Annotated in this window: 42 protein-coding genes and 1 tRNA gene; 25 read left to right on the forward strand and 18 right to left on the reverse strand. The window is 64.9% G+C overall.

Features of this window, described 5'->3' with window-relative positions; translation table 11 throughout:
- Positions 1-69: 69 nt before the first annotated feature.
- Complete coding sequence (locus Q2M23_RS37205; RefSeq protein ID WP_316398694.1) at positions 70-1,080, reverse strand: LacI family DNA-binding transcriptional regulator; 1,011 nt, start codon at positions 1,078-1,080, stop codon at positions 70-72.
- Between the two features lie 98 nt (positions 1,081-1,178).
- Between Q2M23_RS37205 and Q2M23_RS37210 the strand changes: the two genes are divergently transcribed.
- From Q2M23_RS37210 to Q2M23_RS37225, 4 genes are all read left to right on the forward strand, one after another.
- Positions 1,179-2,051: a phytanoyl-CoA dioxygenase family protein gene (locus Q2M23_RS37210; protein ID WP_316398695.1), complete on the forward strand. Its 873-nt coding sequence runs from the start codon at positions 1,179-1,181 to the stop codon at positions 2,049-2,051.
- A gap of 140 nt (positions 2,052-2,191) precedes the next feature.
- Positions 2,192-3,538, forward strand: a complete 1,347-nt coding sequence (locus Q2M23_RS37215; RefSeq protein ID WP_316398696.1) for an MFS transporter — start codon at positions 2,192-2,194, stop codon at positions 3,536-3,538.
- A 3-nt stretch (positions 3,539-3,541) separates the two neighbouring features.
- Positions 3,542-4,402, forward strand: a complete 861-nt coding sequence (locus tag Q2M23_RS37220) for a sugar phosphate isomerase/epimerase (protein WP_316398697.1) — start codon at positions 3,542-3,544, stop codon at positions 4,400-4,402.
- Positions 4,403-4,459: 57 nt separating this feature from the next.
- Positions 4,460-5,965: a hypothetical protein gene (locus Q2M23_RS37225; RefSeq protein ID WP_316398698.1), complete on the forward strand. Its 1,506-nt coding sequence runs from the start codon at positions 4,460-4,462 to the stop codon at positions 5,963-5,965.
- Positions 5,966-5,980: 15 nt separating this feature from the next.
- On the opposite strand, the gene Q2M23_RS37230 is transcribed toward Q2M23_RS37225, so the two are convergent.
- A complete protein-coding gene (locus Q2M23_RS37230) occupies positions 5,981-6,832 on the reverse strand; it encodes a division plane positioning ATPase MipZ (RefSeq protein WP_082653669.1) in 852 nt (283 codons plus the stop codon).
- A 175-nt stretch (positions 6,833-7,007) separates the two neighbouring features.
- Complete coding sequence (locus tag Q2M23_RS37235) at positions 7,008-7,796, reverse strand: crotonase/enoyl-CoA hydratase family protein (RefSeq protein ID WP_076824401.1); 789 nt, start codon at positions 7,794-7,796, stop codon at positions 7,008-7,010.
- A 104-nt stretch (positions 7,797-7,900) separates the two neighbouring features.
- On the opposite strand from Q2M23_RS37235, the gene Q2M23_RS37240 reads away from it, so the two are divergent.
- From Q2M23_RS37240 to Q2M23_RS37255, 4 genes are all read left to right on the forward strand, one after another.
- Positions 7,901-8,470 (forward strand): TetR/AcrR family transcriptional regulator, encoded by a 570-nt coding sequence (locus Q2M23_RS37240; RefSeq protein WP_316398699.1) that lies wholly within the window; start codon positions 7,901-7,903, stop codon positions 8,468-8,470.
- Between the two features lie 37 nt (positions 8,471-8,507).
- On the forward strand, positions 8,508-9,266 hold the full coding sequence (locus tag Q2M23_RS37245) for an SDR family NAD(P)-dependent oxidoreductase (protein ID WP_057015277.1): 759 nt from the start codon (positions 8,508-8,510) through the stop codon (positions 9,264-9,266).
- 109 nt (positions 9,267-9,375) lie between these two features.
- On the forward strand, positions 9,376-10,299 hold the full coding sequence (locus Q2M23_RS37250; protein ID WP_316398700.1) for a glutathione S-transferase family protein: 924 nt from the start codon (positions 9,376-9,378) through the stop codon (positions 10,297-10,299).
- Positions 10,300-10,510: 211 nt separating this feature from the next.
- On the forward strand, positions 10,511-11,545 hold the full coding sequence (locus tag Q2M23_RS37255) for an LLM class flavin-dependent oxidoreductase (RefSeq protein ID WP_229190598.1): 1,035 nt from the start codon (positions 10,511-10,513) through the stop codon (positions 11,543-11,545).
- 84 nt (positions 11,546-11,629) lie between these two features.
- On the opposite strand, the gene Q2M23_RS37260 is transcribed toward Q2M23_RS37255, so the two are convergent.
- The 3 genes from Q2M23_RS37260 to Q2M23_RS37270 form a co-directional block, all read right to left on the reverse strand.
- The gene (locus Q2M23_RS37260) at positions 11,630-13,201 is read right to left on the reverse strand and encodes a porin (RefSeq protein WP_057015232.1); all 1,572 of its coding nucleotides are present in this window, start codon (positions 13,199-13,201) and stop codon (positions 11,630-11,632) included.
- A 731-nt stretch (positions 13,202-13,932) separates the two neighbouring features.
- The gene (locus Q2M23_RS37265) at positions 13,933-17,037 is read right to left on the reverse strand and encodes a DEAD/DEAH box helicase (RefSeq protein ID WP_316398712.1); all 3,105 of its coding nucleotides are present in this window, start codon (positions 17,035-17,037) and stop codon (positions 13,933-13,935) included.
- A gap of 290 nt (positions 17,038-17,327) precedes the next feature.
- Positions 17,328-17,402 (reverse strand) — tRNA-Gln (locus Q2M23_RS37270).
- Positions 17,403-17,622: 220 nt separating this feature from the next.
- Between Q2M23_RS37270 and Q2M23_RS37275 the strand changes: the two genes are divergently transcribed.
- Entirely contained in the window at positions 17,623-19,401 is a 1,779-nt protein-coding gene (locus Q2M23_RS37275; RefSeq protein ID WP_316398701.1) for an acyl-CoA dehydrogenase, read from the forward strand.
- Positions 19,402-19,671: 270 nt separating this feature from the next.
- Here Q2M23_RS37275 and Q2M23_RS37280 read toward each other — a convergent pair whose 3' ends face one another.
- Positions 19,672-19,809 (reverse strand): hypothetical protein, encoded by a 138-nt coding sequence (locus tag Q2M23_RS37280; protein WP_316398702.1) that lies wholly within the window; start codon positions 19,807-19,809, stop codon positions 19,672-19,674.
- Positions 19,810-19,943: 134 nt separating this feature from the next.
- On the reverse strand, positions 19,944-20,249 hold the full coding sequence (gene rpsU / locus Q2M23_RS37285; RefSeq protein ID WP_076829105.1) for a 30S ribosomal protein S21: 306 nt from the start codon (positions 20,247-20,249) through the stop codon (positions 19,944-19,946).
- Between the two features lie 498 nt (positions 20,250-20,747).
- Here rpsU and Q2M23_RS37290 point away from each other — a divergent pair, with 498 nt between their 5' ends.
- A complete protein-coding gene (locus Q2M23_RS37290; protein WP_057015230.1) occupies positions 20,748-20,981 on the forward strand; it encodes a DUF6894 family protein in 234 nt (77 codons plus the stop codon).
- A gap of 22 nt (positions 20,982-21,003) precedes the next feature.
- Here the strand turns inward: Q2M23_RS37290 and Q2M23_RS37295 are convergent, their stop codons facing one another.
- Positions 21,004-21,246 carry a DUF6894 family protein gene (locus tag Q2M23_RS37295; protein WP_082653668.1) on the reverse strand — a complete coding sequence of 81 codons (243 nt, stop codon included), beginning with the start codon at positions 21,244-21,246 and terminating at the stop codon, positions 21,004-21,006.
- Positions 21,247-21,335: 89 nt separating this feature from the next.
- Here Q2M23_RS37295 and Q2M23_RS37300 point away from each other — a divergent pair, with 89 nt between their 5' ends.
- The gene (locus Q2M23_RS37300) at positions 21,336-21,578 is read left to right on the forward strand and encodes a hypothetical protein (protein ID WP_057015229.1); all 243 of its coding nucleotides are present in this window, start codon (positions 21,336-21,338) and stop codon (positions 21,576-21,578) included.
- A 110-nt stretch (positions 21,579-21,688) separates the two neighbouring features.
- On the opposite strand, the gene Q2M23_RS37305 is transcribed toward Q2M23_RS37300, so the two are convergent.
- From Q2M23_RS37305 to Q2M23_RS37315, 3 genes are all read right to left on the reverse strand, one after another.
- Complete coding sequence (locus Q2M23_RS37305; RefSeq protein WP_057015228.1) at positions 21,689-21,949, reverse strand: hypothetical protein; 261 nt, start codon at positions 21,947-21,949, stop codon at positions 21,689-21,691.
- A 104-nt stretch (positions 21,950-22,053) separates the two neighbouring features.
- Complete coding sequence (locus tag Q2M23_RS37310) at positions 22,054-22,263, reverse strand: cold-shock protein (RefSeq protein WP_028339489.1); 210 nt, start codon at positions 22,261-22,263, stop codon at positions 22,054-22,056.
- 291 nt (positions 22,264-22,554) lie between these two features.
- On the reverse strand, positions 22,555-23,547 hold the full coding sequence (locus tag Q2M23_RS37315) for a LysR family transcriptional regulator (RefSeq protein WP_057015227.1): 993 nt from the start codon (positions 23,545-23,547) through the stop codon (positions 22,555-22,557).
- A gap of 125 nt (positions 23,548-23,672) precedes the next feature.
- Between Q2M23_RS37315 and Q2M23_RS37320 the strand changes: the two genes are divergently transcribed.
- Positions 23,673-24,077, forward strand: coding sequence for a DUF1330 domain-containing protein (locus tag Q2M23_RS37320; RefSeq protein ID WP_316398703.1), 405 nt, complete (start codon positions 23,673-23,675; stop codon positions 24,075-24,077).
- Positions 24,078-24,121: 44 nt separating this feature from the next.
- Here Q2M23_RS37320 and Q2M23_RS37325 read toward each other — a convergent pair whose 3' ends face one another.
- Both Q2M23_RS37325 and Q2M23_RS37330 read right to left on the reverse strand, forming a co-directional pair.
- Positions 24,122-25,192, reverse strand: a complete 1,071-nt coding sequence (locus Q2M23_RS37325) for a lytic transglycosylase domain-containing protein (RefSeq protein ID WP_316398704.1) — start codon at positions 25,190-25,192, stop codon at positions 24,122-24,124.
- A gap of 75 nt (positions 25,193-25,267) precedes the next feature.
- Entirely contained in the window at positions 25,268-25,960 is a 693-nt protein-coding gene (locus Q2M23_RS37330; RefSeq protein ID WP_316398705.1) for a VOC family protein, read from the reverse strand.
- A gap of 136 nt (positions 25,961-26,096) precedes the next feature.
- On the opposite strand from Q2M23_RS37330, the gene Q2M23_RS37335 reads away from it, so the two are divergent.
- Positions 26,097-26,660: a DinB family protein gene (locus Q2M23_RS37335; protein ID WP_057015223.1), complete on the forward strand. Its 564-nt coding sequence runs from the start codon at positions 26,097-26,099 to the stop codon at positions 26,658-26,660.
- 103 nt (positions 26,661-26,763) lie between these two features.
- A complete protein-coding gene (locus Q2M23_RS37340) occupies positions 26,764-27,492 on the forward strand; it encodes an alpha/beta fold hydrolase (protein WP_028334486.1) in 729 nt (242 codons plus the stop codon).
- A gap of 88 nt (positions 27,493-27,580) precedes the next feature.
- Here the strand turns inward: Q2M23_RS37340 and paoC are convergent, their stop codons facing one another.
- The 3 genes from paoC to paoA are packed head-to-tail and all read right to left on the reverse strand — an operon-like array spanning position 27,581 to position 31,408.
- Complete coding sequence (gene paoC, locus Q2M23_RS37345) at positions 27,581-29,788, reverse strand: aldehyde oxidoreductase molybdenum-binding subunit PaoC (protein ID WP_316398706.1); 2,208 nt, start codon at positions 29,786-29,788, stop codon at positions 27,581-27,583.
- Positions 29,789-29,819: 31 nt separating this feature from the next.
- Entirely contained in the window at positions 29,820-30,770 is a 951-nt protein-coding gene (locus Q2M23_RS37350; RefSeq protein ID WP_316398707.1) for a xanthine dehydrogenase family protein subunit M, read from the reverse strand.
- Positions 30,767-31,408, reverse strand: coding sequence for an aldehyde dehydrogenase iron-sulfur subunit PaoA (paoA, locus tag Q2M23_RS37355; protein ID WP_316398708.1), 642 nt, complete (start codon positions 31,406-31,408; stop codon positions 30,767-30,769). Before paoA ends, Q2M23_RS37350 begins: the two co-directional genes overlap by 4 nt.
- 391 nt (positions 31,409-31,799) lie before the next feature.
- Here paoA and Q2M23_RS37360 point away from each other — a divergent pair, with 391 nt between their 5' ends.
- The 9 genes from Q2M23_RS37360 (at position 31,800) to Q2M23_RS37400 (ending at position 41,904) form a co-directional block, all read left to right on the forward strand.
- Entirely contained in the window at positions 31,800-32,561 is a 762-nt protein-coding gene (locus Q2M23_RS37360; RefSeq protein WP_050387826.1) for a crotonase/enoyl-CoA hydratase family protein, read from the forward strand.
- Positions 32,562-32,622: 61 nt separating this feature from the next.
- On the forward strand, positions 32,623-34,293 hold the full coding sequence (locus Q2M23_RS37365; protein WP_316398709.1) for a bifunctional metallophosphatase/5'-nucleotidase: 1,671 nt from the start codon (positions 32,623-32,625) through the stop codon (positions 34,291-34,293).
- Positions 34,294-34,581: 288 nt separating this feature from the next.
- Positions 34,582-35,508 carry a histone deacetylase family protein gene (locus Q2M23_RS37370; protein ID WP_057015218.1) on the forward strand — a complete coding sequence of 309 codons (927 nt, stop codon included), beginning with the start codon at positions 34,582-34,584 and terminating at the stop codon, positions 35,506-35,508.
- A 127-nt stretch (positions 35,509-35,635) separates the two neighbouring features.
- Positions 35,636-35,887, forward strand: coding sequence for an exodeoxyribonuclease VII small subunit (locus Q2M23_RS37375; protein WP_028334494.1), 252 nt, complete (start codon positions 35,636-35,638; stop codon positions 35,885-35,887).
- Positions 35,888-36,431: 544 nt separating this feature from the next.
- Complete coding sequence (gene dxs / locus Q2M23_RS37380) at positions 36,432-38,360, forward strand: 1-deoxy-D-xylulose-5-phosphate synthase (protein WP_050387827.1); 1,929 nt, start codon at positions 36,432-36,434, stop codon at positions 38,358-38,360.
- 100 nt (positions 38,361-38,460) lie between these two features.
- Positions 38,461-39,024, forward strand: a complete 564-nt coding sequence (locus Q2M23_RS37385) for a nucleoside 2-deoxyribosyltransferase (protein ID WP_057015217.1) — start codon at positions 38,461-38,463, stop codon at positions 39,022-39,024.
- Positions 39,021-39,782 carry a TlyA family RNA methyltransferase gene (locus Q2M23_RS37390; protein WP_253587659.1) on the forward strand — a complete coding sequence of 254 codons (762 nt, stop codon included), beginning with the start codon at positions 39,021-39,023 and terminating at the stop codon, positions 39,780-39,782. The genes Q2M23_RS37385 and Q2M23_RS37390 overlap by 4 nt, the downstream gene beginning before the upstream one ends.
- On the forward strand, positions 39,775-41,016 hold the full coding sequence (locus tag Q2M23_RS37395; protein WP_316398710.1) for a class I SAM-dependent RNA methyltransferase: 1,242 nt from the start codon (positions 39,775-39,777) through the stop codon (positions 41,014-41,016). Before Q2M23_RS37390 ends, Q2M23_RS37395 begins: the two co-directional genes overlap by 8 nt.
- Positions 41,017-41,070: 54 nt before the next feature.
- Positions 41,071-41,904, forward strand: coding sequence for a nucleotidyltransferase domain-containing protein (locus Q2M23_RS37400; protein ID WP_316398711.1), 834 nt, complete (start codon positions 41,071-41,073; stop codon positions 41,902-41,904).
- Between the two features lie 104 nt (positions 41,905-42,008).
- On the opposite strand, the gene Q2M23_RS37405 is transcribed toward Q2M23_RS37400, so the two are convergent.
- Positions 42,009-42,860: a DUF1194 domain-containing protein gene (locus Q2M23_RS37405; RefSeq protein WP_057015213.1), complete on the reverse strand. Its 852-nt coding sequence runs from the start codon at positions 42,858-42,860 to the stop codon at positions 42,009-42,011.
- A 233-nt stretch (positions 42,861-43,093) separates the two neighbouring features.
- Between Q2M23_RS37405 and clpS the strand changes: the two genes are divergently transcribed.
- Complete coding sequence (gene clpS / locus Q2M23_RS37410; protein ID WP_021076758.1) at positions 43,094-43,399, forward strand: ATP-dependent Clp protease adapter ClpS; 306 nt, start codon at positions 43,094-43,096, stop codon at positions 43,397-43,399.
- A 90-nt stretch (positions 43,400-43,489) separates the two neighbouring features.
- Entirely contained in the window at positions 43,490-44,254 is a 765-nt protein-coding gene (locus tag Q2M23_RS37415) for a hypothetical protein (RefSeq protein WP_233475576.1), read from the forward strand.
- Positions 44,255-44,327 lie beyond the last annotated feature (73 nt).

Below are 44,327 nucleotides of genomic sequence, written 5' to 3' on the forward strand. Positions count from 1 at the left end.
TGTGCTTTATGAATGCGAAGTTCGTGAAAGTGGCTGCCGCGAAATCGCACGAACTTCGCATTCAGCACACTAGCCGCTGTCGCGCAGCACCAGCTCGAAGCCGAGATCGACGCGGCGCTCGCCGCCGCGCTCCAGCGTCAGCGTCGCCGCGGTACGGCCGATCGCGTCGCCATGCACGCTGATCGTGCTCAGGGTCGGCGAGATCAGCTGGCCCATTTCGAGATCGCCAAGCCCGATCACGGCGACCGGCTGCGCCGATGCAGGCCCGTCGCGCAGCAGCCCGGCCTTGCGCAGCCCGGACATGAAGCCGATCGCATGCGCATCGTTGGCGGCGAACACCGCATCGACACCAGGCAGCCGTGCGTGCGCCGCCACGCTGCCGGAATCCTTGCGGTCCAGGATCAACCGGCGCGGCTCGGCAAGGCCGCCGGCCAGTGCCTCGTCCCTGAAGCCGAACCAGCGGCGCGTGCCGCGTGGATCGTCGCCGCCGATGAAGGCGAGCTGCTTGCGGCCCTGCGCGACCAGATGCTTCGCGACGGCGACACCAGCCTTGTAATTGTCGAAGCCCGCGACCGCGTCGATCGGGTTTGCCGGCAGATCCCAGGTCTCGACGATCGGGATGCGCGCATTGCGCAGCAGGCGGCTGCCCTCCTCGGTCGCCGGCGAGCCGACCATGATGATCGCCTCGGGCCGCCGCGACAGCAGCGCCGCCAGCATGCGGTCCTCGCGCTCCGCGTCATAGCGCGACTGCGCCAGGATCACGGAGAAGCCGAGCGGCTCGAGCTTGTCGGACAGGCCCTGCACCGTGTCGGCGAAGATCGAGTTGGCGATGGTCGGCACCAGCACGCCGACCGAATTGGTCCGTGCGCTCGCCAGCGCGCCCGCCACCAGGTTCGGGATATAGCCGAGGTCGCGCATCGCCCGCTCGACCCGCGCCCGGGTCTCCGGCGCGACCAGGTCGGGCATCCGCACCACCCGGCTCACCGTGATCGAGGAAACGCCGGCGCGCTTGGCCACCTCTGAAAGGGTGGGCGCGGCACCGGCCGGGCCGGTCCCGGGGGCGGTCAGTTCGGAGCTCATGGGCCGGAGCCTGCACGATTCCGGGTTGCCAAGCCATGATGTTAGCGCTAGCATCACCTAATGTTAGCGCTAACATGGAACAGAAAGGGAGAAGCGGCATGATTTCGGACGAACAGGCCCAAGCTTACAAGCGCGACGGGGTGATCGTGGTCCCCGAGGTGCTCAACCAGGAAACCCTGGCGAAGGTGCGCACGGTACTCGCGGAGCTCGTGGCCGGCGCCGCCAGCGTGAGCGAGCACACCGACGTCTACGACCTCGAGCCGGGCCATTCGCCTGACAATCCGCGCGTCCGCCGCATCAAGGCGCCGCACAAGGTGCACCCGATCTTCGACGAGATCGTGCGCAGCCCCGCCGTGATCTCGATCCTCACCAAGCTGATCGGCCCCGGCCTTCGCCTGCACGGCTCCAAGCTCAACATGAAGTCGGCGCAATACGGCTCGCCGGTTGAGTGGCATCAGGACTGGGCATTCTATCCGCACACCAATGACGACATCCTCGCGATCGGCGTGCTGCTCGACGATTGCGATATCGAGAACGGTCCGATGCTGGTGACGCCGAGGTCGCACACCGGCGCCACGATGTGGGATCATCACGGCGAGGACGGCCACTTCGCAGGCCTGATCGATCCCGACCAGATTCAGGACGACATCAAGCGCGCGGTACCCTGCATGGGCAAGGCCGGCAGCATGTCGTTCCATCACGTGCGCGCGCTGCACGGCTCGGCGACCAACACATCGAACCGGCCGCGCAACCTGCTGCTCTATGAAGTGGCCGCCAGCGACGCCTGGCCGCTGATGGGCGTGAAGGACTTCGACGAGTTCAACAGCCGCTTGCTGGCTGGTCCGCCGGTGGTCGCACCGCGGCTCACCGATGTGCCGGTGCGGATGCCACTGCCGCCGGCGAAACGGCAGGGATCGATCTACGAGACACAGTCGGCGTCGAAGAAATCCTACTTCACGCGCGCCGCTTGAGACCTGAGACAATGCCCGCGGCCAGGCCGCGGGCATTGTTGCTTTCACGAGCACGATCCCCCGCGACAACGCAGCACGCGTTTGCGCGGAGATCGTGCCCGATCAAGACGACCATAAAAACAGACATAACGGGGAAACGAATGACCGAGATGGCAAGAGATGGCGCTCGCACATCGCGCCTGCGTGTGATCCTGGCCGCAAGCATCGGCTCCGCGCTCGAATGGTACGACTTCTTCCTCTACGGCACCGCCGCCGCGCTGGTGTTCGGCGAATTGTTCTTTCCGAAGAGCGATCCGGTGGTCGGCACGCTGTTGTCGTTCCTGACCTTCGGCGTCGGCTTCGTGGTGCGGCCGTTCGGCGGCCTTTTGTTCGGCATCCTCGGCGATCGCTATGGCCGCAAGCCGGTGCTGGTCTCCACGCTCCTGATGATCGGCATCGGCACCACCGCGATCGGCTTCCTGCCGACTTATGGGCAGATCGGGATCTGGGCGCCGATCCTCCTGGTCGCGATGCGCGTCATCCAGGGCCTTGGCGCCGGCGCCGAATATGGCGGCGCGGTGATCTATCTGGTCGAGAACGCACCGTCGAAGCATCGCGGCTTCTGGGGCGGCTTCGCGCCGCTCGGCGTCTCCGTCGGCAACCTGCTTGCGGCCGGCGCCTTCGCGCTGGTGACCATGCTGCCGCGCGAGGATTTGATGAGCTGGGGCTGGCGCCTGCCCTTCCTGGCGAGCTTCCTCCTGATCGTGGTCGGCATCTTCGTCCGCATGCGCATCACCGAGACGCCGGTCTACACCGAGGCGGTGGTCGCGCGCGGCAAGGTCGAGAGCAATCCGGCGATGGAAGCGTTGCGCCGACACCCGCGCAACTTCTTCGTCGTGCTCGGCGCCCGCATGGCCGAGAACGGGCTCGGCTATTTCTTCCCGGTGTTTGGGCTGAGCTACGTGATCACCACGCTCGGCGTGCCGAAAGCCGAGGCGCTCAGCGCGCTGATGCTGGCATTCACGGTCGAACTGTTTGCGATCCTCGGCTTCGCGGCATTGTCGGACCGGATCGGACGGCGGCCGGTCTACATGTTCGGCGCGCTGGCCGGCGTGGCGCTCGCCTTCCCGTTCTTCTGGATGGTCGGCACCAAGGAGTGGATCATGATCGCGCTGGCCTTCATCCTGGCGCGCGCCGTGGTGACGGCGGCGATGTTCGGGCCGCAGGCGGCGTATTTCGCCGAGCTGTTCCCGCCGCAACGCCGCTTCGCGGGCTTTGCCTTCGCCCGCGAGCTCGGCTCGCTGCTGTCGGGTGGTCCGGCGCCGTTCGTCGCCACCGCACTGGTGGCGGCCTATGGCACCTGGTGGCCGGTCGCCTGCTACGCGATGTTCCTGTCCGCCTGCACCGTCGTTGCGATCTGGATCGGGCCCGAGACCTACCAGGAGAACATCGCCGCCGACGAAGGCGAACAGGCCGAGCTTCCCGCGGCGATCCCGGCGCGGGCCTGATCGGTGGCGCAGCAACTGCGCGTCCTGCAGTCGCTCTGGGCGATGGAGCGACGGCTGGCCGATGAGGGCGAATGGCCGCTGCAAACCCAGCTCGCGATGATCCGCGATGCCGGGTTTGACGGCGCCGGCGTGCGCTTCATCGATCCTGTCTTTGCGCGCGAGGCGACGAGCTTCCTTCGCGCGCATGGCATGATCTGGCAGGCGCAATGCTACCCGAAGAGCGTCGGCGACCTGAAACCGGTGCTCGAGCTGGTCGCCCGGCTCGGCGCCGATCACGTCAATCTGCAGCCGGACGTTCGGCCGCGCCGGCTCGCGGATTGCATTCCGCTGCTCGAAGGCTGGCGGTGGCTTGCTGCCGAGGCCGGCATCGCCGTGCATGTCGAGACCCATCGCGACCGCATGACGACCGACCTGTTCTTCATGCTCGACCTGCTCGACTGCTTTCCCGATCTGCGGCTCACCGCCGATCTCTCGCATTATCTGGTCGGCCGCGAATTCGCCTGGCCGGTCGATGACGTCAACCACGCGATGATCCATCGCATCCTCGACAATGCCTGGGGCATCCACGGCCGCATCGCGAGCCGCGAGCAGGTGCAGATCTCGCTCGGCTTTCCGCAACACCAGGGCTGGGTGTCGCTGTTCATGGGCTGGTGGGACTACGGTATCCGCTCCTGGCGCAAGCGCGCCGGTCCCGACGCGACCCTGACCTTCCTGTGCGAGCTCGGTCCCCCGCCCTATGCCATCACCGGGCCCGACGGCAGGGAACTGTCCGACCGCTGGCAGGATGCGCTGGTCATGAAGGACATGATCCGCGCGCTGTGGGATCGTATCGCGAACGAGCCGCAAGGCGCGCTCCCGCATTGATTCAAGCAAGCCACGGCGGCATCCTGAACGCCACAATCCGGAACGCCGCGAGGACTTGTGCGCGACCGCTGGGCTTATCCGCTTCGATGCCTCGCCGCCGTCTCGGCCATGGCAGCCTTCGCGCATACGAAAGCGGCCGCGGCAGAGCTCGCCCTGAATGTCGCGACCCTGCCGCGCGTCGCGACCATCGACCCGCGTTTTCAGTCCTACAACATCGAGATGGTCGAGGTGACCGGCGGACGGTTCTGGAAGCCCTATGCAACCGCCGCCACGCGTCGGCGTGCAGAGACGGAGCGGTTCGCAGCTCGCACTCCGATCGACCTGCACGGTGGCAGGCTTCGCAAGCTCGCGGCAGCCCTCTCACCCGTCTATCTGCGCGTCAGCGGCACCTGGGCCAACAGCACGTTCTTTGCGGATTCCGAGACGCCACCGGCTGCACCGCCGGCCGGCTTCAACGGCGTGCTGACGCGACGGCAGTGGCGGGACGTGATCGAGTTCTCGCGTGCCGTCGACGCTCCGATCGTCACGTCCTTTGCGATCAGCGCGGGCGCGCGTGACGCCGAGGGGCAATGGAGCCCCGGGCAGGCCCGGCAACTTCTCGCTTTCACGCGATCGGCCGGCGGGCGTATCGCCGCAGCCGAGTTCATGAATGAGCCCGATCTGCCGACCATCGGCAGCGCCCCTAACCGCTACGATGCTGCGGCCTACGGCCGGGATTTTGCAGCGTTCCGCGCCTTCATGAAGGACACCGCGCCCGACGTGACGATCCTCGGCCCCGGCACGATCGGCACCGGCGCTGAGGCCCAAGCGCTTTTCGCCGTATCGGCAGCCGGCGTCGACGCGGTCTCCTATCATCACTATGGCGCGCTGTCGGCGCGATGCGGCGGTGATCGCAGGGCAAGGCATGCATTGTCGGACGAATGGCTGGCGCGAACCGGCGAGAGCCTCGCCCTCTACGAGACGCTGCGCGACCAGCTTGCGCCGGGCAAGCCGATCTGGCTGACCGAGACGGCCGAGACCGCATGCGGCGGCAATCGCCTGGCCGCAACCTTCGCCGACACGTTCCGTTACCTCGATCAGCTCGGACGGCTGGCCAAGGCCGGCGTCCAGGTGGTGATGCACAACACGCTTGCGGCGAGCGACTACGGGCTGCTGGACGAGCGAACTCATCTGCCGCGGCCGAACTATTGGGCTGCGCTGCTGTGGCGGCGGTTGATGGGCACCATTGTGCTCGATGCCGGTATCGCGGAGCGTCACGGCTTCCATGTCTATGCGCATTGCGCGCGCGACATGCCTGATGGAATAGCCCTGCTCGTCATCAACAATGACCGGCGGATGCGGCACAAGCTCACGCTCTCAGCCGCCTCGCAACGTTACACGCTCGCGAGCGAAAAGCCTGCCGACGGCAACGTTCAGCTCAATGGCGCGACGCTCTTGCTCGGGATCTCTGACCGTATCCCCGCCCTCAACAGCGACGCGGCTGTCGCCGGAACGATCGTCTTCGCACCCAGAACGATCACGTTCCTGATCGTCGCCGACGCCGGCAACGCCAATTGCCGGTAGCGGCCCGACGTCGCCTTACGCCGCGTCGCGGCTGGCGTCGGAGGATTCCGGCGGGCGCGCCACCAGATGGCCGAGCATGATGGCAGTCATCAGCCGCTCCATCTCGAGCCGCGCGGTGACATGCGACATGGTCGGCCGGCTACCGAGTGCGAGCTGGCTGACGTCGTCGATCGCCGTCAGTCCGCGCGGATAGAATTCGCGGAAGATCACGCGTTCGGCCAGGCCATCGACCAGGCGGAAATTCAGCGTCTTGGCCAATTCGCTCAAGGCTTCGCCGACCAGGCGCTTGTTGCGTGACCCAAGCGTGGAGAGGCGGTTGCGCAGCACCACCCACTCGAATGCCGGCTGATCGTGTGTGCTGCGCTGGCGCCGCGCCTCCTCCACCATCTTCGAATAGTGGCTGATGCCGGTCACCTTGAACTCGTTCGGATCGACGGTGCCGAGCACGTCGAAATCGAGGAAGCTGTCGTTGAGCGGCGTGATCAACGTGTTCGCCAGCGAATGCGTGAACGTCGTCAGATAGGTGTCATGGCCGGGACAGTCGATGACGACGAAATCGTGCGACCGGCCGAGCCGCTCGACGATCTCGGCAAGCGCGCTGCGCCCGAGCGTCTCGACCTCGCCGCTCCTGCCGCTCACCGTCTCGAAGCACATATGCGCGGGAACGCCGAGATCCAGCGAGGTTTCCCGCGCCCAGTCCCGCCGGTTCTCGACGTAGTGCGTCAGCGACTTCTGCTTGTTATCGAGATCGATGGTGGCGACGCGCTGACCCGCCTTGATCAGCGCGATGGCGATATGCATGGCAATTGTCGACTTGCCCGAGCCGCCCTTGTTATTTCCGACAACTATTACTCGTGCGTTTGTCATGGGAATCCATACCGGACGCTTGAGTGAAAGCAGGACGAAACAGAATTTAATGAATGGATCGAATCTCCCTGATTCGATGAATCTCGACAAGAGTCGCTGCTACATTGTCGTGATCGAAATCAAGAAGCTGCGACATCATTGTCACAGCTTCTTCGAGCACGTATCGTGAACGCAACTAGCGTCCCTGAAACACCGCGGCGCGGCGCTCAACGAACGACTTGATACCCTCGGCCGCATCTGATGTGTTGAGCACACGTTCGCGGATCTGCGGAATGATCGCGATTGCCGCCTGCTCGCCGGCTTCGATGAACTTGCGGCCCGCCTCCTTGGTCACCTGGATTCCAAGCGGCGCATTGCGCGCGATGATCTCCGCGAGCGCCATCGCGCGCTCGACCTGCTGGCCCGCCGGCACGACTTCCTGCACGAGACCGATCCGATGCGCCTCGGCTGCGGTGAACTCGTCGCACAGCAACAGGTGATACATCGCATCGCCCCACCCGGCGCGGCTGATATAGCGGAAATGCGCGCCCGCCAGCGGCGCGATGCCGCGCTTGGCTTCCATCTGGCAGAAGCGGCTGTCGTCCGCGGCGATCACGATATCGCCGGCCAGCATCATCTCGATGCCGACGGTGAACACGATACCCTGCACCGCCGTGACGATCGGCTTCCGGCAGCGCTTCGACAATCCGAACGGGTCGACGTTGCCCTCCGGCAGCGGCTTGCGCGTCGCCGTCGGACCGAAGAATTTCGGCATGTCGAGACCCGCGGTGAAACTGCCGCCGGCGGCGCAGAGCACCCCGACCCAGAGGCCGTCGTCATTGTCGAGCAGCGTCAGCGCGTCGGAAAGCTCAGCCATCATCTCCGGACTGAAGGCATTCTTCTTCGCGGGATTGTCGATGATGATCTTGAGGATGTGGTCGTGCCGCTCGTGGCGGACCCGCCCTTCGCTCGCGCTGCCGGACATCAGTTCCTCCCTGCTTTGTGACTGGATAATTTCTGGATGATGGTTGTCATCCAGATGCATGATGGTCATAATCCAGAAAGAGAGTCAAACAGGGGCGAGGCGAGATGGGCCATTCCCAGGCCGACAAGGCCAGGAGCCGTGAGCGTATTCTGAACGAGGCTGCGACGCAGATCCGCGACAAGGGCCTCGACGCGCTCAGCATCGGCGGCCTGATGCAGCAGGTGAAGCTGACCCATGGCGGTTTCTATGGGCACTTCGCCTCGCGTTCCGACCTGATCGCCGCGGCTCTGGAACAAGCGCTGCATGCAGGCGAAGCGTCGGCTCACGCGGCGCGCGATCCCGACAAGCCGGGCAATATCAGTACACTGGTGCGGAGCTATCTCAGCCGCGCCCATCGCGACTCGCCCAAGTCGGGCTGCGCGATCGGCGCGCTGATCTCGGATGTCGGTCGCGCCGATGCGCAGTGCCGCGCGGTGATGGAGCCGCACATCGAATCCTTCATCGCCAAGGTCGCCGAGACGTTCGGCGACGATGACGACGGCAACGCAATCCTCGCGGTGAGTGCGATGGTCGGGGCGCTGGCGATCTCGCGCGTCCTCACCGACCAGAAGCGGTCCGATGCCGTCCTGCGCACCGTGCGCGACAGCATCATCGCGATGGCGTCCGACGAATGATTTCGCCCGCGCCGCGGGCACCTTGATGGAGCAAGCCATGAACGACCGATCCGCCCTCGAGCCGACCGCCGTACAAGGAAGCGTGCTGATTGCCGGCGTCGGCGCGTCGAACGGCCTCGGCGCCGCGATTGCGCGTCGCTTTGCCGCCGGCGGCTATCCCGTCGCGATCGCCGGCCGCAACGCCGACAAGCTCGCCGCGACCGCGGCCGAGCTGGCCGCAAGCGGCGCAACGGTCGCGCATGTGGTCGGCGACGCCTCCACGGCGGCCGACGTCGCGCGCTTCGTCGCGGCGGCCGAGCGGCTCGCACCGCTCGCGATGGCTGTGCACAATGCAGGCTCCAACCGGCCGGCACCGTTTCTGAAGGTCAGCGAGCAGCGCTTCGAGGAGCACTGGCGCGAACACGCGCTCGGCGGTTTCCAGCTGGCACAGGCCGCGATCCCCGCTTTGCTTGCGCGCGGCGGCGGCACGCTGGTCTTTACGGGCGCCAGCGGTTCGCTGCGCGGCAAGGCCAACTACTCACCGTTCGCCGCCGCCAAGGCCGCGCTGCGCGCGCTGGCGCAGAGCGTGGCGCGGGAATTCGGGCCGCAGGGCATCCATGTCGGCCATGTCGTGGTCGATGGCGGGATCGAGGGCGACCGCCTGCTGAACATGCGTCCGCAATTGAAGGACGAGCGCGGGCCGGACGGCATGCTCAACATCGCGGCCATCGCCGACGCCTATTGGGTGCTGCATCACCAGCATCGCAGCGCCTGGACGCTGGAGCTCGACCTGCGGCCGTGGGCGGAGCAGTTCTGAACGCGCTGCGCCGCCCTCCCGCCCGTGAATATAGGTTGCGATCGGCCGGAATCTTGTCAGCTTATGCGGCAAGGTCCGTCGAGATCGCACCCTGTCCCGGGAGAAGGCCATGTCGCAGCCCACGCCGATCCTGCACCATTTCGATCAATCGCCGTTCTCCGAGAAGATCCGCATCATCTTCGGATTCAAGAAGCTCGCCTGGAGCTCGGTACGGATCTCGCGGATCATGCCGCGGCCGGACCTGATGCCGATGACCGGCGGCTATCGCCGCACGCCGACGATGCAGATCGGCGCCGACATTTATTGTGACACCCAGATCATCATCCGCGAGCTGGAGCGGCGCTACCCGACGCCGACGCTGTTTCCGGCAGGCAATGCCGGCGTGCCCTGGGCGCTCGGCATGTGGGCCGACCGGCCGTTCTTCCAGACCACGGTCAACCTCGTGTTCGGCTTCGTCGGCGACAGGGTCCCGCGGGATTTCATCGAGGATCGCGAGAAGTTGCGCGGCGGCAAGTTCGACGTCGCCGCCATGACCGCGGCGCTGCCGCAGATGCGCGACCAGTTCCGCGCCAATATCGACTGGATCGAGGCGCAACTCGGCGACGGCCGGCCGTGGCTGTTCGGCGAGTTCAGCCTCGCGGACGTCAGCGCCTACATGAACGTGTGGTACGCGCGGCAGAGCCTCGCCACGATGGACGAGATCATGAATTCCTTTCCGCGCGTTGTGGCATGGGAGGAGCGCATCCGCGCCATCGGCCACGGCACGCGCACCGAGATGTCGTCGGCCGACGCGCTCGAGATCGCGGCGAAGGCGCGGCCGGAGTCGCCTGTGTGCGGCGACCCCAGCGACCCGAACGGTCGCAAGCCCGGCGACGTCGTTGCCGTGATGCCGGATGACTACGGCAAGATCCCGGTGCGTGGCGAGATCATCTCGCTGTCGGCGCAACACATCGCGATCCGCCGGTCGGATGAACGCGTCGGCGAGGTGGTGGTGCATTTCCCGCGCGCCGGCTTCCTGGTGGTCCCGGGCTGATTGCCGCGGGCGCTCTATATCTGGCCTGGAAACGCTGCGTTTCGCGGCGTGACCTTGCCGGCCCGCTGAACCGGCAATAGCTCCCATCTATCTCCAACCCAAGGCTCCACAGCGCAGGCTTGCGGATCGATCCGCAGCAACCCGGCCTTTCGGCCTGCGTGCGATGGGTGGCCCGTGGCGGATCTCCGCCACGCCGACAACCGGACTGACCATGACGACCTCCGTCGAATTCGGGCTTGATACGTTTGGCGACGTCACCAACGACGCCGCCGGCACGCCGCTGCCCCATGCCCAGGTGATCCGCAACGTCGTCGACGAAGCGGTGCTGGCCGATCAGCTCGGGATCGATTTCATCGGGCTCGGCGAGCACCACCGCGCCGATTTTGCGATCTCCTCGCCCGAGACCGTGCTGGCGGCAATCGCGGCACGCACCCAAAACATCCGCCTCGGCTCGGCGGTGACCGTGCTGAGCTCGGACGATCCGATCCGCGTCTTCCAGCGCTTCGCCACGGTCGACGCGGTCTCGAACGGCCGCGCCGAGGTGATCCTCGGCCGCGGCTCCTTCACCGAGTCGTTCCCGCTGTTCGGCTTCGACCTCAGGCAATACAACGAGCTGTTCGAGGAGAAGCTCGATCTGTTCACCGAACTGCTCAAGCAGGAGCCGGTGACCTGGCAGGGCAAGCTGCGGCCACCGCTCAAGAACCAGTCGGTCTATCCGCCGGTCGAGCACGGCCGGCTGAAGACCTGGATCGGCGTCGGCGGCAGTCCCGAATCGGTGGTGCGCGCGGCGCATTACGACCTGCCGCTGATGCTTGCCATCATCGGCGGCGATCCCAAGCGCTTTGCACCTTATGTCGACCTGCACCAGCGGGCCTACCAGCAGTTCGGCCGCGAACCGAAGCCGATCGGCGTGCACTCGCCGGGCTATGTCGCCGAGACGGACGCGCAGGCACGCGAGGAGCTGTGGCCGGACTACAAGGTCATGCGCGACCGTATCGGCAAGGAGCGCGGCTGGCCGCCGATGGGCCGCGACGAGTTCGTGGCCGAGGCCGAGCACGGCTCGCTCTATGTCGGCGCGCCGGAAACCGTTGCTCGCAAGATCGCGGCGACCGTCAAGGCGCTCGGCGCGGCGCGCTTCCAGCTGAAATACTCGGCGGGCCCGCTGCCGCACGACAAGCTGATGAAGAGCATCGAGCTCTATGGCCGCGAGGTGGCGCCGATGGTGCGCGAGATGCTGGCCGCGTGACGCGCCAGAACCGGCATGACAAAGCAAAACCCCCGGCGTTTTCGCGCCGGGGGCTCTGTTAGATCGCGATCAGATCAACCGGTATTACCAGTTGCGCTGAGCGCGGAGCAGCAACATGTAGGTGTTCTGGTCCTTCAGCTCGTAGATTGCGCCGGGCTTGCCGATCGTCGGGCTGCCGGGGAAGGCGACCGTACCGGCGAAGCTCTGGTCCAGACGGGTGTAGGTGAAGTCGGCCGAGAAGGTCAGGTTCTTCACCGGGGTCCACTGGGTCTGCGTGCCGAGCTGCGCGATGCTGTAGTCGGGGTTGCAGGACGTCAGAGCCGAACCAGCACCGAAGAAGTTGCTGAGCGAGCCACCCACGCCGTTGCCGGCCGGACCGCAGATGTAGCCCTTGGCCGTGCTGTTGTAGTTAACCTGGGCCCAGGCACCGTAGATGCTGGTGTTCCAGTTCGGGTTCCAGTTGTGCACGTAGGCACCGCGGAAGCCGTAGGTCGTGATCAGCTGCTGCTGACCGCCGGTCACGAAGATCGAGTCCGGCGCGATGCCGAAGCCGATGCTCTGATAGGCGCCCGGAACGTTGGTTCCGCCGAAGATGGTGTTGCCACCAGCCGAACCGGCGAGGTCCTGGATGTTGTAGCGGGTTGCACCGTTGGTGTAGACACCCTGCAAGTTGATGGTGTCGCCAGGTCCGGTCGGGATGTTCTTGATCGACAAGGCCAACGCACCGGCCCAGCCCCACTTGTCGTCCGGATGACCGGTCAACTCGGTGCCGCCGTAGTAGGCCGCGTGGTTGTTATGCGCGGCGAACGATGCCTGGAACAGACCCCAGGCCTGATCGACGCGCAGCATCGCGACGAGATCCGGAGCGATCGTGCCGGCGTAGTCGCTGATACCGAACACGTTGGTGTTGCCGGGAACGCCGAAGGTGACCGGCGCGCCGAGGTTGACCACGCCAGCCTGATAGTAAGCCGTCTGGTCCTGAGCCGACAAAGACAGCGACACGCCGTTGCCGAACTGCGCGGTGTAGGTGAACTGGTTCACACCAGTGATCGTGCCGCCGCCGCCGACGAGACCGTCGTAGCTGTTGCCCGGGTAGTTGGCCCACGGAGCCGAGAACTGCGAGACCGCCTTACCGATGGTGAAGCCGGCGAACTGAATGAATGCGTAGTAGACACCGACCGTACCAGCGGCGACGTTACCAGAGCCGGCATTGTTCGGAGCCGCAGACGTACCGATCGGCGAGTAAACGGTCGAGCCGTTGCCCAGACCGGCATAGTTGTCTGTCGTCCAGGAGAACGTTGCATCGAAGAAGGTGCGGACCACGCCGTATTCGGTCGCGGTGCGCGTATCGATGTTCAGATCTTCACGCGAACGCCAGGTGTAGCCGTTGGTGAAGCGGTTGTTCGCACCACCAGCACCCGAGGTGTTGCCGGTGTGGTCCGAGTTGGTGTTCGCCAGAACGTCGACGCGCAGGTAGCCGCCCAGCTTGATACAAGTGTCGGTGCCCGGGATGTAGTAGAAACCGGGACCATACAGGGAGCAAACCTTCACGTACTCGACCGCTTTGGCCTTGACGGGAAGATCGGCCGCCTGAGCTCCGCCGACCGCGACGAGAGCCGCCGCCGAGCCGAGGATAAGGCTCTTAACCATCTTCATGTTAAACCTCCAAGTTGCTCTATCTCAGGGAAGGTTCCGGATCCGCCGGGTAAAACACCCTCAGGTTGGTTCCCTTGTCCCTTAAATCCCCGCTTAGTCGCTTCGCGTCTTCGGACACACCCGCATGAACGCGAGGGACTTAAGCGAACCACCTAGAACGGGACGACCTCGGGATGCCCCCCTCCGTCGTAGTTCCATATGAGACAGAAGGCCCCCGATCACGCAACAAAAGACCGCTCGGTTTGGGGCGAGTTGCGGCTGTTTTCGGGCAAATGTTGCACAAATATCACGGACTTTTGAATTGCGGCATTTCCGCAAGCCATTGAAACAAAATACGAATATTTCAGTTACCGCTATCGGGCACAAGATTGGGCAACACCAGGCGGAACGGTGTGCAAAACGCGTAGTCCTACTGAGAAAGCGATTGCTGAAGCCGGCTTCGGCAGCGCTGATTCCGGTATCCGGGCACGACGTTTCGGCCCAAAACGCCGCGATTTGAACAACATAACCCGCCCTGAATACCGTCGACTCGCGCCTGGAAGGGCTTTCCGATGGCTCGGAGCAGGCCGAATGACGGCGGGCGGTTCGCCACGCATGTGCGATGCTACATGTCACTGGGATGTCAGCGCGCAGAATCGGTCGATTTGTTCTCCGCAGCTCCGGCGCGCTGAAATATCTCTACTGCGCGCGGCGCACCCGCAAGGCTCGTCTCCGACGGAGCCGCGTCGCCCTCACTCGTCCAAAATGTCCAGGAGATCCTCGATCCGCTCGAAAGGCGGCTCGTGTATGTTGTCCGAATAGAACACGCGATCGCCGTCGCGCTGGAGCGAACGTGCTCTGGATTTGGGCAGCCTCCCGGGAAGGAACGTCGCCGCGACGGCCTCCGGGCCGACATCGAGCCTCACGATCCCTCGCCGCTTGCAATCGATCCTGAGCCTCGCCGCGGCGAAGAAGTCCCGCCCCGCCGACGGCAGCCTGCCGAAGCGGCGCGAGGTCTCTTCCTCGAGATCCTCCAGATCGTCTTCGCTCCGGCACCTCGCGGCACGGCCATAGATTTCAAGCCGCACGGATTCCGATTGCACATAGCTCCTGGGCAGCAGATCCGCGAGCGGAAGGTTGAGATCGGGCACCCACATATCGGCGGACCGGTCGTTGGTCTTCTCCGAGGCTTGCTTCAGAAGGTGGCTGTAGAGCACCGGACCGAAAACCTGCACGTGGCCGGATTGCCGCTCCGAAAGCAGATCCCCGGCGCCTCTGAGGTCGAGATCCCGCTCGCTGATCGCAAAACCGGCGCCCGGTCTGCTGAACTCCTCCAGAACGGCCAAACGCCTCCCGGATTGTTCCGAACTGGATTCGGTCAGCATGTATGCGAAGGCTCGTGTCCCGCCGCGTCCCACCCGGCCTCTGAGCTGGTGGAGCTGTGCCAGACCGAACTTTTCCGGCCAGCAGACCACGATGGTGTTCGCCCGGGGGATGTCGAGACCGCTTTCCACGATGTTGGTCGCCAGGAGGACGTCCGCCTCGCCTTCGACGAAGCTCATCATTCGATCGTCGATTTCGTCGACGGGTAGCTTGCCATGCAGGCAGACGATACGGAGCTCCGGGGCCATCGACTGCACGCGCGCCAGCATCGGATCCAGATCCTGGATGCGCGGACAGATCAGAAAGCTTTGCCCGTGACGTCGCTGCTCGCGCAGCAATGCTGCGGCGATGGCGGCGTCCGAGAGCGGAGCGATCTTGGTCGCGACCGGAAGCCGATGAACGGGCGGGGATGCGATCACGCTCAGCTCCCTGAATCCCGCAAGGCCCGCCGCAAGTGTGCGCGGAATCGGCGTGGCACTCATCCACAGCGTATGGGCGCCCTTCGCCAGCCCTGAAAGCTTCGCCTTCTCGGCCGCGCCGAAGTGCTGCTCTTCGTCGACAATGACCAGGCTCAGCTTGGCGAACCTCACGTCCTTCGATGCGATCGCCTGCGTGCCGACCACGACCTTCATCTTGCCGCTTCGCAGGCCCTCCTTGGTCTCCTTCATCTCCGGAGCCGACGTCGCCCGCGACAGGCTTCCCACTTCGATGCCAAGCGGAGCAAACCGTTTGCGGAAGGTTGCAACGTGCTGCCTTGCCAGAACAGTCGTCGGCACGACGACGGCGACCTGCTTGCCCGACAGCGCAACGGCCGCCGCCGCGCGCAATGCCACCTCGGTCTTGCCAAACCCGACGTCGCCGCAGACGACCCGATCCATCGGATGACCGGACGCCAGATCATCGAGGACGTCGCGAATTGCCTTCGCCTGGTCGACGGTCGTGAAATACGGAAAGCGCGCGACGAACCGCTCATAGGCGGGACCGGGAGCGACCAGCTTGGGAGCGCGCCGGCGGCGCCGTTGCGCGATGTGTTTGGCAAGCGCCTTGGCGGCAGTCTGGATTTCCCGCTCCGCCTTGCCACGCCGCGTCCACCACGTACTGCCATCGGCCCTGTCCAATGCCAGCTTGCCGAGCTCCGCGGCATACGGCCAGATCAGCGCAAGATCGGCCGGCGGAACGAGGACGGCATCATCCCCCGCGAATGCCAGCCTGATCATCTCGCGCGATGATCCCTTCCCCATATCGAAGGTCTGCAAGCCATCGAGCACGGCCAGCCCGCGTTGCAGATGCACGACGACCGCGCCGCGCTCCGGCACGTCGGGATGATCGAAAGCCGAGCTCCAGGCTCGCGCCATGGGCTGCGGATGATGCGCCCTGCTGCCGAGCACGTCGGTCGCCGTCACGACGACGAGCGGCTTGCGCCCTGAGCAGATGAAGCCGGTGTCGAAGTCGGCCAGCAGCGCGCCTTCGCCGCCCCGCCCCTTCGCCGCCTCGTTCCAGTCGGCGAAGCGCTCCGCCTTGATCCCGCTCATTCGCTCCATCGCGCGCAGGTCATCTTCGACCGCCGCGACAAACAGCAGCCGCGATCCGGCGCGCTCGGTGTCGGCGACAAATGCGCGAAGAGCCTTCCGCGATGAGGCGACCTTCGAGAAATCAGGCGTGGCGGTGAAAGCTGCCTTTCGGGGCAGCGAGCTCATCCGTTTGGTCAGCCGTTTCCAGTCAGCGGGCCCCAGATACTCGCGCTCCGCCTCCCTGCGGCCGGCCGCCTCCTTGATCGTGCTCAGCCAGCTATCGGCGTGGCCCGAAACGCCGGCGTCCGCGATCCAGCGCGCGCGCTGACAATAATCCGGCAGCGCCGCCCGCTGTGCCCGCTTGCCTCCCAACGCGATCCGTTCGGACATCGGGTCGATGTGCAGTTCCTCCGCGTCGAACACGACGTCGTGCTCGTCTGGATCGACACCGGCGATTCTGCGGATCACGCCACCGGAATGCTCAATTCTGAACGGCCCCAGCGCGCCCGCGGGAAATACCTCGAACGTCATTCCGTGGAACAGAGCGCTGCCGGGATAATCCGCCTCTTCGTCGAGATCGTATCCCAGAGCTTCCAGACGATCCTTGAGTTCCTGCTCGGAATAGCCCGCCCCCACCTTCAGGCTGATGCTGAGGCGCGCCGAGCTGGCGGGCAACGGCAACCGCTCCATGATCGCCTCGGCCGTCGACACCAGGAAGACCGGCTTCTTGCTCCGGGCGAGGCGCCTCAACACCGAACTGCGCCGGCCGGCGATCTCTCGTGACGGCTCCAGCCCGTCAAAGGGCAAGGTATTCAGCCTCGGGAACACCAGCACCTCGAGCGAGGGATCGAGCGAATGCAGCACGCTGCCGAGACGCTCTGCCCTGTTCTCGCTTTCCGCAAGGAAAACGATGCCGTCCCGCCCGGATTTCTTCCATTGCTCGAGAAGATGAAGCGCCAGCATGCCAAGCGGTGAGGAAGACGAGATCCCGGAACGCGCCGATCCCTTGCTTTTCTTCTTCGCGCCAGCAGCAGCGCGGGCCTTCTTGGTATTCGCCACGTCAGATCCGTCGTTATGTCGTGATTACGATCGCCCGTTGACCTGGATCTCCGGGCGACTCGGGGCTCGTCGCCCGCCGCCATGGAAGCGAAAGCGGCACAGATTTCCAGCCAAGCCGGCCCAATCCGCCCGAAATGGCGGCGGGGGCGGCCGGCAAAAAACGATTCCTCTCTTGAAATCAACGGCTTGCTTGCTGGCTGGGGCGGGAGGGATCGAACCTCCGAATGGCGGAATCAAAATCCGCTGCCTTACCGCTTGGCTACGCCCCAACGCGCCGATCGAAGGCCACGTCGGTCTATAGGGTGAGTCCCGCCATTTCAACAGGGCGGCGATCGAAAAGGCACGAAAGCCGCAGGATGATGACGGTACTCTTATTATAAGGCGACGCCGCGGTGGCCGAAACAGAACGTGCGATGTCCGTTCGGACTGTTGAGAGGGCGCCGGTTTCATGGGATGACAATTTGCAAACGCCTCGTCGGGAGTAACGCCATGACCTACCGTGCGCCGATCAACGATATCTTGCTGTCCCTCAATCACGGTGCGGGGCTCGCTGCCGCCGTGGAGGCCGGCCATTACGGCGATTTCGACGGCGACATCACCGCTGCGGTGCTAGAAGAAGCCGGCAAGTTCGCCTCCGACGTGCTGGCGCCGCTGAATCGTGTCGGCGACGAGCATGGCATCAAGCTCGACAACGGCAAGGTGACGACGGCGCCGGGCTGGCCCGACGCCTATCAGCGCTGGACCGCCGCGGGCTGGAACGCGGTGTCGGGGCCGGAGGCGTTCGGCGGCCAGGGCCTGCCGCTCGCGGTCAACGCCGCCTGCACCGAGATCTGGAGCGCGTCGAACGTCGCCTTCGGCCTCTGCCCGCTGCTGACGCTGTCGGCGATCGAGGCGCTCGATGCCCATGGCAGCGCCGAGTTGAAGAAGACCTATCTCGAGAAGCTGGTCACCGGCGAGTGGACCGGCACGATGCAGCTCACCGAGCCCAATGCCGGCTCCGACGTCGGCGCGCTGCGCACCCGCGCCGAACGCGCCCCCGACGGCACCTATCGCATCAAGGGCACCAAGATCTTCATCACCTATGGCGAGCACGACATGACCGACAACATCGTGCATTTCGTGCTTGCGCGATTGCCCGATGCCCCCTCGGGCACCAAGGGAATCTCGCTATTCCTGGTTCCGAAATTCCTGGTCAATGCCGACGGCTCGCTCGGCGAGCGCAACGACATCCATGCCAGCGGCGTCGAGCACAAGCTCGGCATGCACGCCTCGCCGACCTGCACCATGACGATGGGCGATAAGGGCGGCGCGATCGGTTATCTGATCGGCGAGGAAAACCAGGGCATGCGCTGCATGTTCACGATGATGAACCAGGCCCGCCTCGGCGTCGGCCTCGAAGGCGTCGGCATTGCCGACCGCGCCTATCAGCAGGCGCTGGCCTATGCGCAGGAGCGAAGGCAAGGCAAGGCGATCGGCCACAAGGGCGACGGGATGGATCCGATCATCGTGCATCCCGACGTCAAGCGCATGCTGATGCAGATGCGCAGCATGACGGCGGCGGCGCGCACGATCTGCTACGCCACCGCGGTCGCGCTCGACGTTTCGGTGCGCGCCAGGGACGCCAAGGTGCGCGCCGAGGCCGCGGCCCGCGGCGCGCTGCTGACCCCGATCGCCAAGGCCTTCTCCACCGACATCGGCAACGAGGTCGCCTATCTCGGCGTGCAGATCCACGGCGGCATGGGCTTCATCGAGGAGACCGGCGCCGCGCAGCATTATCGCGACGCCCGCATCACCTCGATCTACGAGGGCACCAACGGCATCCAGTCGATCGACCTCGTCACCCGCAAGCTCGGCGCCAATGGCGGCGCCTCGGTCTGGGCGCTGCTGGACGAGCTCGCTGCCGTCATCAAGCAGGTCGAGACCTCCAACGATCCGGCGTTCGGCACCACGGGCGCCAAGCTGCGCGACGCCCACGCCGCGCTGGAGCGCACCAGCAAATGGCTGCTCGAGCGCCTCGCCTCGGCGCCGAACGAGGCACTGGCCGGCGCAACGCCCTATCTGCGGCTGTTCGCCGCAACGCTCGGCGGCTGCATGCTCGCCGGCGAAGCGCTGGCCGCCAAGGCGAACGGCGAAGCCGAGCCGCAGCGCTATGTCGCGCTGGCGCGCTTCTTCGCCGAGAACATCGCCGTGCAGGCGCCGTCGCTGGAAAAGACCGTGACCGAAAGCGCCGAGGCGGTGACCGGCGCGGATGCGGTGCTGGCGGGATAAGATACCTTCCACCGTCATTGCGAGGTCAGAGGGCCCAAAGCGCTGTGCTCGCCAAAGGCCCTCCTCGCTCGTTTGATGCACATGACGTGCCGCATCACAACTGTCGTCCCTGCGAAAGCAGGGACCCATAACCACAGCCTTCCGTTTTGAAACGAGCTGTGGCTCCAGCGTTGCAAACCAATCGGCACTTGTGGTTATGGGTCCCGGGTCGCGCTTCGCTTGCCCGGGACGGCATCGAGTTTTGCGCCTACCGCCGAATCATACGTTTCGTCAGCGATCCGCGCGAAACGCGCGAAATTCCTCCGGGCCGTCGAGCAAGTCACGCTTGCGCGCGGCCTGATCGAACTGGCTGGCGGAATGATCTGCCATTGCGTTGATGGCCGTGCCGGCCAAGAAGTCGGAGGCCAAGCGGTCTTAGGAAGACAACTATAACACTCAACTCCTTGGCTCACAGAACGACATGGCTACGATCCGACTTATCCGTTGCCTCGATAAGATCGCTGCGTCATCTTGCACGATCCTTCCAGCAGGATCGGTACGGGCTAGGTCTCCCGTGTGCTGCCTGCTTGCTGTGGCGATTGTGGTGATTGCCTTGGCGCCGAAGGTTTGGACGCCGGGAATTTGGGTTTCCGCGGAGGCGCCGCGATCAATCCATCCCGTATCGCTTGCTTGCGGGCAAGCTTGCGGGCTCGCCGCACGGCCTCGGATTTCTCTCGAGCCCTTTTTTCCGATGGCTTTTCGAACGATCTGCGGCGCTTCATCTCTCTAAAGACGCCCTCGCGCTGCAACCTCTTCTTTAGAACTCGAAGCGCCTGGTCGATGTTGTTGTCCCTGACAAGAACTTGCAACGGATCACCTCTCTCGCGGTACAACGCACTTTGAATGAACAAGACCAGAGCCCGCTCTATCAATGACAGAGCGGGCCGCACTGCCATTCCAGTACATCCGTGGAACGGCAGCCGACCGACAACGTCGCGGAAGCTTCAGCCGCGGTGCTACAAGCACGCGTCCTCGCTTTCATCCGACGATGTCTTTGGAAAAAGGTCCTGGGACCGATCTACAAGGCTCAAGGCCAGTCGATCTAGTACAGTTATGCACTCATCTCAGCTATGCAAGACACAATCGCAGACCGTGAGAATTATATCCGACGGTTCAGCCACGGCGAGATCATGGCTGAACGGCGATGGCGGCTTGACCGCGAACGCGAAAAGCGGTTCCCCAAAAATCTCCATCGTTGCCGAGTAGCAAATTCGCTCCAACAGGCGCAGAGTACGGCGCTGCCGGACGACTGTTGAGCGCCGGCACCTGAGAGCCTGGGCAGCTCCCGCCACCAAAGGGAGCCGAAGATGGCAACCCGCTTCTATTTCGATATCCGCAACGGCGAGCAACTCTATGCCGACAAACAGGGCATCGAGCTACGCGACGAGGAAACTGCCGCGCACGAAGCGATGCAGTCATTGCTCAGCATAGCCAAGGAGAACCTGCCTTTGGATAAACACAGGCTGCTGGCGTTTGAGGTCCGGACGGACGAAGGGCCGCTGTTTCAGGTCAGTCTCAGTCTGGGTATCACAAGGTGCTAACTGCCGCGCTGCGCAGCCAAACTCAAGAATCCAGCCGGCAACTGCGCCAAGCGATAGCCACCTCAAGCACGGGCCCGTCGCCGTCCCGGACCTCGATGGCAATCTGATGGAAATTGTGACCGCGAAAGGAATCCCGAATGACGTCGGCCAAGGCGCGCGCAGCCTCCTCCTGAACCGCACCGAAGTTGGACATCTCCATGCCCTCTTCGTCGATCGCCAGGCCGCCGCCGTCACGAAGATCGAAATAATAGCGCGTCATCGGCATGGTAATTTACCCCGGCTCTCGATTGTTCCTGCGAAGACCGGGGAATGTGGCCGGTGAGGACAGTGGCGCGCGAGCCGTCCGGGTGAGTCATGACCGCAAAAGCGAGAGAGTTCCTTGATTTCTGGATTGAAAACAGCGTCCACGCTGCCGAGCAGTATGGAACGCCGGGTGCCTCGCAGGACGTTGCCGAGTTGGCGCGCCGGTGCATCGAGATGGCGGGACAGCAAGGCCTGACGGAACAGGATCTGCGTGATGCGGCCGGCGATATCACTGACTACATCAGGATCAGACTGAAGGCGGCGAACAGGAAGGAAGCCGATCGTCCCAAATAGTTCGGGCCACGGCCTGGCTTCGCGGCCTGAACTGGCGGCCGAGGCCGCGAAACAACAGGTCCGCTTCAGCAACGTGTCAGCGACGGACTCGACGTGCGTGATTGCGCGGCTTAACGCACGATGCGCTTGACCCGTTTGGTTCTCTTGGCAGCCACAGATGCCGTACCAGCGGGTGCAGAGCCAGCCTGCGCGGCGGCCGCCTCGGCGTCACGCGCTTCACGGAGAGCCCGCAGACGCACCATGTTCTTGCGCACGGCGATCGCATCGCGCTCGACTTCAGCGATTGCCTGCGCACCGGCCTCGGCGGCAAGCCGCTGGCGTTGGGCCTTGGCCAGGCGCTCGGCAGAGAGTTCTTCCGGCTTCTTGGCCATGAGCGAATGAGCCCTTTGAAAAGCAGCGAGACCCGCTCAACCCATCAGAGGATCGAGCGGGCCGCGGCTGTCATCCCAGTACATCCGTGGAATGACAGATCGATTCAAGCCAGCCGAAGATCTTCGGCGCTGGTCTTGCCACGCATCTTGTCGACCTTGAGTTCGAACGACAGCTTCTGGCCCTCGGCGAGACCGCCAAGTCCGGCCCGCTCGACAGCGCTGATGTGAACGAACACGTCATTCGTGCCATCATCGGGCTGAATGAAACCGAAGCCCTTCTGGCCGTTGAACCACTTCACAGTACCTGTAGGCATTTGTCTTCTCCAAAGCGGACGCACGTGAATTCGCGCCTGGTTCCGCATCATCCTTCAACCGACGATGTTCTTTGGAAAAGGGCCGCTTTGACCATTCAACAAGGCACAACGGCAAATCGAACGCTGCAAGCATACACACTTAATCCGCTAGGGCAAGCTCGGAAGCGCCGTCGATCGGGGCGAGCGGAGCTTCACCGAGCTGCCGTTCCGATAAACCGAACCATGTTTCGCGTAAGGGCTTGCGCCGCCGCGCAACTCGGTGATCGGTGACGCGGACGCAAATCGCGATATTCAACCGCCCGAACTTTTCGCCTTGCGTGGAACTCGCTTGGCGCGCGTCTGAACACTTGCTTTTGCCGCTGCCGGTTCCGTCGGGCGCGTGATCGGAAACGTCTCCCGCATATGCGCTGCCAGCATTGCACAGTAATCGGTCGCGAAACGAGGCAACGGACGCCGCTTGTCCCATGAGATGGTCAGAGGCTCCTGCAACACGCGGCGCCTGTGCGTGAGACCAACAATCCTTAATTCGTAGCGCCAGCACTGAAGCTGGGAGGGAACGATCGCGACGCCGTGCCCCGCCTCGGCCAGTGCCAGCAAGGTGTGCGGACTGCGACTCTCGAACGTGATCTTCGGTTTCAGCCCCGCCATACGGCTTGCCGCATCGAAAGCACGCCGAAATCCGAACCCGCTGTCCAGCAGCAGCAACGGAAGTTCGGCGAGGTCAGCGATCTCGATTGTGCAACGGGGACCAAGCGGCATCGACGGATGACAAGCAGCCAGTAACTGTACGGATCCAAGCGGAAGGCTGCCGAAGTGCTGCTCGTTCAGTCTGACGGCGTGCAGCAAATTTTGGCCGAGGTGAACTTCCCCGCGTTCCAGCATCGCCAATATCTCGCTGCCCGTCCCCTCCCTGATCCTGATCTCGACCCTGGGATATCGCTCCGCGTACCGGTGGAGAAAATCTGACAGCACGCTCTCGATGTGTTGCGGCGAGCCGGCGATCCTCAAGACCCCGGTATCTCCTTGGCGAAGCAGCTGAGCCTGCTCTTTCAGCGAATTGACGCTGTTGAGCAGCAGACGGCAGCCCGCAATCAACTGCTCGCCTTCGCCAGTCAATAGAAGCCGGCGCCCGACGCGGTCGAAGAGCTGCAAGCCGAGCTCCCGTTCGAGACCGATGATTTGCCTGGACAGGGCGGGTTGCGCGACACGCAACCGCAATGCGGCCTTTGAGACCGTGCCGAGCTCGGCCACCGTCAAGAACGTGAGGGCCTGTTGAAGGTTCATGCCCGCTTATACCATTCGAGCATAAGGTTCGAGAAAATATATGTATTGGACGTATTTCGAAGCCTCGTGAAGAGTCCTGTCAGGCTGCGGCTTGCCGCACAGGCACGGCACCGGAGGAGGCTCCCATGAATTCTGGAGGCAAGATGGCTCTGGTCATGTTGAGTTGTACCGCTGTCGGCGCTCTTGGCAGCGAAGCGCTGCATGGCGAAGCCAGGCCGCCCGCCTATTTGATCGGCCAAATCGAGGTCACCGATCCCGATGGCTATGCCAGGGAATATCTCCCGAAGGCGAAGGAGATCATCAGGGCACATGGCGGCAAGTTGATTGCGGCTGCCGGCGCGGCGGCAACCGGGTCGCAGGTCGTTGCCGTCGATGGAGATCCACCCAAGCGCGTCGTCGTCTACATGTATCCGAGCATGGAGGCGCTTTGGGCCTGGCGACACGATCCGGCCTACGTGCAGGTTCGGGCCGTCGGCGAGAAATACGCGAGGTACCACACATTTGCAGTTGAGGGCTCTGTCGCCAATTAGCGCTGACCACGCCGTCGATCGCTGCGACCTGCAACGTGTGCCACCTAGTTGCGAAACACCAGGCAGCGACCGCCGACTGCCTCCAACCGGGCGCACAGCTGGTTAGCTCGCTCACGGGTCGTCTCGGCGACCCGGAGCAGATACCAGGTGGCCGAGCCTGGCCCGGCCATGCGCGATCTCAGAACGAGCGGTGCGCGATCGCCGAGCACGGATGCAAATCGTTTCTGAAGTTGCTGGTAGTCGGCGAGTACGCGCGATTGCGACGGGCCGCCGGCCAATTGAAGTCCCCAGGGCCCCCACGCAGCTTGCTGCGCGATTGTCACGGACTCTCTTGGGCCCGCGGGAAGCGCCCGAACGAGCATGCCGCGCACGATGTCACCGCAGGCCATGGCCGCGTCGGTGTGGACCCGATCCTCAAGCGAACCCTGCGCCCATTCCTCGGCGGACTTGCCGGTGATGATCCTGACATAGGCGCGCGTTTCGCCCGGCAGGTTTCCACGCCCCGCCAACCAATCCTGAACGCGCCGCGGGCCACCATTATAGGCGGCCGCCGCAAGGCCGAGATTGCCGAACTGCGCGCGCAGTTCGCGGAGCCAGCGCGCGGATTCCTGCAAGGCAGGCAATGGCTCGAACGGGTCGGCCAGACCGCGCCACCGCGCAGTACCGGGCATGAACTGGGCGATCCCCTGGGCACCGGCCGAACTGACCGAGTTGGGATCGAAATTGCTTTCCTGCCAGATCAGCCGGACGAAGAAATCCGGCGGCAAGCCGTTCTCTAAAGCAGCCTCCTCCAACGCCTTGCAGTACTGCTGCGGCCCACCGAGCTTTGGACGCAAAGGTGTCGGCGCCGGCGACGGAACGGATGACGATTGCTGATCGGACGCCGACCGATCGGCCTCAGCGTTGCGCACTGCGGCGTTGGTATCCGGACGAGACGTTTCCGTTTGCGATGTTTGTGCCTGCGCCAGCTCTGCGCGCTGCGCGGAGGGCGTTACCGCTGGATTGCCGGGAGGTTGGGCGTTTGCGACGGGGACGAACAGCAGCAGGCAAGCCGAGCCGATAGCCGCTGGCAAAATCGATCGATGAACCCGCCGCGGCCCGAAAATCGACTGCATAAAGCGATCATCAAATTGGATGCATTCGCAGAATCATATCATCGGTGCCGACCGGGCGGCCAGAAAATTTGCTGCCTAGCGGTTGGACAGGCTTCCAACGATCGATGCGCGGCGGGACAGTTCGATCCAGTTGCCATCGGGATCGAGGATCATGGAGATCCGTGCGACCTCGCCGAGCGTCACCGGCGCAAGGCCTTCCCGCACGCCCTTGGCGCGCAACTCGTCATGCACGGCGTCGATGTCGGCGACCTGCAGCGTGATGTAGCGCCAGCCGCGCGCACCCCGAACCGGATCGATGGTTGCGGCGCGATCTTCCCTGAGCAGGATCAGACTGTCGCCGAGGCGAAACGCCGGACCATCAGACCATGACTGCTCGGTGAAGCCGAGGATGTCGCCGTAGAACCTGCGATGCGCGGCAAGGTCGCGCACCGCCATCGTGACGGCGATCTGGATGATGCCGTCATGTCCGGGCGCAACCAGGCAAACGCTGTTGCCGTCGGGGTCGGCCATGCGTTGCGGTGCGTCGACGCCCGCGCGCGCAATGATCAGTTCGCGATAGCCGCTCGGCGCCGCATCCGGCAGCGGCTCGACATGATGGTTGAGCTTGATGACCGAACCTTGCGCGTCGTGCCGGTACTGCTTCTGCCCGCGGCGGATCGGCTGCACATGATCGAAGCGAAGTCCGGCCTCCTGCTGCCAGAACCGCAGCATCGGTTCGAGATCGTTGAAGGAAAGGCCGACGTCGATCACGTTCTTTGCCAGTTGCATCTGCTCCCGCCTTCGGATGAAGTGCACCACGATGGATTAGCTATGCGAGGATCAAGTCACCAACGCAAGCACCACGATCACTGTCGCGGGTCGGCCGGTGCACCTGCCTGAAACAGTCAATCCAGTGAGGACCGATATGCAAGCAGGCCTCGTTCAGACCTTTCGCGCTTTTGCGTACAATAATGCCTGGGCCAATCACCGCCTGCTCACGGCCTGCGCCGGTCTCAGCCAGGCGGAGTTCGCCGCCGCGCGGACCGGGTTCTTCCCGAGCCTGCAGGCGACGCTCAACCACATTCATGTCATCGATCTCTTCTACATTGATGCGCTCGAGGGCGGCTGGCTCGGGCCGAAGGCGTGGGCCAACGAGGTGCCCTACCCGTCAGTCGCCGCGCTGAAAGACGCCCAGCGCGCGATCGATCAGCGGTTGATCGTGCACTGCGATGCGCTGACGGCTGAGCGGCTCGATGATGTGGTGAAGATCAATCGCGACACGAGCGTGCAGACCGAGCGGCGCGACCGCCTCTTGATGCATCTGTTTCAGCACCAGATTCATCATCGCGGCCAGGCCCATGCGATGCTCTCGGAGACCACGGTGAAGCCGCCGCAGCTCGACGAATTCTTCGCCGCCGGCGAAGCCCCGCTCCGGGCAGCCGAGTTCAGGGATCTCGGCTGGAGCGAAGCCACCGTGTGGGGCGGCTGATGGTTCCGCCCGCCATCGGCGATGCGGTTCCTGATCCGGAACGAGGTCTTGAAACCCGGCGCCTCCACGCTCACCTCTGGTAAAACGTGGGGAACTCTATCCGATGCCATTCGCCAATCACCGGGGCCAGCGTATCCATTACACCGTCGAGGGATCCGGGCCGCTGATCGTGCTGCAGCACGGTCTCTTGCTCGACGCCGCGAGCTGGAAACAATGCGGCGTGGTCGACGCGCTTGCCGATCGCTTTCGCGTCGTCTGCGTCGATTCGCTCGGACATGGCCTGAGCGACAAGCCCGCCGATCCGGCGCTCTATAATCAGGCGCAGCGTGCCGGCGACATCGTCGCCGTGATCGACGATCTCGGCGACGAGCGCGCCCACGTGGTGGGACATTCGATGGGCGGCTGGGTCGCGGTCGGTGTCGCCCGGTTTTTCCCGGCACGGCTGGCGTCGCTGGCGATCGGCGGCTGGGACTTTCTCACCGGACTGCCGCGCGGCAACGCCGGCCCGCTGACCTATGGTGCCTTCATCACCTTTGCCCGCCGCACGGTGCCGGAGCTCGCCGAATGGGTGACGCCGGATCTCGAAGGCGGCGTGCGCGCCTGCTTCAATGCGCTCGGACAGGTCGATGGCGCCAAGGACGCGGTGCTGTCCTCGCGCGTGCCGGTGCTGCTTTGGAACGGACAGGACGACGGGCCGCATGCGCCGATGCAGCGCTTCGCCGCGGAGAACGGCCTCGATGCGATGTCGGTGCCCGGCGATCACCTCGGCGCGCTGTTTCAGCACGGCGCCGCGATCGGCCGGGGCATCGGCTCGTTCGTCGGTCGCGGTTAGAGCGTTTAGGTAGAACAGCGCCCCGACTCCGCTGTGCTCCCTCTCCCCGTTCTTCACCCGCTTGCGGGGCGAGGTGAAGCGTCCCGCGCTACGCCGGCTCCGGCATCCCTGCCAGCAACTTGTCGAGCGTGATCGGATAGTCGCGCACCCGCACGCCGGTCGCATTGTGGACTGCATTGGCGACCGCGGCGGCGACGCCGCAGATGCCGAGTTCGGCGACGCCCTTGGCCTTCATCGGCGATGAGATCGGATCGATCTCGTCGAGGAAGATCATCTCCTGATGCGGGATGTCGGCATGGACCGGCACCTCATAGGCAGCAAGGTCGTGATTGATGAACAGGCCATGACGCCTGTCGACGACGAGATCTTCCATCAGCGCCGCGCCGACACCCATGGTCATCGCGCCGATCACTTGGCTGCGCGCCGCCTTCGGATTGAGGATGCGGCCCGCCGCGCAGACCGCAAGCATCCGCCGCACCCGGATTTCAGCCGTGTCGGCGTCGACGCCGACCTCGACGAAATGCGCGCCGAAGGTCGACTGCTGGTAGGTTTTCGCGAGATCGCCGTATTCGATGGCATCCTCCGCCACGAGGTCGCCGCCGCCGGCGGCCTGCGCCAGCGGCACGCTGCGATTGCCGGAGCGGACCACGCCGTCGGCAAACACCGCCTCCTCGGAATTGAAGCCGAGCTTCTGCGTAATGGCCTCGCGCAGCTTGGTGCAGGCGGCATAGACGCCGGCGGTGGAATTGTTGCCGCCCCACTGCCCGCCCGAGCCGCAGGACACCGGGAAGTCGGAATCGCCGAGCCGCACCGCGACCTTCTCGAGCGGCACGCCCATCATCTCGGCCGCGGTCTGCGCGATGATGGTGTAGGAGCCGGTGCCGATGTCGGTCATGTCGGTCTCGACGGTCACGATGCCGTTCTGGTCGAGACGAACGCGTGCCGCCGACTTGGTCACGAGATTGTTGCGGAACGCCGCGGCGACGCCCATTCCCACCAGCCAGCGCCCGTCACGGACGGCGCCGGGTTTCGGATTGCGCTTGTCCCAACCGAACCGCGCCGCGCCATCGCTCAGGCACTGCACCAGTTGCCGCTGCGAAAAGCGCCGCTCCGGATGCTCGGGGTCGACCTGGGTGTCGTTGCTGATGCGCAGCACGACCGGGTCGATGCCGAGCTTCTCGGCGAGTTCGTCGATCGCGATCTCGAGCGCCATCATGCCGGAGGCTTCTCCGGGCGCGCGCATCGCATTGCCCTCCGGCAGATCGAGCGCCGCAAGCCGCGTCGCCGTCATCCGGCTGGCGCCGGCATAAAGCAGCCGCGTCTGGCTCACCGCCATCTCGGGCTCGCCGTCCTTGACGTTGCCAGACCAGCTTTCGTGGCCGATCGCCGTGATCTTGCCGTCGCGCTCGGCGCCGATGCGGATGCGCTGGATCGTCGCCGGACGGTGTGTCGTGTTGTTGAACATCAGCGGACGTTGCAGCGCGATCTTGACCGGCCGGCCGGCCGCGCGGGCGCCGAGCGCGGCGAGCAGCACCTCGGCGCGCAGGAACAGCTTGCCGCCGAAGCCGCCGCCGATATAGGGCGACACCAGACGGACATTCTCCTTGGCGATGCCAAGCGTCTTCGCCATATCCTCAGCGCCCCAGGCGATCATCTGGTTGGAAGTCCAGACCGTGAGCTTGTCGCCGTCCCAGGCCGCGATCGAAGCATGCGGCTCCATCATCGCGTGGCCCTGATCGGGCGTGGTGTAGGTGGCATCGAGCTGCACGGGCGCACCAGCGAAGGCGGCGGCGAAATCGCCGACGGCGCTATCGGCCGGGCCGCCGAATGATGGGTGCGGCGTGACGCCCTTGTCCCGCTCCGCGGCGAGATCGAACTTGCCGTCGCCCTTGACGTAGTCGATCCGGACCAGTTGCGCCGCGGCCCGCGCCTGCTCGAAGGTCCCGGCGACGACGACGGCGACGGCCTGGTGATAATGCGCGATCTCCGGCCCGCCGAGCAGCGGCGCCGCATTGCGCTCTCCTTTGCCAAGCTTGCCGGCATTGTCCGCTGTGACGATGGCGAGCACGCCCGGCGCAGCCTTGGCCGCCTCGAGATCGATCGAACCGATCCGCCCCTTGCCGATCGCCGAACCGACCACGTAGCCATAGGCCTGGTTGGCCACGACGTCGTGCCGCTCATAGGCGTAAGGCGCGGTGCCGGAGGTCTTCAGCGGCCCGTCGATCCGGCTGGTCGGGTGGCCGATCACCTTGAGCTGGTCGATCGGATTGAAGGTGGCAGGATGTTCAAATCGCATGATGTCAGGCCCTCTTCTTAAGCCCTGGATCTCAAGCTCTGGCCTCGCGCAGCACCGCCGCCAGCGTTCGCTCGGCGAGCGGCAGCTTGTACGCATTGTCCTTGGTCGGCTTCGCATCGGCGAACAGGCGCGCGGTGACGGCCTTGGCGCCAGCAGGCAATTCCGCCTCCGCCGCCTCGACGCGCCACGGCTTGTGCGCCACGCCGCCGAGCGCGACGCGGCCGGTGCCGTCGCGCTGCACGATCGCGGCAACCGAGACCAGCGCAAAGGCATAAGAGGCGCGGTCGCGCACCTTGCGATAGGCCTGCGCGCCGCCGACCGGTTTCGGCAGCACCACCGCGGTGATCAGCTCGCCCGATACCAGGCTGGTTTCGATCTCGGGGCTGTCGCCGGGCAGACGATGCAGCTCGGCGATCGGGATGCTGCGCGTGGTGCCGTCGGGCCGCACCGTCTCGACGACGGCGTCGAGCGCGCGCATCGCCACCGCCATGTCGCTCGGATGGGTCGCGATGCAGGCGTCGCTCACACCGACCACCGCATGCTGGCGGCTGAAGCCGCCGATCGCGGCGCAGCCGCTGCCGGGCTTGCGCTTGTTGCAGGGCAGATTGGTGTCGTAGAAATAAGGACAGCGCGTCCGCTGCAGCAGATTGCCCGCGGTCGTCGCCTTGTTGCGTAATTGGCCGGAGGCACCGGCGAGTAGCGCGCGCGACAGCACGCCGTAGTCGCGCCGCACGCGTATATCGGCGGCGAGATCGGTGTTGCGCACCAGCGCGCCGATCCGCAAGCCGCCGTCCGCGGTCTCCTCGATGCGGTCGAGCGCCAGGTCGTTGACGTCGATCAGATGCGCCGGCGTCTCGATCTCGAGCTTCATCAGGTCGAGCAGATTGGTGCCGCCGGCGATGAACTTGGCGTTCGCGGTGCTGGCGGCGGCTGCGGCCGCCGCGCCCGGCGAGGCGGCGCGCTCATAGCTGAATGATCTCATGCGCTCCTCCCGGCGACCTCGCTGATCGCCTCGGCGATGTTGGAATAGGCGCCGCAGCGGCAGATATTGCCGCTCATGCGCTCGCGGAGCTCGGCATTGGTCAGTCGCAGCGGCGCATTCAGATCCGCCGTGACATGGCTCGGGATGCCGGCCTTGACCTCGGCAAGCACTGCGACCGCCGAGCAGATCTGGCCCGGCGTGCAATAGCCGCATTGATAGCCATCATGCTCGACGAATGCCGCCTGCAGCGGATGCAGCCCGTCCGGCGTGCCGAGCCCCTCGATCGTCGTGATCTCGTCGCCCTGATGCATCACGGCGAGCGTCAGGCAGGAATTGATCCGCCGGCCGTCGACAATCACCGTGCAGGCGCCGCATTGGCCGTGGTCGCAGCCCTTCTTGGTGCCGGTCAGATGCAGGTGCTCGCGCAGGGCATCGAGCAGCGTGGTCCTGGTGTCGAGCTCGAGCTGGTGGGTTTCGCCGTTCACGTCAAAGGATACTCTCGTCATCACGGGCGCTCCGGTCCGGGCAGATTGGGCGGCCGCAGGCGGAGGCGTCGCGATCGACGACGCCGCAAGCGAGGCGGCTCCAACAATCAACAGATGGCGCCGCGATAGTTCCAAACGTCCGGAGATCTGCATGCCGCCGCTCTCCTCAAGTCAGCCGGACGCGGAACCACGACAACGTGTCGAGGTCTGCTCGGCCTGTCAGCAAAGGGGGAATGCTGCGAACAGCGGAATGTTTCTCGCGGGGAAGTTAAACTCGTCGCGAGCGCCACGGGCGCGGCGGGCGGGCAGCATCGGCGCCATCGTGGCGCGGGCGGAAGGCAGCATCGCCGTGCGCCTCCGCGCCTACGACCAACGTCCCCTGCCCGGAATCGCAAGATTTATCTGCATTGCGCCGTTCTCATGCTCGCCCACAGGGAAAAGCGGCCCGGAACACGCTGGAGCTCTTGGGGCTTGCACCGGATCATGTAGGATAGCGGGTACGACCTCCACCGGCGACGATGCCGGCCGACCCTGGGACCGCTCGATGACCGCGCATGTCATAGTGACCGACGAAGCCGCCACGCGCGTGATCCGGCTGCGCAGGCCCGAGAAGAAGAACGCGATCACCCAGGAGATGTTTCGCGCGATCAGCGACGCGATCGACAAGGCGCAGAACAATCCGAAGATCCGCTGCCTGATCATCACCGGCGGCTCCGGCGTGTTCACCGCGGGCAACGACATCGAGGACCTGCTCGCGCAGGGCACCTCGACCGGTGAGACGCCGCCGGCCTCTGACCTCGTCAAATTCCTGTATTCGCTGGCCCACAATGTGAAGCCGATCATCGCCGCCGTCGACGGCGTCGCGATGGGCATCGGCACCACCATGCTGTTTCACTGCGACTATGTGCTCGCTAGCAAGACCGCGCTGTTCTCGACGCCGTTCTCGAATTTCGGCCTGGTGCCGGAAGGCGCCTCGAGCCTGTTGATGCCGCGCATGATGGGCCACCAGCGTGCCTTCGCGATGCTGGTGATGGGCCGCACCATGTCGGCCGACGACGCCCGCGTCGCCGGTTTCGTCAATACCGTGGTGGCGCCGGGACATGCCGAGGTGGAGGCGCACAAGGTGGCGCGCGAGATCTGCGCGCTGCCGGCCGAGGCGGTGGCGATCTCGCGGCGCCTGATCCGGCTGCCGCCGGAGGACGTCACCCGCCGCATCGAGCAGGAGAACCATCTGTTCAGCGAACGGATGCGCTCTGAGGAAGCAGTCGAGGCGTTCAAGGCATTCATGGCTCGCCCGAAGGATTGAAACGAAGCGTCGCAATATTGTAGTGGCGCGGCGCCATGATCCCGTGCTCCATGGACAGGTCATGAGACAGCCCCGCCTTTCCCCTCTCACCGCGCTCTGCGCGTTCGGACTGGCCGCAGCAAACCCCTGCGCGGCGCAGGCCGCGGAGCCGGTGAGCCTGCGCATTCTCGCGATCAACGATTTCCACGGCTATCTGCGGCCGCCGCCGGGTGGCATCCGCATCACCGACCCCGCTGACGCGACCAGGAAGATCATGGAGCCCGCCGGCGGCGCCGAGCGGATGGCCACCGTCGTCAAGCAGGTGCGCGAGGGCCACAAGAACAACATCTTCGTCGCGGCCGGCGACCTGATCGGCGCGAGCCCGTTCCTGTCGGCGATGTTTCATGACGAGCCGACCATCGAGTCGCTCTCGCTGATGGGGCTTGCGATCTCCTCGGTCGGCAATCACGAATTCGACGAGGGCAAGGACGAGCTGCTGCGGATGCAGAATGGCGGCTGCCATCCGATCGACAAATGCCAGGGGCCGCACCCGTTCACAGGAGCCAAATTCCGCTATCTCGCCGCCTCTACGATCGAGAAGGCGACCGGCAAGCCGGTGTTTCCGCCCTACGAGATCAAGCAATTCGACGGCATTGCAGTGGCCTTCATCGGGCTGACGCTGAAGAACACCCCGAACCTGGTGTCGCCGGCCGGCGTCGCGAGCCTCGACTTTCGCGACGAGGCCGAGACCGTCAATGCGCTGGTCCCCGAGCTGAAGGCAAAGGGCGTCGAGGCGATCGTGGTGCTGATCCACGAAGGCGGCTTTCCGACCGGCGACTATAATGAATGTCCAGGGATCTCCGGGCCGATCGTCGACATCGTCAAGAAGTTCGATCGCGCGGTCGACGTCGTGGTCTCCGGCCACACCCACCAGGCCTATGTCTGCGAGATCGACGGACGGCTCGTCACCTCCGGCGACAAATACGGCACCCTGGTCACCGCGATCGACCTTCAGCTTGATCCGAACAGCCATGACGTGATCAGCGCCAGGGCCGCCAACACCATCGTGCGGATCGCCGGCACGGCCAAGGATCCCGAGCAGAGCGCGCTGCTGGAATCCTACGACCGGCTGGCCGCGCCGATCGCGAGCCGCGCGGCAGGCTCGGTCACCGAAACGCTGTCGCGTACACCTGCCGAAACTGGCGAGAGCCCGCTCGGCGACATCGTCGCCGATGCACAGCTGCTTGCAACCAGCGCCGAGCCGAATGGCGGCGCGGTAATCGCCTTCACCAATCCCGGCGGCGTGCGCACCGACATCGTCAAGCGCGAGGACGGCGCGGTGACCTATGCCGATATCTTTGCAAGCCAGCCGTTCCGCAACCAGCTGGTGACGATGACGCTGACCGGCAAGCAGCTCAAGGACGCGCTGGAGCAGCAATGGGCCGATCCGAAGCGGCCGCGCGCCCTCCAGGTCTCGAAGGGGTTCTCCTATGCGTGGGATGCGAGCAAGCCCGATGGCGCGCGCATCATTGCCGCACGGATGTCGCTGGACGGCAAGCCGATCGACCCGGCCGCGAGCTACCGCGTCACCGTGAACAATTATCTCGCCGAGGGCGGCGACGGCTTCACGGTGTTCAAGCAAGGAACCGCGCAGCAGTTCGGCATCTACGACGTCGATGCGCTCTATGCCTACTTCAAGGCCAACAGCCCGGTGGGCCCGACGGCAGACAAGCGGATCGAGCGGATCAATTGAGCGAGGTCTAGGGGTGGCGTACGCAGCTCCTCACGTCATTACGAACGGAGCGAACCAATCCATTGTCTCCGAGCATGCGGCGGCATGGATTGCTTCGCTCCGCTGGCAATGACGCGGAAAACACCCCGGCTTTGGAAGGACGGGAACAGGGATGATGTCGGCCCTTTCCGGAACGCCGCTAACGGCCTAGATTAGGGCCTGCTCTTGCATGATCTTGGTCGGAAAACCGCTGCGCACTTTTCCGGATCATGCGTCCTCGCACGCGCATCGATTGCGCCGGGAATCTGCATGACACTGCTTCTGACGCATTCCGCCTGTCTCGACCACCTGACCCCTCCCGGACATCCCGAACGCCCCGACCGGCTGCGGGCGGTCGCCGAGGTGCTCGGCGAGGATCGCTTCAAGGCGCTGGTGCGCGATTCCGCGCCGGAAGGCGACCTCGACACCGTGCTGCTCTGTCACGGTGAGCACTATGTCGGCGAACTCCGCCACATCGCGCCGACCTCCGGCATGATCTATATCGACGGCGACACCTCGATGTCGCCGGGCACCTGGGAAGCGGTGATGCGCGGCGTCGGCGGCGCGGTGGCCGCCGCCGATGCGGTGATGGAGGGCAAGCATCAAAACGCGTTCGTCGCGGTGCGCCCGCCCGGGCACCACGCCGAGAAATCGACGCCGATGGGCTTCTGCTTCTTCGACAATGCCGCGATCGCTGCCCGCCACGCGCAGCGCAAATACGGCATCAAGCGCGCCGCAATCATCGATTTCGACGTCCATCACGGCAACGGCACGCAGGATATCTTCTGGGCCGACCCGACCGTGATGTATTGCTCGACGCACCAGATGCCGCTGTTCCCCGGCACTGGGGCCGCCGGCGAGCGTGGCGAGCACGACACTGTCGTCAACGCGCCGCTGGCGCCCGGCGACGGCGGCGCCAAGTTCCGCTCCGCTTTCGAGAACCTGATCCTGCCGCAGCTGGAGAAGTTCTCCCCCGAACTTATCGTCATTTCGGCGGGCTTCGACGCGCATCACCGCGATCCCTTGGCCTCGATCAACCTGACGGGCGAGGATTTCGGCTGGGTCACGCGCAAGCTGATGGATCTCGCCGACAAGAGCGCCGGCGGCCGCGTCGTCTCCGTCCTGGAAGGCGGCTACGACCTGCAGGGCCTGAAAGAGTCGGTGGCATCTCACGTCACCGCATTGATGGACGGGTAAATCCCCGCCACAATACGCCCGCAAAAATTCGATTGATTCTGCGCCGGGGCGAGCATGGCCTGCGACAGGTCATGTTTGGACGACAAGATCAGGTTGCGATCTGATCCACGCAATCGGGAACGCAAGAATGGCCGAGAATACCCAAGCCGACGTGAAGAAGCTCTCCTTTGAACGCGCGATCGAGGAACTCGAATCGATCGTCAAGCGGCTCGAGGACGGCAAGGTCCCGCTTGAGGAATCGGTCGCGATCTACGAGCGCGGCGAGGCGCTGAAGCGGCGCTGCGAGGAATTGCTGCGTCAGGCCGAAGCCCGCGTCGACAAGATCACCACCGACGCCTCGGGCCAGCCGACCGGCACCGAGCCGCTCGACGTGCAGTAGCGCTACCGACCACGTCGATCGTGCGGCGCGATGTCCGCCACGGCGGGCAATTGTTGCTGTGCATTTCCAGCCACCCGTAAACCTCCGGGGCTACCCGCGGGGTCGGGTACGGCTGCGAATCAGGCCGAGCCGGCCCGGCCGGCTGCCGCCAAATTAGGCGAATTGGAACCCAGCTCCCACCCGACTATTGAAAAGACTAGGTTTTTCGGCGCGCCGCATAGGAACCTTGCGGCCCCTATCGGGTTGGCTTTGGCGGCGGCTTTGGTGTAATGCTTCCAGTTCTATGGGCATTTGAGAGTGGCGGGCAGCCCGACTTTTCGGGCGGCATGCATCTCAAATGGTTCGACAAAACTGAACCGGGACGGGTGAAGAGCGACCAAGGTGATGCATATCACGTGGTCCAATCCGGAGTGAATCTAGGCTTACAACCAGGCACCGGCCTGCCGGGGCGGCACCCAGTGTCTGGCATTCGCTGCGCGGTGTGCGCGCCATCCCATCTCGCGTCGGGCGGTTCGTTCCGACAGGCAAAAATTGGAAATTCGCTGTGACCACATTTAGTAAGACGCCGCTTCTTGACACTATTCACACGCCGGATGACCTGCGCAAGCTGAAGGTCGAGCAGGTGCAGCAGGTTGCCGACGAGCTGCGCCAGGAAACCATCGACGCGGTGTCGGTGACCGGCGGCCATTTCGGCGCCGGCCTCGGCGTGGTGGAACTGACCACCGCCATCCACTACATCTTCGACACCCCGCGCGACCGCCTGATCTGGGACGTCGGCCACCAGGCCTACCCGCACAAGATCCTGACCGGACGCCGCGACCGCATCCGCACGCTACGCACCGGCGGCGGCCTCTCCGGCTTCACCAAGCGCACCGAAAGCGACTACGATCCGTTCGGCGCCGCGCACTCCTCGACCTCGATCTCGGCCGGCCTCGGCATGGCCGTGGCGCGCGATCTCTCCGGCGGCAAGAACAACGTTATCGCCGTGATCGGTGACGGCGCGATGTCGGCGGGCATGGCCTATGAGGCGATGAACAACGCCGGCGCGATGAACTCGCGCCTGATCGTGATCCTCAACGACAACGACATGTCGATCGCGCCGCCCGTCGGCGCGATGAGCGCCTATCTGTCGCGCCTCTACTCCGGCAAGACCTACCGCTCGCTGCGCGAGGCCGCCAAGCAGATCAACAAGCGCCTGCCGAAGATCCTCGCCAACCGCGCCAACCGCGTCGAGGAATATTCCCGCGGCTTCATGATGGACGGCGGCACGCTGTTCGAGGAACTCGGCTTCTACTATGTCGGCCCGATCGACGGTCACAATCTCGACCATCTGCTGCCGGTGCTGAAGAACGTCCGCGACATGGAGACCGGCCCGATCCTGGTTCACGTCGTGACCCAGAAGGGCAAGGGCTACGGCCCGGCCGAAGCCTCCGCCGACAAGTACCACGCCGTGGTCAAGTTCGACGTCGCGACCGGCACCCAGGCCAAGGCCAAGCCGAATGCGCCGGCCTATCAGAACGTGTTCGGCCAGAGCCTCGTCAAGGAAGCCGAGAAGGACGACAAGATCGTCGCCATCACCGCGGCGATGCCGTCAGGCACCGGCGTCGATATTTTCAACAAGGCGTTCCCGGACCGCACCTTCGACGTCGGCATTGCCGAACAGCACGCGGTGACCTTCGCCGCCGGCCTCGCCACCGAAGGCTACAAGCCGTTCTGCGCTATCTATTCGACCTTCCTGCAGCGCGGCTATGACCAAGTGGTCCATGACGTCGCGATCCAGAGCCTTCCGGTCCGCTTCGCGATCGACCGCGCCGGCCTGGTCGGCGCCGACGGCGCGACGCACGCGGGTTCGTTCGACAATGCGTATCTCGGCTGTCTGCCGAACATGGTGATCATGGCCGCCGCCGACGAGGCGGAACTGGTCCACATGGTGGCGACGCAGGTTGCGATCAACGATCGTCCGAGCGCGCTGCGCTATCCGCGCGGCGAAGGCCGCGGCATCGAGATGCCGGAAGTCGGCGTTGCCCTCGAGGTCGGCAAGGGCCGCATCATCCGTGAGGGCAAGAAGGTCGCGCTGCTGTCGTTCGGCACCCGTCTCGCCGAGTGCGAGAAGGCGGCCGACGAGCTCGCCGCCCACGGCCTTTCCGCCACGATCGCCGACGCGCGCTTCATGAAGCCGCTCGACGAAGAGATGATCATGAAGCTCGCCCGCGACCACGAGATCCTGATCACGATCGAGGAAGGCTCGATCGGCGGCTTCGGCTCGCATGTCATGCAGTTCCTGTCGGACAACGCCATGCTCGACAGCGGCATGCTCAAGTTCCGCTCGATGATCCTGCCCGACGTGTTCCTCGACCACGACACGCCGGCGGCGATGTATGCCCGCGCCGGTCTCGACGCCAAGAGCATCGTTGCCAAGGTGTTCGAAACCCTCGGCAAGGACTACAAGGCCGAGACCGTCAAGCTCGCCTGATCGTGACGGGCGGCGCTCACTGGAGCATTTTCGGTTCTGATTGAAATCAGAACCGAAGCTCCAGGTTGTCGCTCGAAAACGCACCAGCCCCGGCAAGTCCATGAAGATCTATCTGGCAGGTCCTGACGTGTTCCTGCCGGATGCCGTGGAGATCGGCCGCCGCAAGGCGGAGGTTTGCGCCTATCACGGGCTGACCGGGCTGTATCCGCTCGACAACAGCATCGATCCCACCGCCGCCGGCGTCTCGCTCACCATCTTCAAGAGCAACGAGGCGATGATGGAGTCTGCCGACGCCATCATCGCCAACTTGACGCCGTTTCGCGGCCCCAGTGCCGACGCAGGCACGGTTTACGAACTCGGCTACATGGCGGGACGCGGCAAACTGTGCCTCGCCTATTCCAACGATCCCACGTCCTACGCCAATCGCGTGGCGCGGCTCAGCCAGGTCGTGCCGGCATCCGACGGACGCCTGATCGATGCGGAGGGGCTGACGGTGGAAGAGTTTGGATTGCCGGACAATCTGATGATGATGCACGCGCTCGACCTGCACGGCAGCCCGCTGGTGACCCCGCGCGAGCCGTCGGCCGACCTATGGCACGACCTCACCTCCTTCGAGGCCTGCGTGCGGCTCGCTGCCGCGCAGCGCCGGCAGGCGGCGAAGTGACCAGAGCGGGCGACAACGACAACGACGCATCCGCCGGCAAACGCATCGACGTGCTGCTGGTGGAACGCGGCCTGTTCGAAAGCCGGGCGCGAGCGCGCGCCGCCATCGACGCCGGCCTCGTCACCGCCGACGGCAGGCAGATCGCGAAGGCGTCCGAGATCGTCGCACCGGGCGCGGCACTCTCGGCCGAGCCGGCGCATCCCTATGTCTCGCGCGGCGGCGTCAAGCTCGCCGGCGCGCTCGAGCACTATCCGATTGACGTCGAGGGCCATGTCTGCCTCGATGTCGGCGCCTCGACCGGCGGCTTCACCGAAGTGCTGCTCGCCAACGGCGCAAGCCTCGTGTTCGCCATCGATGTCGGCCATGGCCAGCTGCATCCCTCGCTGCAGGGGCATCCGAAGATCGTCTCCATGGAGGCGACCGACATCAGGAGTTTCGAGGGCAAGCGCCTGCCGGCGCGGCCCGACATCGTGGTGATCGACGTCAGCTTCATTTCGCTGAAGCTGGTGCTGCCGGTGGCGCTGTCGCTGGCGGCAGCTCCGATGCATCTTTTGGCGCTGATCAAGCCGCAGTTCGAGGCGGCGCGCAAGCACTCCAAGCGCGGCGTGATCCGCAACGCGATGGTGCACCAGGAGATCTGCGACGACATCGCAGCCTTTGCCGCCTCGCAGGGCTGCACCGACATTCAGGTGTTCCCGTCATCGATCTCGGGCGGCGACGGCAATATCGAATTCTTCCTCGGCGCGCGCCGTGGCTGAGCTTCTTACCATCGACCATGTCGGCCACCGCGGCGACGGCGTCGCGATCGAGGGATCGCAATCGATCTTTGTGCCTTATGCGCTGGCCGGCGAAACGGTCGAGGTCGACGACGTCCCGGGCAACCATCCCGACCGGCGGCGGTTGCTGCGGGTCGCGCAGGAAAGCCCCGAGCGCATCGCGCCGTTCTGTCCGCATTTCGGCGTGTGCGGCGGCTGCGCGATCCAGCACTGGAACGATGTGCCCTACCACGCCTGGAAGCGCAACATCGTGGTCGAGACGCTGGCGCAGGCGAAGATTGCGGCGGAAGTCGCAGCGCTGATCGATGCCCATGGCGCGGGCCGTCGCCGCATCACGCTGCACGGGCGCATTGGCAGCCACGAGGTCCTCAAGGTCGGCTACGCCGCGGCAGGTTCACACGATATCGTCCCGGTCGATCGCTGCCCGATCCTCGATCCTGCGCTCGACGGCGCGATCGAGGCGGCCTGGGCCACCGCCGAGCCGCTGATCGCGATCGGCAAGCCGCTCGACATCCAGGTCACCGCAACCGTCAACGGACTCGACATCGACGTGCGCGGTTCCGGCGCGCTGCCGACCAGCCTGATCACCACTTTGTCGCGCGTTGCGGAGAAGCACCGGCTGGCGCGGCTGACACGCCATGGCGAGCTGGTGCTGCAGCGTGCCTCTCCCGAGATTGCGATCGGAAAGGCGAAGGTCGTGCTGCCGCCCGGCTCGTTCCTGCAGGCGACCGTCAAGGGCGAGGAGACGCTGGCCGCGCTGGTTCGCGAGCATTGCGGACGCGCCAAGCATATCGCCGACCTGTTTTGCGGCGTCGGTCCGTTCGCGTTGCGCCTCGCGGAGAAGGCGCGGATCGCAGCCTTCGATAGCGATGCCGGCGCCATCACGGCGCTGCAGAAGGCCGCGCAATCGACGCCGGGGTTGAAGCCGCTCAAGGCCGAGGCGCGCGACCTGTTCCGCCGTCCCCTGATGCCGCAGGAGTTGCGCGACTATGACGCCGTCGTGTTCGACCCGCCCCGCCAGGGCGCGCAGGCGCAGGTCACCCAGCTGGCGGCGAGCAAGGTGCCGGTGATCGTCGCGGTGTCCTGCAACGCCGCCACGTTTGCGCGCGACGCGAAAATCCTGATCGACGGCGGCTACAAGATCGCAGCCGTCACACCGGTCGATCAGTTCCGCCACACGGCGCATGTCGAGCTGGTGGCGCGGTTCGCGCGCTGACAGGACGGAGCGGCTATCGCTGAGCGCGGGCAGTCTCGCTATAGTCTGCGCTCCATGTCCGACGATCCGCTGCTCGCACGCATCATCCCCGTTATCGCCGCCGTATCGGGCGTCGCCGCCATCGTACTCGGCGGCTCGCGGGCGCGCGGCACGGCGCATGACACCTCCGACACCGATATCGGCCTCTACTATCGGGATGGCGCCGCGCCGGATATCGATCGGCTGCGCGAAGCTGTAACGGGTCTGGTCGACGACCCCGCCGCTGCGCATGTCACGCCGGTCGGCGAATGGGGACCGTGGATCGTCGGCGGTGCCTGGCTCACGATCGGCGGCCGCAAGGTCGACCTGCTCTACCGCAGCACCGATCAGGTCTCTGCTGTCATCGATGCTTGCCGGAACGGCGAGATCAGCATGCACTACCAGCCGGGCCATCCGCACGGCTTCTGCTCGGCGATCTGGATGGGCGAGGTCGCGCTGTGCCATCAGCTGCACGATCCCGACGGCATCGTCGCGGCGCTGAAGGCGAGGACTGTGCCCTACCCGCCGGCCCTGCGCGATGCGCTGATCCGACGCTTTCAATGGGAAGTCCTGTTCAGCATCGAGAATGCAGAGCTTGCTCTGCCGCGCGGCGACGGCACGCATGTCGCCGGCTGCGCCTATCGCGCGCTGGCCTGCCTCGCACAGGTGCTGTTTGCGCTGAACGGGCAATATCTGATCAACGAAAAGAGCGCACTGGCGCAGGCCGCGAATTTTCCGGTGACGGTTCGCGGCCTTGCTGGCCGCGCCGCAGAGGTCTGGCGGCAGATCGGTGCGACCGAGCATGCCGCCGCGTTGCAGATGCTGCGCGCGATAGAGAGTGAGCTCCAGAAGATCTGTAGGGCGAGTTAGAACCGTAGGATGGGTAGAGCGCAGCGAAACCCATCATTCGCGCCACAGACATGAATTGATGGGTTTCGCTGCGCTCTACCCATCCTACGAGGTCCACATGATCGCTACCGCCCCCAGCGGTCCTGCCAGATCTTCTCGCCGATCAGGCAATTGACCCGCGGCTCCTTCTCGGCGGTCCGCATGATGGGGCGCTCGGGGGTGCGGCCGGCAACTTCGAGCAGCAGCTTGGTGCGGATCGCCTCCTTGAACTTCTCACGATCCTTGATCGTCACCACGAAGGAGCCCGGTCCGCCGATCACGCAGTCCTCGTAGTAATAGTCGAGATTCTCGATATCCATCGTCGAGTAGGACGGTTCCTTCACCATGATCGGCAGACCGTTGATGACGATGCCCTTGTCGAGCGCCGCATCGCGCGCGGGCGTGATCGGCGTGCCGTTGTTGTTGGGCCCGTCGCCGGAAATATCGATCACGCGGCGCAGCCCGCGATGCGGATTCTCGTCGAACATCGGGATCGCGAAATAGATCGCGCCGGAGATCGAGGTGCGCGAGGCGCGGCGCACCGGCGTCTTCATGATCTCGGCGGCGACCGCATCGGCGGATTCAGGGCCGTCGATCACCCGCCAGGGGATGATGATCTTCTGATCGTTGGAGGCGGCCCATTCGAAATAGGTGATCGAGATCTTGCCGTTCGGACCGGCCTTCAGCGCCTGCAGGAAATCCTTGGAGACGATCGCCTGCGCATAGCCCTCGCGCTGGATCGCGAGCTCGTCCATGTCCATCGAATAGGAAACGTCGACCGCGATGATCAACTCGATGTCGACGCTCGGTGTGGATTCCTTTTCAGCCAGGCGATGGCCGGGTTGGGTTCCCGGGCCGGGCGCGGCAACACCGGCCACATCGCCGCAGGCCAACATGCCCGCGACAAGCACCGCTCCGATCGAGACATACCAGCGCATTGCGGCCCTCCCGTCGTATGAGTGTCATGGTGACACGCAATTCAGGCGGCGAAAAGCGCAGATATCAGCTGTCCTTCACATTCAGGTTAGACGTCCACACTCAAGTCAAACTTCGTTTGTCTCGAATGCGGCAACGCGCGCCGTGCCGTTGCCGCAATGACGCCGTGCAAATCGAACGGTTCCAAGGCGCGCCTGAAGACGGTATTCTTACGGGGCAATCGCGAGGGAGTGCGATGCCAGATACCGTCGTCAAGCCGAAAACCAGGACGAAGACCAAGGTCGAGCGGCCGCGCCTGCACAAGGTGATCCTGGTCAACGACGACTACACGCCGCGCGAATTCGTCGTCACCGTGCTGAAGGGTGAATTCCGCATGACCGACGACCAAGCCTACAAGGTGATGCTGACGGCGCACCAGCGCGGCGTCTGCGTCGTCGCTGTCTTCACCAGGGACGTCGCCGAGACCAAGGCGACGCGCGCCACCGACGCCGGCCGCGCCAAGGGCTATCCGCTGCTGTTCACCACCGAGCCCGAGGAATAGCGCGCCAGCGCCAGATTGCCACAGGCCTTGCCGCGAATTTTAGCGATCGCGGCGACCGGTGCTTTAGGGATCGCATGGCATGAACGCGGCATGTCCGTCGCACTGCGCCAACAGCTTTCACTGCGGAAGACCCGCCCAGAAACCTCGTTCGGGCCGTTTCGCCCCCTGCCCGCTCTGCCCTGGCTCGTCATGGCGGCGGCGCTGCGGATCGTCGGTTTCGGCAGGCCCGGCCTGACGCTGCCCGCGCTGGTGCTGGCCGACATCTGCGTGCTGCTCGCCTTCTTCGCGACAGCGCGGGACTCGATCCAGGCTGCCGGAGGCCAATCGTCGCTCGGCGAATGGACCCTGGCCGAGCAGACCAGACTGTCGGCGTCGATCCTGTGGCGGATCATGCTCGTGATGATCGTGGCATCAGTCGGCACCGCCGCGGTCGGCTTCACGTCGTTTGCTCCGCATTTGATGTGGGGCCTCGACGGCATGGCCTTCGATCAGGACTCCGATCTCGGCCGGTTCTGGAGTGCGGCGATCGCAGCGCTGGTGCTCTTGATCATCGTCAATGCGGAAGGCAATGGCGGCCGTGTCGCATTGTTTGCCGCCGTCAAGGATCTGGGCCGGCATGCGCTGTGGCTCGGCGCCGCGGTGCTGGTGCTCGGTGCGATCAACGTCGCGCTGGGCTACGGTCAGGAGCTTGTCCGCACCGCGATCTGGCACTTCTGGCAGACCGCGACGGTGGGCCAGCCGCTCAAGAACCTGGTCTACGTCGTCTTCATCTTCGGCTTCGCCATGCTGCGGCTGTGGATCACGCTGTCGATCCTGACCTTCGGCCTGAAGCAGTCTTACGCCCGCGGCGGCTAATCTTACTGTGTCATAAGTGGATCGGCGGGTCGCGCCCTTTGATGAGCCGGATGCAGCAAGGACACCTTTGCAT

The organism is Bradyrhizobium sp. 33ap4, from assembly GCF_032654765.1.
In the GTDB taxonomy this organism is placed as follows: Bacteria; Pseudomonadota; Alphaproteobacteria; order Rhizobiales; family Xanthobacteraceae; genus Bradyrhizobium; species Bradyrhizobium australafricanum.

Excerpts from the sequence above, each read along its gene's own strand:
- Q2M23_RS37205 (WP_316398694.1), bottom strand. The coding sequence starts at position 1,080 with ATGAGCTCCGAACTGACCGCCCCCGGGACCGGCCCGGCCGGTGCCGCG.
- Q2M23_RS37210 (WP_316398695.1), top strand. The coding sequence starts at position 1,179 with ATGATTTCGGACGAACAGGCCCAAGCTTACAAGCGCGACGGGGTGATC.
- Q2M23_RS37215 (WP_316398696.1), top strand. The coding sequence starts at position 2,192 with ATGACCGAGATGGCAAGAGATGGCGCTCGCACATCGCGCCTGCGTGTG.
- Q2M23_RS37230 (WP_082653669.1), bottom strand. The coding sequence starts at position 6,832 with ATGACAAACGCACGAGTAATAGTTGTCGGAAATAACAAGGGCGGCTCG.
- Q2M23_RS37235 (WP_076824401.1), bottom strand. The coding sequence starts at position 7,796 with ATGTCCGGCAGCGCGAGCGAAGGGCGGGTCCGCCACGAGCGGCACGAC.
- Q2M23_RS37240 (WP_316398699.1), top strand. The coding sequence starts at position 7,901 with ATGGGCCATTCCCAGGCCGACAAGGCCAGGAGCCGTGAGCGTATTCTG.
- Q2M23_RS37245 (WP_057015277.1), top strand. The coding sequence starts at position 8,508 with ATGAACGACCGATCCGCCCTCGAGCCGACCGCCGTACAAGGAAGCGTG.
- Q2M23_RS37250 (WP_316398700.1), top strand. The coding sequence starts at position 9,376 with ATGTCGCAGCCCACGCCGATCCTGCACCATTTCGATCAATCGCCGTTC.
- Q2M23_RS37255 (WP_229190598.1), top strand. The coding sequence starts at position 10,511 with ATGACGACCTCCGTCGAATTCGGGCTTGATACGTTTGGCGACGTCACC.
- Q2M23_RS37260 (WP_057015232.1), bottom strand. The coding sequence starts at position 13,201 with ATGAAGATGGTTAAGAGCCTTATCCTCGGCTCGGCGGCGGCTCTCGTC.
- Q2M23_RS37265 (WP_316398712.1), bottom strand. The coding sequence starts at position 17,037 with ATGCTGGCGCTTCATCTTCTCGAGCAATGGAAGAAATCCGGGCGGGAC.
- Q2M23_RS37275 (WP_316398701.1), top strand. The coding sequence starts at position 17,623 with ATGACCTACCGTGCGCCGATCAACGATATCTTGCTGTCCCTCAATCAC.
- Q2M23_RS37290 (WP_057015230.1), top strand. The coding sequence starts at position 20,748 with ATGGCAACCCGCTTCTATTTCGATATCCGCAACGGCGAGCAACTCTAT.
- Q2M23_RS37295 (WP_082653668.1), bottom strand. The coding sequence starts at position 21,246 with ATGCCGATGACGCGCTATTATTTCGATCTTCGTGACGGCGGCGGCCTG.
- Q2M23_RS37300 (WP_057015229.1), top strand. The coding sequence starts at position 21,336 with ATGACCGCAAAAGCGAGAGAGTTCCTTGATTTCTGGATTGAAAACAGC.
- Q2M23_RS37305 (WP_057015228.1), bottom strand. The coding sequence starts at position 21,949 with ATGGCCAAGAAGCCGGAAGAACTCTCTGCCGAGCGCCTGGCCAAGGCC.
- Q2M23_RS37310 (WP_028339489.1), bottom strand. The coding sequence starts at position 22,263 with ATGCCTACAGGTACTGTGAAGTGGTTCAACGGCCAGAAGGGCTTCGGT.
- Q2M23_RS37315 (WP_057015227.1), bottom strand. The coding sequence starts at position 23,547 with ATGAACCTTCAACAGGCCCTCACGTTCTTGACGGTGGCCGAGCTCGGC.
- Q2M23_RS37320 (WP_316398703.1), top strand. The coding sequence starts at position 23,673 with ATGAATTCTGGAGGCAAGATGGCTCTGGTCATGTTGAGTTGTACCGCT.
- Q2M23_RS37325 (WP_316398704.1), bottom strand. The coding sequence starts at position 25,192 with ATGCAGTCGATTTTCGGGCCGCGGCGGGTTCATCGATCGATTTTGCCA.
- Q2M23_RS37330 (WP_316398705.1), bottom strand. The coding sequence starts at position 25,960 with ATGCAACTGGCAAAGAACGTGATCGACGTCGGCCTTTCCTTCAACGAT.
- Q2M23_RS37335 (WP_057015223.1), top strand. The coding sequence starts at position 26,097 with ATGCAAGCAGGCCTCGTTCAGACCTTTCGCGCTTTTGCGTACAATAAT.
- Q2M23_RS37340 (WP_028334486.1), top strand. The coding sequence starts at position 26,764 with ATGCCATTCGCCAATCACCGGGGCCAGCGTATCCATTACACCGTCGAG.
- paoC (WP_316398706.1), bottom strand. The coding sequence starts at position 29,788 with ATGCGATTTGAACATCCTGCCACCTTCAATCCGATCGACCAGCTCAAG.
- Q2M23_RS37350 (WP_316398707.1), bottom strand. The coding sequence starts at position 30,770 with ATGAGATCATTCAGCTATGAGCGCGCCGCCTCGCCGGGCGCGGCGGCC.
- paoA (WP_316398708.1), bottom strand. The coding sequence starts at position 31,408 with ATGCAGATCTCCGGACGTTTGGAACTATCGCGGCGCCATCTGTTGATT.
- Q2M23_RS37360 (WP_050387826.1), top strand. The coding sequence starts at position 31,800 with ATGACCGCGCATGTCATAGTGACCGACGAAGCCGCCACGCGCGTGATC.
- Q2M23_RS37365 (WP_316398709.1), top strand. The coding sequence starts at position 32,623 with ATGAGACAGCCCCGCCTTTCCCCTCTCACCGCGCTCTGCGCGTTCGGA.
- Q2M23_RS37370 (WP_057015218.1), top strand. The coding sequence starts at position 34,582 with ATGACACTGCTTCTGACGCATTCCGCCTGTCTCGACCACCTGACCCCT.
- Q2M23_RS37375 (WP_028334494.1), top strand. The coding sequence starts at position 35,636 with ATGGCCGAGAATACCCAAGCCGACGTGAAGAAGCTCTCCTTTGAACGC.
- Q2M23_RS37385 (WP_057015217.1), top strand. The coding sequence starts at position 38,461 with ATGAAGATCTATCTGGCAGGTCCTGACGTGTTCCTGCCGGATGCCGTG.
- Q2M23_RS37400 (WP_316398711.1), top strand. The coding sequence starts at position 41,071 with ATGTCCGACGATCCGCTGCTCGCACGCATCATCCCCGTTATCGCCGCC.
- Q2M23_RS37405 (WP_057015213.1), bottom strand. The coding sequence starts at position 42,860 with ATGCGCTGGTATGTCTCGATCGGAGCGGTGCTTGTCGCGGGCATGTTG.
- clpS (WP_021076758.1), top strand. The coding sequence starts at position 43,094 with ATGCCAGATACCGTCGTCAAGCCGAAAACCAGGACGAAGACCAAGGTC.
- Q2M23_RS37415 (WP_233475576.1), top strand. The coding sequence starts at position 43,490 with ATGTCCGTCGCACTGCGCCAACAGCTTTCACTGCGGAAGACCCGCCCA.